Source organism: Ideonella sp., from assembly GCF_044358605.1.
Classification (GTDB): domain Bacteria; phylum Pseudomonadota; class Gammaproteobacteria; order Burkholderiales; family Burkholderiaceae_C; genus Ideonella.
The window spans coordinates 1-53,563 of the sequence record NZ_JBIKNQ010000034.1 but is presented as its reverse complement, the minus strand read 5'-3'; the positions used below and the strand labels follow the sequence as shown (position 1 = coordinate 53,563).

General features: G+C 63.6%; 56 protein-coding genes and 1 CRISPR repeat array (1 of these 57 cut by a window edge). Of the genes, 18 read left to right on the top strand and 38 right to left on the bottom strand.

The features are described 5' to 3' along the window. Positions 1–2,636: a CRISPR direct-repeat array (repeat unit 28 nt; unit sequence TTTCTGAGCTGCCTGTGCGGCAGTGAAC); it reaches 755 nt to the left of the window's first position. Positions 2,637–2,765: 129 nt separating this feature from the next. From cas6f to cas1f, 6 genes are all read right to left on the bottom strand, one after another. Continuing rightward, on the bottom strand, positions 2,766–3,332 hold the full coding sequence (cas6f, locus tag ACIQ3Q_RS13240; RefSeq protein WP_396269569.1) for a type I-F CRISPR-associated endoribonuclease Cas6/Csy4: 567 nt from the start codon (positions 3,330–3,332) through the stop codon (positions 2,766–2,768). Positions 3,333–3,336: 4 nt separating this feature from the next. Beyond that, on the bottom strand, positions 3,337–4,371 hold the full coding sequence (gene csy3, locus ACIQ3Q_RS13235) for a type I-F CRISPR-associated protein Csy3 (protein ID WP_396269568.1): 1,035 nt from the start codon (positions 4,369–4,371) through the stop codon (positions 3,337–3,339). Positions 4,372–4,400: 29 nt separating this feature from the next. Then, positions 4,401–5,399 carry a type I-F CRISPR-associated protein Csy2 gene (csy2, locus tag ACIQ3Q_RS13230; protein ID WP_396269567.1) on the bottom strand — a complete coding sequence of 333 codons (999 nt, stop codon included), beginning with the start codon at positions 5,397–5,399 and terminating at the stop codon, positions 4,401–4,403. Next, positions 5,396–6,682: a type I-F CRISPR-associated protein Csy1 gene (gene csy1, locus ACIQ3Q_RS13225; protein WP_396269566.1), complete on the bottom strand. Its 1,287-nt coding sequence runs from the start codon at positions 6,680–6,682 to the stop codon at positions 5,396–5,398. The genes csy2 and csy1 overlap by 4 nt, the downstream gene beginning before the upstream one ends. Before the next feature lie 387 nt (positions 6,683–7,069). Beyond that, entirely contained in the window at positions 7,070–10,450 is a 3,381-nt protein-coding gene (gene cas3f / locus ACIQ3Q_RS13220) for a type I-F CRISPR-associated helicase Cas3f (protein WP_396269565.1), read from the bottom strand. A gap of 3 nt (positions 10,451–10,453) precedes the next feature. Beyond that, positions 10,454–11,443: a type I-F CRISPR-associated endonuclease Cas1f gene (gene cas1f, locus ACIQ3Q_RS13215; protein ID WP_396269564.1), complete on the bottom strand. Its 990-nt coding sequence runs from the start codon at positions 11,441–11,443 to the stop codon at positions 10,454–10,456. 259 nt (positions 11,444–11,702) lie between these two features. On the opposite strand from cas1f, the gene ACIQ3Q_RS13210 reads away from it, so the two are divergent. Continuing rightward, positions 11,703–11,999, top strand: coding sequence for an addiction module antidote protein (locus ACIQ3Q_RS13210; protein WP_396269563.1), 297 nt, complete (start codon positions 11,703–11,705; stop codon positions 11,997–11,999). A gap of 7 nt (positions 12,000–12,006) precedes the next feature. Here ACIQ3Q_RS13210 and ACIQ3Q_RS13205 read toward each other — a convergent pair whose 3' ends face one another. The 4 genes from ACIQ3Q_RS13205 to modA form a co-directional block, all read right to left on the bottom strand. Further along, positions 12,007–12,783: a TOBE domain-containing protein gene (locus tag ACIQ3Q_RS13205; protein ID WP_396269562.1), complete on the bottom strand. Its 777-nt coding sequence runs from the start codon at positions 12,781–12,783 to the stop codon at positions 12,007–12,009. Between the two features lie 62 nt (positions 12,784–12,845). Continuing rightward, positions 12,846–13,520 (bottom strand): ABC transporter ATP-binding protein, encoded by a 675-nt coding sequence (locus ACIQ3Q_RS13200; protein ID WP_396269560.1) that lies wholly within the window; start codon positions 13,518–13,520, stop codon positions 12,846–12,848. Continuing rightward, complete coding sequence (gene modB / locus ACIQ3Q_RS13195; protein ID WP_396269559.1) at positions 13,517–14,212, bottom strand: molybdate ABC transporter permease subunit; 696 nt, start codon at positions 14,210–14,212, stop codon at positions 13,517–13,519. Before modB ends, ACIQ3Q_RS13200 begins: the two co-directional genes overlap by 4 nt. A gap of 11 nt (positions 14,213–14,223) precedes the next feature. Next, positions 14,224–14,988 carry a molybdate ABC transporter substrate-binding protein gene (modA, locus tag ACIQ3Q_RS13190; protein WP_396269558.1) on the bottom strand — a complete coding sequence of 255 codons (765 nt, stop codon included), beginning with the start codon at positions 14,986–14,988 and terminating at the stop codon, positions 14,224–14,226. 159 nt (positions 14,989–15,147) lie between these two features. On the opposite strand from modA, the gene ACIQ3Q_RS13185 reads away from it, so the two are divergent. Further along, positions 15,148–15,669 carry a DUF2478 domain-containing protein gene (locus tag ACIQ3Q_RS13185; protein WP_396269557.1) on the top strand — a complete coding sequence of 174 codons (522 nt, stop codon included), beginning with the start codon at positions 15,148–15,150 and terminating at the stop codon, positions 15,667–15,669. Here the strand turns inward: ACIQ3Q_RS13185 and ACIQ3Q_RS13180 are convergent. Genes ACIQ3Q_RS13180 through ACIQ3Q_RS13170 form a run of 3 tightly spaced genes read right to left on the bottom strand, consistent with a single transcriptional unit; the run spans position 15,652 to position 18,830 of the window. After that, the gene (locus ACIQ3Q_RS13180) at positions 15,652–16,353 is read right to left on the bottom strand and encodes a nucleotidyl transferase AbiEii/AbiGii toxin family protein (protein WP_396269556.1); all 702 of its coding nucleotides are present in this window, start codon (positions 16,351–16,353) and stop codon (positions 15,652–15,654) included. The two genes, ACIQ3Q_RS13185 and ACIQ3Q_RS13180, sit on opposite strands and share 18 nt — an antisense overlap. Continuing rightward, positions 16,346–16,825, bottom strand: a complete 480-nt coding sequence (locus ACIQ3Q_RS13175) for a helix-turn-helix domain-containing protein (RefSeq protein ID WP_396269555.1) — start codon at positions 16,823–16,825, stop codon at positions 16,346–16,348. The genes ACIQ3Q_RS13180 and ACIQ3Q_RS13175 overlap by 8 nt, the downstream gene beginning before the upstream one ends. 37 nt (positions 16,826–16,862) lie before the next feature. Continuing rightward, positions 16,863–18,830 carry a sigma-54-dependent Fis family transcriptional regulator gene (locus ACIQ3Q_RS13170; RefSeq protein ID WP_396269554.1) on the bottom strand — a complete coding sequence of 656 codons (1,968 nt, stop codon included), beginning with the start codon at positions 18,828–18,830 and terminating at the stop codon, positions 16,863–16,865. Positions 18,831–19,253: 423 nt separating this feature from the next. Here ACIQ3Q_RS13170 and ACIQ3Q_RS13165 point away from each other — a divergent pair, with 423 nt between their 5' ends. The 3 genes from ACIQ3Q_RS13165 to ACIQ3Q_RS13155 all read left to right on the top strand — a co-directional run bounded on the left by ACIQ3Q_RS13165 (position 19,254) and on the right by ACIQ3Q_RS13155 (position 22,819). Continuing rightward, entirely contained in the window at positions 19,254–20,777 is a 1,524-nt protein-coding gene (locus tag ACIQ3Q_RS13165; protein ID WP_396269553.1) for an aldehyde dehydrogenase family protein, read from the top strand. A 97-nt stretch (positions 20,778–20,874) separates the two neighbouring features. Then, entirely contained in the window at positions 20,875–21,249 is a 375-nt protein-coding gene (locus ACIQ3Q_RS13160) for a DUF779 domain-containing protein (RefSeq protein ID WP_396269552.1), read from the top strand. A gap of 103 nt (positions 21,250–21,352) precedes the next feature. After that, positions 21,353–22,819 (top strand): cytochrome P450, encoded by a 1,467-nt coding sequence (locus tag ACIQ3Q_RS13155; protein WP_396269551.1) that lies wholly within the window; start codon positions 21,353–21,355, stop codon positions 22,817–22,819. 90 nt (positions 22,820–22,909) lie between these two features. Here the strand turns inward: ACIQ3Q_RS13155 and ACIQ3Q_RS13150 are convergent, their stop codons facing one another. The 8 genes from ACIQ3Q_RS13150 to ACIQ3Q_RS13115 all read right to left on the bottom strand — a co-directional run bounded on the left by ACIQ3Q_RS13150 (position 22,910) and on the right by ACIQ3Q_RS13115 (position 29,100). Next, positions 22,910–23,296 (bottom strand): type II toxin-antitoxin system VapC family toxin, encoded by a 387-nt coding sequence (locus ACIQ3Q_RS13150; RefSeq protein ID WP_396269550.1) that lies wholly within the window; start codon positions 23,294–23,296, stop codon positions 22,910–22,912. A gap of 58 nt (positions 23,297–23,354) precedes the next feature. Further along, complete coding sequence (locus ACIQ3Q_RS13145; protein ID WP_396269549.1) at positions 23,355–23,561, bottom strand: type II toxin-antitoxin system VapB family antitoxin; 207 nt, start codon at positions 23,559–23,561, stop codon at positions 23,355–23,357. A 68-nt stretch (positions 23,562–23,629) separates the two neighbouring features. Beyond that, entirely contained in the window at positions 23,630–24,424 is a 795-nt protein-coding gene (locus tag ACIQ3Q_RS13140; RefSeq protein ID WP_396269548.1) for a LamB/YcsF family protein, read from the bottom strand. Between the two features lies 1 nt (position 24,425). After that, entirely contained in the window at positions 24,426–25,469 is a 1,044-nt protein-coding gene (locus ACIQ3Q_RS13135) for a biotin-dependent carboxyltransferase family protein (RefSeq protein WP_396269546.1), read from the bottom strand. Continuing rightward, the gene (locus ACIQ3Q_RS13130) at positions 25,466–26,242 is read right to left on the bottom strand and encodes an allophanate hydrolase subunit 1 (RefSeq protein WP_396269545.1); all 777 of its coding nucleotides are present in this window, start codon (positions 26,240–26,242) and stop codon (positions 25,466–25,468) included. Before ACIQ3Q_RS13130 ends, ACIQ3Q_RS13135 begins: the two co-directional genes overlap by 4 nt. A gap of 3 nt (positions 26,243–26,245) precedes the next feature. Continuing rightward, the gene (locus ACIQ3Q_RS13125) at positions 26,246–27,544 is read right to left on the bottom strand and encodes a TRAP transporter large permease (RefSeq protein WP_396269543.1); all 1,299 of its coding nucleotides are present in this window, start codon (positions 27,542–27,544) and stop codon (positions 26,246–26,248) included. Between the two features lie 3 nt (positions 27,545–27,547). After that, the gene (locus ACIQ3Q_RS13120) at positions 27,548–28,060 is read right to left on the bottom strand and encodes a TRAP transporter small permease (RefSeq protein WP_396269542.1); all 513 of its coding nucleotides are present in this window, start codon (positions 28,058–28,060) and stop codon (positions 27,548–27,550) included. Positions 28,061–28,122: 62 nt separating this feature from the next. Then, positions 28,123–29,100 carry a TRAP transporter substrate-binding protein gene (locus ACIQ3Q_RS13115; RefSeq protein WP_396269541.1) on the bottom strand — a complete coding sequence of 326 codons (978 nt, stop codon included), beginning with the start codon at positions 29,098–29,100 and terminating at the stop codon, positions 28,123–28,125. Between the two features lie 173 nt (positions 29,101–29,273). Between ACIQ3Q_RS13115 and ACIQ3Q_RS13110 the strand changes: the two genes are divergently transcribed. Further along, complete coding sequence (locus ACIQ3Q_RS13110) at positions 29,274–29,885, top strand: winged helix DNA-binding protein (RefSeq protein WP_396269540.1); 612 nt, start codon at positions 29,274–29,276, stop codon at positions 29,883–29,885. A 43-nt stretch (positions 29,886–29,928) separates the two neighbouring features. Here the strand turns inward: ACIQ3Q_RS13110 and ACIQ3Q_RS13105 are convergent, their stop codons facing one another. The 3 genes from ACIQ3Q_RS13105 to ACIQ3Q_RS13095 form a co-directional block, all read right to left on the bottom strand. Continuing rightward, a complete protein-coding gene (locus ACIQ3Q_RS13105) occupies positions 29,929–31,221 on the bottom strand; it encodes an O-acetylhomoserine aminocarboxypropyltransferase/cysteine synthase family protein (protein WP_396269539.1) in 1,293 nt (430 codons plus the stop codon). An 87-nt stretch (positions 31,222–31,308) separates the two neighbouring features. Further along, complete coding sequence (locus ACIQ3Q_RS13100) at positions 31,309–31,674, bottom strand: carboxymuconolactone decarboxylase family protein (protein WP_396269538.1); 366 nt, start codon at positions 31,672–31,674, stop codon at positions 31,309–31,311. Positions 31,675–31,749: 75 nt separating this feature from the next. Then, entirely contained in the window at positions 31,750–32,637 is an 888-nt protein-coding gene (locus tag ACIQ3Q_RS13095) for a DUF2167 domain-containing protein (RefSeq protein ID WP_396269537.1), read from the bottom strand. A gap of 198 nt (positions 32,638–32,835) precedes the next feature. Between ACIQ3Q_RS13095 and ACIQ3Q_RS13090 the strand changes: the two genes are divergently transcribed. Beyond that, entirely contained in the window at positions 32,836–34,236 is a 1,401-nt protein-coding gene (locus ACIQ3Q_RS13090; RefSeq protein ID WP_396269536.1) for a response regulator, read from the top strand. Here the strand turns inward: ACIQ3Q_RS13090 and ACIQ3Q_RS13085 are convergent. The 7 genes from ACIQ3Q_RS13085 to ACIQ3Q_RS13055 form a co-directional block, all read right to left on the bottom strand. Further along, a complete protein-coding gene (locus ACIQ3Q_RS13085; RefSeq protein WP_396269535.1) occupies positions 34,230–36,449 on the bottom strand; it encodes a heavy metal translocating P-type ATPase in 2,220 nt (739 codons plus the stop codon). The two genes, ACIQ3Q_RS13090 and ACIQ3Q_RS13085, sit on opposite strands and share 7 nt — an antisense overlap. A gap of 65 nt (positions 36,450–36,514) precedes the next feature. Continuing rightward, entirely contained in the window at positions 36,515–36,994 is a 480-nt protein-coding gene (locus tag ACIQ3Q_RS13080; RefSeq protein WP_396269534.1) for a pyridoxamine 5'-phosphate oxidase family protein, read from the bottom strand. Positions 36,995–37,007: 13 nt separating this feature from the next. Further along, a complete protein-coding gene (locus tag ACIQ3Q_RS13075; protein ID WP_396269532.1) occupies positions 37,008–38,117 on the bottom strand; it encodes an SMP-30/gluconolactonase/LRE family protein in 1,110 nt (369 codons plus the stop codon). 46 nt (positions 38,118–38,163) lie between these two features. Beyond that, the gene (locus ACIQ3Q_RS13070; protein WP_396269531.1) at positions 38,164–38,532 is read right to left on the bottom strand and encodes a bleomycin resistance protein; all 369 of its coding nucleotides are present in this window, start codon (positions 38,530–38,532) and stop codon (positions 38,164–38,166) included. 17 nt (positions 38,533–38,549) lie between these two features. Next, entirely contained in the window at positions 38,550–38,951 is a 402-nt protein-coding gene (locus tag ACIQ3Q_RS13065) for a DUF5329 family protein (RefSeq protein WP_396269530.1), read from the bottom strand. Positions 38,952–39,348: 397 nt separating this feature from the next. After that, positions 39,349–39,837, bottom strand: a complete 489-nt coding sequence (locus tag ACIQ3Q_RS13060; RefSeq protein ID WP_396269529.1) for a GNAT family N-acetyltransferase — start codon at positions 39,835–39,837, stop codon at positions 39,349–39,351. Next, complete coding sequence (locus ACIQ3Q_RS13055) at positions 39,834–40,169, bottom strand: DUF5329 family protein (protein ID WP_396269528.1); 336 nt, start codon at positions 40,167–40,169, stop codon at positions 39,834–39,836. Before ACIQ3Q_RS13055 ends, ACIQ3Q_RS13060 begins: the two co-directional genes overlap by 4 nt. A 148-nt stretch (positions 40,170–40,317) precedes the next feature. On the opposite strand from ACIQ3Q_RS13055, the gene ACIQ3Q_RS13050 reads away from it, so the two are divergent. Together ACIQ3Q_RS13050 and ACIQ3Q_RS13045 are read left to right on the top strand one after the other, a co-directional pair. After that, positions 40,318–40,572: a FitA-like ribbon-helix-helix domain-containing protein gene (locus ACIQ3Q_RS13050; protein WP_396269572.1), complete on the top strand. Its 255-nt coding sequence runs from the start codon at positions 40,318–40,320 to the stop codon at positions 40,570–40,572. Beyond that, positions 40,569–40,985, top strand: a complete 417-nt coding sequence (locus tag ACIQ3Q_RS13045; RefSeq protein WP_396269527.1) for a type II toxin-antitoxin system VapC family toxin — start codon at positions 40,569–40,571, stop codon at positions 40,983–40,985. Before ACIQ3Q_RS13050 ends, ACIQ3Q_RS13045 begins: the two co-directional genes overlap by 4 nt. A gap of 106 nt (positions 40,986–41,091) precedes the next feature. Here ACIQ3Q_RS13045 and ACIQ3Q_RS13040 read toward each other — a convergent pair whose 3' ends face one another. Next, positions 41,092–41,367 carry a hypothetical protein gene (locus ACIQ3Q_RS13040; protein ID WP_396269526.1) on the bottom strand — a complete coding sequence of 92 codons (276 nt, stop codon included), beginning with the start codon at positions 41,365–41,367 and terminating at the stop codon, positions 41,092–41,094. A gap of 330 nt (positions 41,368–41,697) precedes the next feature. On the opposite strand from ACIQ3Q_RS13040, the gene ACIQ3Q_RS13035 reads away from it, so the two are divergent. From ACIQ3Q_RS13035 to ACIQ3Q_RS13015, 5 genes are all read left to right on the top strand, one after another. Next, positions 41,698–42,132: a hypothetical protein gene (locus tag ACIQ3Q_RS13035; RefSeq protein WP_396269525.1), complete on the top strand. Its 435-nt coding sequence runs from the start codon at positions 41,698–41,700 to the stop codon at positions 42,130–42,132. Between the two features lie 108 nt (positions 42,133–42,240). Beyond that, positions 42,241–42,561: a hypothetical protein gene (locus ACIQ3Q_RS13030; protein WP_396269524.1), complete on the top strand. Its 321-nt coding sequence runs from the start codon at positions 42,241–42,243 to the stop codon at positions 42,559–42,561. 10 nt (positions 42,562–42,571) lie between these two features. Then, positions 42,572–44,014 carry a TolC family protein gene (locus ACIQ3Q_RS13025; protein WP_396269523.1) on the top strand — a complete coding sequence of 481 codons (1,443 nt, stop codon included), beginning with the start codon at positions 42,572–42,574 and terminating at the stop codon, positions 44,012–44,014. A 31-nt stretch (positions 44,015–44,045) separates the two neighbouring features. Beyond that, the gene (locus ACIQ3Q_RS13020) at positions 44,046–45,470 is read left to right on the top strand and encodes a multicopper oxidase family protein (protein WP_396269571.1); all 1,425 of its coding nucleotides are present in this window, start codon (positions 44,046–44,048) and stop codon (positions 45,468–45,470) included. 133 nt (positions 45,471–45,603) lie between these two features. Continuing rightward, on the top strand, positions 45,604–46,104 hold the full coding sequence (locus tag ACIQ3Q_RS13015; protein ID WP_396269522.1) for a DUF411 domain-containing protein: 501 nt from the start codon (positions 45,604–45,606) through the stop codon (positions 46,102–46,104). Positions 46,105–46,125: 21 nt separating this feature from the next. On the opposite strand, the gene ACIQ3Q_RS13010 is transcribed toward ACIQ3Q_RS13015, so the two are convergent. Then, positions 46,126–47,841, bottom strand: coding sequence for a SulP family inorganic anion transporter (locus tag ACIQ3Q_RS13010; protein ID WP_396269521.1), 1,716 nt, complete (start codon positions 47,839–47,841; stop codon positions 46,126–46,128). Continuing rightward, the gene (locus ACIQ3Q_RS13005; protein ID WP_396269520.1) at positions 47,838–48,701 is read right to left on the bottom strand and encodes an MBL fold metallo-hydrolase; all 864 of its coding nucleotides are present in this window, start codon (positions 48,699–48,701) and stop codon (positions 47,838–47,840) included. Before ACIQ3Q_RS13005 ends, ACIQ3Q_RS13010 begins: the two co-directional genes overlap by 4 nt. A gap of 67 nt (positions 48,702–48,768) precedes the next feature. Between ACIQ3Q_RS13005 and ACIQ3Q_RS13000 the strand changes: the two genes are divergently transcribed. The 4 genes from ACIQ3Q_RS13000 (at position 48,769) to ACIQ3Q_RS12985 (ending at position 51,328) form a co-directional block, all read left to right on the top strand. Next, positions 48,769–49,113 carry an ArsR/SmtB family transcription factor gene (locus ACIQ3Q_RS13000; RefSeq protein WP_396269519.1) on the top strand — a complete coding sequence of 115 codons (345 nt, stop codon included), beginning with the start codon at positions 48,769–48,771 and terminating at the stop codon, positions 49,111–49,113. Next, on the top strand, positions 49,103–49,546 hold the full coding sequence (locus ACIQ3Q_RS12995) for a YeeE/YedE family protein (RefSeq protein WP_396269517.1): 444 nt from the start codon (positions 49,103–49,105) through the stop codon (positions 49,544–49,546). The genes ACIQ3Q_RS13000 and ACIQ3Q_RS12995 overlap by 11 nt, the downstream gene beginning before the upstream one ends. A gap of 13 nt (positions 49,547–49,559) precedes the next feature. Then, positions 49,560–49,979, top strand: coding sequence for a DUF6691 family protein (locus ACIQ3Q_RS12990; RefSeq protein WP_396269516.1), 420 nt, complete (start codon positions 49,560–49,562; stop codon positions 49,977–49,979). 62 nt (positions 49,980–50,041) lie between these two features. Beyond that, complete coding sequence (locus ACIQ3Q_RS12985) at positions 50,042–51,328, top strand: NAD(P)/FAD-dependent oxidoreductase (protein ID WP_396269515.1); 1,287 nt, start codon at positions 50,042–50,044, stop codon at positions 51,326–51,328. Between the two features lie 18 nt (positions 51,329–51,346). On the opposite strand, the gene ACIQ3Q_RS12980 is transcribed toward ACIQ3Q_RS12985, so the two are convergent. From ACIQ3Q_RS12980 to ACIQ3Q_RS12965, 4 genes are all read right to left on the bottom strand, one after another. After that, positions 51,347–51,583, bottom strand: coding sequence for a DUF1653 domain-containing protein (locus ACIQ3Q_RS12980; RefSeq protein WP_396269514.1), 237 nt, complete (start codon positions 51,581–51,583; stop codon positions 51,347–51,349). Between the two features lie 413 nt (positions 51,584–51,996). After that, positions 51,997–52,278, bottom strand: coding sequence for a helix-turn-helix domain-containing protein (locus ACIQ3Q_RS12975; RefSeq protein ID WP_396269513.1), 282 nt, complete (start codon positions 52,276–52,278; stop codon positions 51,997–51,999). Continuing rightward, positions 52,268–52,582 (bottom strand): transcriptional regulator, encoded by a 315-nt coding sequence (locus tag ACIQ3Q_RS12970; RefSeq protein WP_396269512.1) that lies wholly within the window; start codon positions 52,580–52,582, stop codon positions 52,268–52,270. Before ACIQ3Q_RS12970 ends, ACIQ3Q_RS12975 begins: the two co-directional genes overlap by 11 nt. Positions 52,583–52,750: 168 nt before the next feature. Next, positions 52,751–53,419, bottom strand: a complete 669-nt coding sequence (locus tag ACIQ3Q_RS12965; RefSeq protein ID WP_396269511.1) for a hypothetical protein — start codon at positions 53,417–53,419, stop codon at positions 52,751–52,753. Positions 53,420–53,563: the final 144 nt, after the last annotated feature.

Genomic DNA, 53,563 nt, shown 5'->3' with positions numbered 1-53,563 from the left:
AGCGCTCAGATGCTGATGTTGAGCATTTCTGAGCTGCCTGTGCGGCAGTGAACGGCACCTGGCTCAACGTGAGCCAACTGCTTTTTTTCTGAGCTGCCTGTGCGGCAGTGAACGACAAGGTGCTTGAGGCGCTGGAGAGGTTCAATTTCTGAGCTGCCTGTGCGGCAGTGAACAAGTTGACCCCGCGTAGGCTGGAACCTACCGGTTTCTGAGCTGCCTGTGCGGCAGTGAACGAGATTCGCAAGCAGATGGGCGGGCTCCTAAATTTCTGAGCTGCCTGTGCGGCAGTGAACTCGGTAAACAAGGTCATCATTCTTGGCAATGTTTTCTGAGCTGCCTGTGCGGCAGTGAACTTTGGTGGTGATGGTGTGCAGGGGCTCGCGCATTTCTGAGCTGCCTGTGCGGCAGTGAACGGTCTCCGATCATGCGGCCCTCCGGGTCTGTTTTTCTGAGCTGCCTGTGCGGCAGTGAACCTGCCACTGATGCCTGTGCCGCCTCTTTGGTGCTTTCTGAGCTGCCTGTGCGGCAGTGAACGATGCACACGCCGCTCAGGCGGCCTGTGGTTTTTTCTGAGCTGCCTGTGCGGCAGTGAACACCGCTGCATCATTGCCGACAACGTCACGGGTTTTCTGAGCTGCCTGTGCGGCAGTGAACCCTCTCTGGCCCAATAGCCTCGCTTTGGTGATTTTCTGAGCTGCCTGTGCGGCAGTGAACTGGGACCGGGCCTGCCAGCGCGCCGGGATTGATTTCTGAGCTGCCTGTGCGGCAGTGAACGGGTGCACCAACCACGCCGCCGCAATCAGCGCGTTTCTGAGCTGCCTGTGCGGCAGTGAACACCGGGGCTCGTCCCGCTTGGGGCCGGGGCTTTTTCTGAGCTGCCTGTGCGGCAGTGAACACCCCGGGCCTAGCGCCGCAGAGCTGGACTGATTTCTGAGCTGCCTGTGCGGCAGTGAACCTGTAGGCATAGCCCGCCAGGGTGCTGGTGTATTTCTGAGCTGCCTGTGCGGCAGTGAACGTGCTGCCCCTGGCCGCCAACAGCCCCACCCTTTTCTGAGCTGCCTGTGCGGCAGTGAACGCAGAGGCTTTGAAGCTGCCCGCCACCAGTTTTTTCTGAGCTGCCTGTGCGGCAGTGAACCTATCGTAGCGTTGGGTCGGCTCCATCTCTCATTTCTGAGCTGCCTGTGCGGCAGTGAACCCGATCTACAAGCGGGCTGCGAAGATCATCAATTTCTGAGCTGCCTGTGCGGCAGTGAACTTGTAATGGCTGTCGGCTCGCGCAAACAGGACTTTCTGAGCTGCCTGTGCGGCAGTGAACTCTGCGGATGTGCTGAACGAGTTCCCCAACGTTTTCTGAGCTGCCTGTGCGGCAGTGAACGTGTTGATTCTCCCGGTGGGGCTTATGACTGCTTTCTGAGCTGCCTGTGCGGCAGTGAACACTAAATAGTGTTGACAGCGCGTACACCATTTTTTCTGAGCTGCCTGTGCGGCAGTGAACTGAGCAGGCCATGAGCCAGCTATCAGCGCTAATTTCTGAGCTGCCTGTGCGGCAGTGAACTATTCAATCACTGTTTTTCTGGTGTGTCAATATTTCTGAGCTGCCTGTGCGGCAGTGAACAGTGGCAAACGTCCAAGTGTTCAGCCCATCAGTTTCTGAGCTGCCTGTGCGGCAGTGAACGATCGCGCTCCGCAAATAACGATCCGGCCAGCTTTCTGAGCTGCCTGTGCGGCAGTGAACTCATCCACGGCCAAGAGAAAGGGCTTCACTATTTTCTGAGCTGCCTGTGCGGCAGTGAACCCCGTCCTTGAACTGCTTTGCGATGCGCGGATTTTCTGAGCTGCCTGTGCGGCAGTGAACTTGTCGATCAACCACCGCGCCTCTGCCGGGCTTTTCTGAGCTGCCTGTGCGGCAGTGAACGCGCCGACCTTCACCACGATTTCACTGATGGTTTTCTGAGCTGCCTGTGCGGCAGTGAACGAAGCGGGTTGCGCTGCCCCTGATGGGCTACATTTCTGAGCTGCCTGTGCGGCAGTGAACGCAATGTCGGCGGCTGTTGGCTGAGTGGTTGGTTTCTGAGCTGCCTGTGCGGCAGTGAACACACCACCCCGACTATGTGCAAGTGCGCACAGTTTTCTGAGCTGCCTGTGCGGCAGTGAACGAAGTAGTCGTCGGCCTCGTCTTCAGCTGCTTTTTCTGAGCTGCCTGTGCGGCAGTGAACCTTGGAGGCGCCGACGATGCCGCTTTCGATCTTTTCTGAGCTGCCTGTGCGGCAGTGAACGATGTAGAGCGCGAACCATCCCGCCGCAACGATTTCTGAGCTGCCTGTGCGGCAGTGAACCGCAGCAATCTCAGGCACTGCGCGCAGGTTATTTTCTGAGCTGCCTGTGCGGCAGTGAACTCTGGCATGGTCTTCCACTTGCTGCCGCTCTTTTTCTGAGCTGCCTGTGCGGCAGTGAACGAGCAAGTCTCCACGCTGCGCCAGCGCTGGAATTTCTGAGCTGCCTGTGCGGCAGTGAACGGGGAGGTCTGAGCGGGTCATGCGGTGCGGAGTTTCTGAGCTGCCTGTGCGGCAGTGAACCATGTTGTTCTGAGTGGCGTGGTGCTGGAGGTTTTCTGAGCTGCCTGTGCGGCAGTGAACTGTCCTCTGGGCCAGCTAACCCATTGTGCCCAATGATGAAATCAGCCCGAGCCCGCATTCAACCCAACAAAACACAAGGCGCGCAAGTCCTTGATTTACAAGAGCTTGCGCGCCGCCTTCAAAAAAGGGTCAGAACCAGGGGGTCGTGGCGGTGGTGCTCAAACCATATGCATTGAAGCCACCCGCCGCAGCGGCAGAGCAGGGTGGACCCAGGCGCAAGAAGAGCATGAACGACTGCCCCGTGCTGGCACTGCGCACGGGCAAGAAGGGTAGCTTCAAGCTCTCTGCAGCGCTGTCGGGGATGCGCTCGCGAGCCTGCTCGGCCGTCAAGCCATGGCGCTTCATTTGGCGTCGCCGCAGCCGCTCCGGGCTGCTCTTGGCTTGCACGCGGCTTAGCTGGCGGTGCACCACATCTGCCGGGACCGTAGCCGTTGCACTCACTTGAACATGGTCCGTCATGCCACTCAGCCAAGGCAATGCCATCAATTGCCGCAGGCGCTCCGCAGTGCCTAAGACGCGCAGGGTTTGACCCAATCCCAAAGGCTTGTCTGAGTAGCCAGGGAAGGACACGGCCAAGTCCTCTGAATGCAATTGCACCAAAGCCCGATGCAACTTTGCATAGAGCGCGGCCAGAAGCTGGCTCGCCGGGAACTCCGGGTCAGGCCGTAAGTGGATGTCGAGGTAATGCGTCAGCATGGCCTCAGTCCTTGCCTGCGTCGCCAAACACACCGCCACGGATCAAGGTGGCCATCACAAAGTGTTGTTGCTCCAGTGCAGGCACCTTGTCTTTGAGCAGCCAGTTGTCCAGCAGATTGTAGAAGTCGATCTTGTCGCCCGGTTTGCGGCAAGCCTTGCCCAAGGTGGTGATGGAGCCATAGGGCTCGACCGCGATGGGGCCGACCTCGGCCACCTCGGGGTGCCAGGTGTCGATGGTGCGGATGGCATTGCCTAGCTTTTGAGAGTGAATGCCCGCCACATCGCTCACCACATAGAGTGTCTTGCTCTTGCCTGAGCTGGCTTTGTCCAAGATCAGCTCCTGCGAAGGGTAGACCTCCTGCCCTGCGCCAAGACGAGCAAAGGCGGTGACTTGAAGCAGGACATGCGTTGTGCCACTCAAGCCTGCCGCGATCACGTCCCCCAGCTCTTTCAGGGATGCTGCAGCAGAGCCTGCTTCGAAGTGACGCAAAGACAGCGCCAAACCGTCAAAGATCCAGGTCTTTTGGGCTGCCCCGTTGACGATGTGCTGGACTTGCACCTCCACCTGTTCTGCCCCCACACGGTTGCGCCACAGGAAGCGGCCGTTGGCCAAGTTGTAGGCATAGCGAGACGCCAGCTCACCAAAGCCAACGCCTTCCACATAGCCGCGCACGGTGGCCAACAGCTTGGTTTGGTATTCGGCGTTGTTGCAGGCGTTGGGCGTGCCCGCGCCGCTGAGCACCCGCAGCGAGAAACTTGCCTTCAGCGTGTCGGCGTCAGCGGGCAAGGTGGCCACATCAACGGTTTGTAGGTTCGGGTTCTCGATAGCGGCATCAAGTTTGGCCGGGTCTTGGTCTTTGGTCTTGAGGCGGTTGGAAATCGTGCCGCGCACAGACTTCTCGCGCACCGCCACAGGTGCCCAGCCCGACGGACTTTGACGGTCTTTCCATGAGCCCGAAAACAGCAGCGCATCAGAGGGGTCCAGCTTGCGTTCAAAGGCGAGAACAGAGGCGGTCTTGAGGGTGTTGGCAGTAGCCATGTTTGAATCTCCTTAAATTTGAATGAATGTCAGGCGGTGGCCGTGTCGGCCGTGGTGCCGGGGGTGTAGTCGTTACAGCAGCGGTAGGTGGCTTGCGCCTCACCTTCAGTGCGGGCATACCAAAGAAGGTCGTCCAAACTCTTCAGTCGGTGTGGGCTGATCCACTGGCCCATGGACCAGATCGTCTCGACAAACCGGAAGGGCGTCTTGGCGTCTCGGGCACCTGCCACGGTGCCCGGCGCATGCAGCTCAGACAGCGCCGTATAGCCCACGGGGATGGGCACAGTCCAACCTGGGCGCTTGTCCGTCTGCCAAGTCACCTCGCCGCCTTCCGTTTGAACCGCTCGATGGTTCCAGCGAGACAGGTCCAACCAGGCCTCTAGCACGTCGGTTTGGGGGTTAGCGGCCTTCATGTCGGCAAGGCGCTGCGCCATCAGATCGTGCCGCGATACCAATGCAAAGCCAGGAAGGCAGGCCCGCGCCAGTTTGCGCATCTGCTGTTGTGCTGCTTCTTCGCCTTGCGCCTCCAGTTCCAGGAATGGTTTTGGGCGGCGCTGGCGCCCACTGGGCAAGGGCGGCATCACGCTGCCACCCGCCAAGCGCATGCCCGCCAACTCATGGGCCACACGGCCTGCCAGGGCTTGGCGTTCCGCTTCACCCAAATGCGCCGAGGCAAGCTGAACGCTGAACACCAGAGTCAACTCCAAGTGCACACGCCCCTCTTCCACAATGCCAGCCGTGCTGCCATCGGCGCCGACCGGGTTGCGTGTCAAATGGAATGCCCGAGTGAAGCCCTCTGTGGTGACCTGCGCTTCAAAGTCGTGGCAAACCACGCCCACCGCTTTGAAGGCAATGCCGCTGTTTGGCCCCAAGCGCCGCTCCAGGCTCGTCATCAGGCCCAGAAATGCTGTCATGGCCGGGAAGCCCCAAGTCATAGGGCTGGAGATGGCATTGGCGTTTTGAACGCGCACCCGTGGCAACACCAGCAGAGCCCAGTGTTCAGGCTTGTCTGCAATCACGGTGGTCATGCGGCCTCCCGTGCAACGGTTTGAAGTTGCTCCTGCGCCTGCTTGCGCCACGCTGCAAACTCACTGTCGCCGACGGGCAGGGGGTTGCGCAACTGCGCATTCACCCAGCGCGCAAAGTCGCCCGCAATGTCGTCTTCGGTGTCTCCCATTGGGATGCCTGGGGGCTGCCCTTCTGGGTCCAACCATGTGCGTTGAGCCGCAGGCAGGGCACAGTCTTCCGACTGACTCCAACCCGGTTCCAGCGTCAGAAGTTCAGCTTGAAACTGAATCAGCTCGTCCAGCAAGGCGTCTACCCATGCGCGAACGCGCTGGCGTGTCTCCACGTTGGCTGGTGGCTTGTTCTCTAAGAACCGGCGCAAGGCACGGGCCTGCTGGGACACGCTGGGCCGCCGACCCCACACCTTGAACATACTGCTTACACCCAAGAGTGGTCGCACCGCCGCAGACTTCCAGACAGGTGGCACCGAGGCCAGCAGGCAGTTGTCTCCCCGGCGCTCGCTGTTCAACTGGCTGATGTTCTGAGGCTTGGTGCCCCCCAGCTTCTGAATGGCCATGTCGGGGTACTCGCGCACTGGGCGCGCATGGTGCTTGCCCTCCTTGCGGGCTGCACGGGCAGCCTTGGCCTCTTCACTGAAGCGGTCGTCCTGCAACTGCTGGTAGACCCGGTGCACCAATGACGTGGGGTACAGCGGTGCCAGCAGGTGATAGGCCTTGTCGTCATGGGCGGACTGATCGTCGCCGTCGAGCAACCAATACAACTGTTTGGCGTTAGTGTGGCTGCTGACTTTGGCGCGGCCTGCGGCCAAGCCTGCAAAAGCAGCAGCCCACTGTCGACCCACGACCTGGTCATCGCTGAGCGCGGCCACAAAGTCGGCATCGCCATTCACCGCGAGGTCCAGAAACCCTTGGTCTTCAGACTTGAGTTTCAAGAACTTGTAGACATCCAGCGCCGCAGCATTGCCCACGACATCGGACTCAAACTGATCGCCTAGGCAGTGCGTGCCAAAGTAGGCGCTCGGTTCAAGGGATGACGGAGGCCGGTACAGGCTGCTGCCCTTGGCTTCGGGGTGAATGGGCTTGAGCGAGTGGGTGACGGCCTGGATCTGGACCACACGGCGCGCCGCGTCTTCCAGCCAAGCTGAAGGTTCGAACTGCGCCTGCAGCTCGGATCGTTTGGGGTCGTCGGGCGAGAGCTTTTCTAGCTTTCCATCAAGGCGCTCCTGGAGAAAGCCTTTGATGAGTAGACGCAGCTCCGCTCGTCGTCCCGTCTGGGGCGTAGACATATCGAGGGTTCCCTAGTTTCTTGCCGCAAGGCGCGGCGCTTAGAATCCCCCAGGAACACTGTCCCAGGGGCGGTTGAATGCGGCAGCAATGCCGCTCAAACCCTCCTGAACGGGTGACGACTAGTCACAGAAGAACCTCCTTGGTCGTCTAACCTCGACCAGTAGGTGCCACGGCGGGATGAACGCAGGGCGGTGTTGTGGATGGCTCAACGGTGTTGCAGCACCGTTGAGTCTTCCTTTTGTGCGAAGAGATCATAATTCGTCAACCAGTACAGTGATAGTTTTTCTCACTGCTGTAAAGCAGCTAAGAAAAGTACGGCGATGGTTTTGCTCGCCTACTTCCACTGCCGCACAGGCAGCGCTCGGTGATGGCGGCTGCAGCCGCCATCACCGCCTTTTCCAGAACCCGAGCGCTGGGTGCGAGTACCACCCGCTTTCGTTGGTCGGGACGTTCACCGCTCCGAATCGCGTCGCACACCATTCCAGCGATTGATCCATGGATTCGGCCAAGGCAATCAGCTCAGTCATGTAGTCCTGCACCCCCCAGACCGATACCGAGCTGCTCATCAATGCCGACTCTGCCAGGCGCGTATGGAGTTCGCCTTCCACGGGCATGTAGAGCTTTTCTCCTCGCTTGCCGCCCTTCATGTCTTCGACCTGGTGCAACACGGCGTGCTCGCCGTCACCATCCGGCAACAAAACCAATGAGACTTCACGCTGATTGGCGTCATCTCGAAACGGTTGTGCCTGTTGCAGCAAGCCGGTGAGCAATGCCTGCTGGGGCTGCGTGCGCCACCAAGTGCTGGCGTTGACCTCAACCGGGGCGGATGGCCCTTTTCTTCCCGACTTTGCAGGGGCTCTGGGTAGCATCTGATCGCGCATGCGTGCGTGCTCTAGATCAGCCAGTTGGCTTTGCGGGCTCAGTGCCTGATCAGGTGCGCAAACAATGCGAGGTCGAGCGTCTAGGCTGGTCAGGACGTGGCTGTCGAGCAGATCGGTCAGGTCATGGCTAGTGAGCCGGAAGGCACCCGTGTTGGCTTCAAAACCGGGTTTGCAAAACGCCGCTTCTGTGGGGTGCGTGAAGCTGCGCAGGTTGCGGCTGAAGACGTGTACGTTGGTGCCTTGGCACTCACCAGGGCGATGGCGCCGAACACGACCCAAGAGCTGGATCAGCGAGCGCAATGATGAAGGCTCCACCACCGCCCAGTCATAGTCGTGGTCCCGCCCGACTTCGGTGACGGGCGAGCCTAACACGATGAACAAATGATCGTCCTCGTCGCTGCCTTGCAGGTGCTCCCGGATGTTGGCCAGCTCGAGCACCGCGTTGGGGACATGACGTTTGAGCGTGGCGTCCAACTGCCGCTCTAGAGATGAGCGAATCAGCAAGGGGTGGCGCGAGTGATAGACGCAGAGGTGAACCCTAAGGCCACTGGGTACGCCTTGCGCAAACATCGCCAGCGCCACTTGAATCAGAGGCTCCACATTCGCCATGCGAACCAGCCCGAAGCTGACCCGCTTGCCAGTGTGTGGGTCCACGCTGTGATTCTTGGCGTGCAGTTCGCTGGCTGACTGAAGCGCCGCCTCTGCAAAGGCCTTGCAAGCCTTGTCGCGGTCCTTGCTTAGGCCTTCCAGCGGGCGCAGCATCACCCTGCGCCTGGGTGCCGAGGCCTGCTGGGCCAAGGCTTCAGCGCGTGCCTGTACAAACCCTTGATGCTGTTGGGCAAAGTCGCTCGCTTCGGCACAACTGGCGTCATGCTGCTTGAACTCGTCTGTCCATAGGCAGCAAATGAGCGGGCGAGACAGCCCGGCGACCGGCCGAGCACCACGATTGGCTTGGAACTGTTGTCGCCCCGCCGCATAGGCCTCGAAAAGCCCGTGAACCAAGGCCGGAGGCAGCGTGGCCGAAGAGAGCAATACCCGCGACCCTAGCAGGCCAGCCCAGTGCACTAACCGCGTCAGGGCTGGAAGGTCGGCTAGGTCAAAGTCATCGGGTTCATCCAGCACCAAGTCGCCGCTCATCAAACGCAGCATGGGTGCAATCTGTCGGCCACCGCGTTGGCTCTCAGTGGCAGGGGTGAGGTGGTCAACCGTGCACACCAGCAGCGGTGCCAGCAACAGCTTGCGCACTTCGGGGTCCGCCACAGCACGCTGAAGTAAGGGGTGCTTGTCGTGCTGGCCTTCGTAGAGCACATGACCGCCTTCTTCCTCGAACAAGGCCTGGCGTGAGGTCGACCCTGTGGCTTCGGCCAACTGTTCGAAATGCTCGAACAACATGCGGTTAGGTGCTCCACCTACACGAATGGCCAGCTCGTCGTCTTCCAAGTTCAGCAAGTGCCTAAAGGATTGCCCGGTTTGCAAGGTTAGCGTGCGCAGGCCCATGGCGAAGGCGCAGCGCATGCCAAGCAGCGGGTTCGCCAGGGCGTACATGATGCGGGCATTGGCCAGCGTCTTACCGCATCCCGTGGAGGCCATGTTGACGATGAACGCGCCGTTCTCTTGACTCTTGGTGCGCAGACTGCACGCGAGGTCAAAGGCCTTGTCTTGCCATCGATACCGCTCGCTCTCTGAGCGCTGTTTGAGCTTCCGGTGTTTGGCGAGGCGGGGGAGATGGCGCTCAAATAAAGGCAGGAATCTGGCGACCTCCGCGCTGTGTTGCGCAACGCCGACCAAGTGTTCGTCCAGGCTTTGATTGGTATGCGACCTACCTTGCTTGTCTCGGCGCGTGTTGGCGGCCAAGGGGCTTGGCTCAGCAATGGTCACGCGACCGCGAACGGACTTGTTCTCAGAGTCGACTTCTAGGCTGGAATAGTGGTGGTCCGCCAGCATCAGAGCAAGGCGCGCCAAGTGCAGCACGTAGGGGTTGTTCATCAAGCACAGCGCCGCCTCGGTGCCTGCATAGGCCCCTAGGCGCTTTGCGATGCGCTTCGCCCTGTGCTGCCATTCCGGGGTGCTGACTGGGAGTCCGTGTGGGAAGGTCCAGTACGGCTCTATCGTGTCCGTCGTCGCGTTCTTGAACTCCTCTTCGTTCCAGTCGGCGATGAGCAGCCCAAGGCCAGCGTCTACGAGACTGCTTTGGAAATTGGACCCAAAAGGCAGCACTGGCAAACGGTGATGCGTGACCACCAGCCAGCCCAAAGCCGTGGCCAGTGGAGCGTGTGCAAGGCTCTTGAAAGGGGACAGATTCGGTTGATTGGGCTTGTCTTGGTAGAGCGGCTTCAACCATTGGTCTACCTCTCCCGCAATCGGGCTGGCCAGACGCGCGAGCCATCCAGCGTCGGTATCCTGGCCAACAAAGGCCTCCAACAGCCGCAGAGAAACCCATTCGTGGCGAATGAGGTTGCGTCCCTTGAGCTTGTTGTTGAGCCGGTCTTGAAAAGCTTGGATCGCCTTGCCCAGGTCATGCATCAGGCCAGCCATATCGGCCAGCAGGCGAATCAACTCACCGTGGTGCCAGTCGTTTTGGTCGTGTTCACGCAGAACGTTGCGCATCGTCGTGTTGGTGGGCACCGCACCTTGATCATTGAACCGAGACGCATCCCCCACCGTCCACAGCAGCTCGCTATGGTCTAGACCCCGTATCCAATGGCAGGCCACGGTGGTGTTCTTGCGAGCGGTTTTGCGCAGCAGCTTGCGCAAGGTGTCCAGCCCGTCTTGGGTGATGGGGGTTTGCCAGGTGCGGTCGCCGCGTCGCTCGGCAAATTGGTCAAGGATGCGGCGGGTTTCGGTCAAGGCGCGTTTGTCGCACTGAGAGATGAGCAGGACATTCATGGCTCACTCCTGTGCTGCGGGCGTCATCTTGCTGACGGTAGCCGCCGTGAGCTTGATGGTGTCGATCATGAAGTCCAGCGCCTCGGTGCGGGTCAAGGTCTCGATGCACGCTTGGCGAAACTCCTGTTCGCTGTGGCCTTTGGCCGCCGAGAGAAACGCTTGGGGCAGGATGACGGCGTCTTTGATCAAGTCTGCAATGTCAAACACCAAACCACCACGCCGTGTCTTGCCATGGAGAACGGCCAGCGAGTGGGGAATGCCCAAGACCCAGGCAGCTGTGGCCCCCAGGCCATAAGCCAAGTAGTTGCCGTGGTCTAAGAATTGATTGGCGGAATCATGACTCTCGCCACGCTTGGCGCGCGTGAAGTCGCCGTACTTGGCGGCTTGGCTGGCAAGGCGGTAGAGCTGCTTGGTGAGCCGACCTTCTTCCGTGAGTAAGGCGGTGACATCTCGGGCGCTGCCAATCGCCGAATTGCTGGTCGAAATGAGGGCGTTCAGCTCGTCAAGCGGGGCTTCAAAGCCTTGCTCCTTGAGAGATTTGCTGCGTGCCCAATGCGTGCTGAGGCGGTCGAGCCGGGCCACCTGAAAGCTGCGTGCTGCCGCCAACCTCAAGTCGTCATGAAACCAAAAGCGCACCCATTGCTGCAGATACTCTGTAGGGCGGTACTCACTCTGGCCGGGCAACCAGGCCACTTCTAGGCTCTGCTCGGTACCTGCAAACAGCGGGGTTCCGCCACCGCCACAAAACCCCAGCATCACACCCGCTTTGGCCAGCTCTCTGACGGCGGCTTGGGTCACGGAGGTTCCGGTGCCCAACAGCACTGTGGTGGTGTTGGCGATGGGGATGTTCCAGTACAGCGACTCCTTGCCGCGCTCGGTCACATATTCGACACGCCCGCCGTTGACCAGGATACGGCAGTGCTCAAGGTAATAAATGTTGGCGCGCTTGGAATGAAGAATGGACTTCAAGTCGCCTGCTGAGATGTCTTGCACCACGGCTCTCCTCTGTGTTTATGGAGCCAGTCTGTTCGTCCACTGGCTCATAGGATGCGCCACTGTACAAACGATCAGCTCTTTCCAGAGGTCGGGTGTTTCCTCAATCGCCTGCTGGTTTAGCTACCATGCTAACCCCTGGAGTGACGGCGCTGATCGGCGACGGCGTGTTCCGCTGGCACCAAAGCGGCACTGCACTGCTTTGACAAAAGTATCGAACTCGATACATTTGGGTGGCATAGCCAAGGAGATTTGAATCATGTCACTCAGGACTGTGCCCTTCGATGTCGTGAGCGAGCTGGACAACGACGCCGCGATGCATGAGTACCTGTCGCAGGTTTTCGCCGACGGAGATTCCGACGAGATTTTGCGGGCGCTGGGCCATGTGGCTCGTGCCCGAGGAATGGCGCAGTTGGCAGCCGACAGCGGCTTGGGGCGCGAAAACCTCTACAACGCCTTGAAGCCGGGGGCCAAGCCTCGCTTTGACACCATCTTGCGGGTGTGCCACGCCCTGGGCGTGCATTTAGAGCCGCGACCCATTCAGCCCGTGGCTTAAGGCTCTATCAATCCACCACCCCCAACACCACCTCAGACGCCTGAACCAGCGCCACCACCGCGCTGCCTACTTGCAGGCCCATGTCGGCCACGGCGGCCTGGGTGATGATGGCGACGATGTGGGCGCCTTGCGGGGTGTGTACCAGCACTTCGGCGTTGACGGCGCCGGGGGTGATTTGGGCCACGGTGCCGGGCCATTGGTTGCGGGCAGAGAGCTTGGCGCCTGTCCCTAAGTCGGCAGCCAGCATCACGGCGCTGGCTTTGACCAGGGCGATGACGGTTTGCTTGGGGCGCAGGCCCAGGGCCTGGGTGCTCTCGTGGGTGATGGTGGCCCACAGGCGCTGGCCGCTGGGCAGGGCCAGCTCGACTTCGTCGTTCACGGCCCCGGCGCGCAGCGTGGCCACGCTGCCCACCCATTGGTTGCGGGCGCTGGTTTTCATGGTCATCACGTTCAGCAGGCTGAAGGGCTGGCTCAGGTCCAGCCCGTGTTGGTCGAGGTGGCTCACAAAGCGTTGGTGTACGGCGTCCACCTCTTCGTAACGCTCAATCAAAGCCATTCCATAGGCCGTGATCTTGGCGCCGCCGCCGCCTTTGCCGCCGGTGCTGCGCTCTACAAGGGGCTGGCTGGCGCGCTCGTTCATGGCGTGGATGGCGTCCCAGGCGGCTTTGTAGCTCATGCCAAAGGCTTTGGCCGCCGCCGTGATGCTGCCGTGCTGGGCCACGGCCTTGAGCAGGGCGATGCGGCCGTGGCCGCCCAGCGGCTGGTCACCGGCGGCGAGCCACATGGAGCCTTGCAGGCTGAGCCGGGGCCGTTTGGGGGGGGCGGGGCATGGTGGGTCTTGAGGTGTCAGGGGCGGGGGGAGGGCAGGCGCAGCACCTCGCCGCCCAAAGCGGCCACGTCGTGCTCGTCATGGGTGATCAGCAGCACCGGCAGGGCCAGCTCGGCCAGCAGGGCGGCCAGGTCATCTCGCAGGCGTTGGCGCAGGGCGGGGTCCAGGGCGGCAAAGGGCTCGTCCAGCAGCAGGGCGCTGGGCTGGCTCATCAATGCACGGGCCAAGGCGGTGCGCTGTTTTTGCCCGCCGCTGATCTGGTGCGGCAGGTGCTGCGCCACGGCGTTCAGGCCCATGCGGGCCAGCATGTGTTGGACGGCCTCTGGCGTGTGGCGAGTGCTGGGGTTGCGCCAGCCGCTGCTCAGCGCAAAGCCGATGTTTTGCGCCACGCTGAGGTGGGGGAAGAGGGCATAGTCTTGCGCCACCCAGCCCAGGCGGCGCTGATGGGCGGGGGTGTGGATGCGGGCGGCATGGTCAAACAAGGTGTCGCCTTGCAGCCGGATGTGGCCATCATCCGGCCGCAGCACGCCGGCCACCATCTTCATGGTTTGGGTTTTGCCGCTGCCGCTCACACCCAGCAAGATGAGGCGCGGGGCGTGGGACTGCACGGCCACGTTCAGCGTGAAGGTGTGTTGGGCATGCGGCCAGTGCTTGCGCAGGGCCAGGTCCCAGATGGGTACGGCGCCGTTCATCGCAAACGCTCCTGCTGTCGGCCTTGCCAGGGTGAGAGCCGCCCCGCTAGCAGCAGCACGCTGATGCACACGGCAGAGATGATCAGCACTAGGTGTAGCGCCGCCTCGTCCTGCCCGGCTTGTACGGCCTCATACACCGCGATGGACAAGGTTTGGGTTTTACCGGCAATGGACCCGGCCACCATCAACGTGGCGCCAAACTCGCCCAGGGCGCGCGCAAAGGCCAGCAGCAGCCCGGCCAAGATGCCGCGCCAGGCCAGCGGCACAGAGACCCGAAAGAACACGGCCCATTCGCTCAGGCCCAAGCTGCGGGCCGCGTCTTCCAGCGTGGCGTCCACGCCTTCAAAGGCTGCGCGGGCGGCCTTGAACACCAGCGGAAAGGCCACGATGGTGGCGGCAATCACCGCGCCTTGCCAGGTGAAGATCAGCCGCACGCCAAAGGTCTGCAATAACCACGCACCCAGCGGGCCTTGGCTGCCGATCAGCACCAGCAGGTAATAGCCCAGCACGGTGGGTGGCAGCACCATGGGCAGGGTCAAGGTGGCGTCGATCAGGTCGCGCGCCAGGCGCCAGCGCGGTGGCCCCAGCCGGGCCAAGGCCCAACCGGCGCCTACACCCAAGATGAGGTTCAGCGCGGTGGCCCAGCCGGCCACCTTCAAGGTCAGCAGCAGGGGTGTCCAGACGCTGTCCATCGCTGCTTTATTCAGGGTTTGCCAAAGCCATACTTGGCCAACACGGCTTGGGCTGCAGGCTGCAGCAAAAAGGCCACAAAACGCTGGGCCTCTACCGGGTTGGGGGCGGCCTTCAAGGCGGCGGCCGGGTAGCGCACCGGGCGCGTGGTGGGCACGGTAAAGGCCACGCGCACTTTGTCGGGCATCAGGGCGGCGTCGGTGGCATAGACGAAACCGGCGTCCACCTCGGCGCGCGCCACATAGTCCAAGGCTTGGCGCACGGTGTTGGCGCCAATCATCTTGGGCTCAATGCCAGCCCAGCGTCCTTCGGCTTCCAGCACGCTCTTGGTGTAGCGGCCCACGGGCACGCTGGCGGGCAAGCCAATGGCAATGCGGGCATAGCGGGCGGTGCTCAGGTCGGCGGTGCTCTTGGGCGTGTGGGCGGCGCTGCGGGGCACCACCACCACCAGGGTGTTGGTGGCGATGTCTCGGCGCTGCTCTGCCGCCACCAAGCCCTGGCTTTGGGCTTGGTTCATGGTCTCTTGATCCGCGCTCACCAGCACATCCACCGGCGCTCCCTTGCTGGCCTGGGCCAGCAGTGCGCCCGAGGCGCCAAAGTTGAACTGCACGGTGCTGCCGGGGTGAGCGGCTTCATACAGCGGCTTCAGGTCTTTGAAGGCGTTGCTCAGGCTGCTGGCGGCGCTCACCGTCACTTCGCCCGCTTGCGCGCCCAGCACGCAGAGGCATAAGCCCCCAAGTACGGTGAGGCGGGTCAGGTGTTGGCGCAGCGGCGGCATCTTCAGGTTGGCAAGGCAAGCGATGTATATAAGTATATATAGCGCTCGCATTGGCCTGCCGTGCGCCAGCGCAAAGTCAAAATCAACATAGCCCTGCACGCTGCCTCGCGAGCGATATGGCCGCCCAGACACGACGCGGCGCTGGCTATGATGCCCACCATGCAGCACCCCGAGATCAGCCTGGCCGCGATTCACGACGACGGCAGCGGCAACGTCCACGCCCTGTTGCGGGCCTTGGTGGCGGAGTGGCGCGCCCAAGGGCACGATGTGCAAGGCTTGCTGACCCGCCCCGGCCCGCCAGGTGCGGCTTGCAGCGCTGACATGGTCTTGATCGACGTGGTCACCGGTGAGGACTACCTGATCAGCCAAAACCTGGGCAAAGAGGCCCAAGGCTGCCGCGCCGACCCGGCCGGTTTTGCGCGGGCCAGCCAAGTGCTGCGCCGCGCGGCAGACACGCCCGCAGCGCTGGCGGTGTCCAACCGCTTTGGCAAGTTGGAGAGCCTGGGCGAAGGCTTTGCCGACGAACTGATGGCCTTGCTCAGCGCCGGCGTGCCGGTGCTGACGGTGGTGTCAGCCCAGCACCGCGAGGCCTGGGATGCCTTCACGGGTGGGGCACCGGTGTTGGCTGCTGATGCGCAGGTGGTGCAGGCGTGGTGGCTGTCCTTACAGCACGCGTCTTAGAGCCCGCACCTTCTTCCAGAGCAAGGCTTTGGGCATGTGAATGGCCATGGCGCTCATGCAGCGCTCCAGCCAGCCCTCACGGGTTTGGAGCCGGTCGATGGCCCAGGCTAAATCTCGCCGAATGGCTGCACCATAGGCCGCTTCGGCCTTGGTGATGGCCGCGCGCAGGGCGGGCAGGCGCAGCGACATCAGGCCTAAGTCGATGATGTCCCGGCTGAAGGCGCCGTCATCGGCATGACGGTCGGCGTTGGCCAGCAACTTGGAGCAGGCCAGGTCCAGCGACGTGAGTGTGTGAATGCCACACAGCATGTCGTCAGAGCCAGGGGCAACCAGGGTGATGCGGGCTTCGCGCACGATCTCCAGTTTGATCAACTGCCCATCCATCTGCACCCAGGTTCGGATGCCGTATTGGTCGGCACGCAAGTCGCGCGGGGTGATCAGGGGCTGGGCCTGGGCGCGCACCAGCGCATTCAAGCCTTGAGGGCCGGTCAAAAGAAGGCGCAGGGCTCGGTAGCCGTCGGCATCAGAAACCAGAAAGTCCATGTCCACCGACTCGCGGTATTCACCAAACCGCAGCGCAATGCAGGTCCCGCCGCCAAACCAGCAGGCATGGGCACGCAGCAGTTCACCATCCAAAGCGGCCAACACATGGGCAATGCGTTGATGATGTGGCCGCTCAAACAAAGTGCCTCCCGAAGGCTGTACGGAGTGCGTTGAGCAAGGCCCGCTCTGAGGGGCTCATGGCTGAGGCGTCTAGGTGCCGCGCATTGCGCTCGTAGATGTCCAGGGCTTCGGCGGCAGTCAGGCGCTCGCTGGTTTTGACCTGCCAGGCCAGTGCTTTGAGTTGTGGGTAGTCGGCCAGCCGGATGTGGACGGGAATATGGTCTTCCAAAGGCGGGGTGGTGGTGGCGGCAAGCTCTGGGCCAGTGGCCGTCAAGCCCAGGCCTAAAGCGGCCAGCACATTGGTCCAGGCGCCCGCCGTGACGGACGGCTCGCCCCGTTCAATGCGATGTAGGGTCATGCGCGACACGCCAGCGGCCTCGGCGGTGACGGTGGCACTGATGCCCAGCGACTTGCGTTGGGCGTGAATCTGCTCGCCTATCTGCTTGAGCAGGGCGACAGACGGTGCTGTGGTGAGTGGAGCGGTCGATGGCATTTGTATCTCATTATGATCATTGAAGCTAAAATGTCAATTATGAGATACAAAAGCATCGCCCCATTTGTTTGTACAGCGTAGTGCGGCTGATGCCCAGTTGGCGCGCCGCCTCAGACAGGTTGCCACCGCAGTCTTGCACCACTTGTTGCACTGTGTTGCGAGCTTGCTCACGCAGGCCGCCTTGCGGCAGGGCCGTGCTGGCAGGGCCTGTGGCGCCGGGGCGCAATTCATCCAACAGGTCTTCGGGCAGGTGGCTCCAGCTCAGCTCGGCCTCGTCGTCGCCCAGCAGGGCGCAGGCGGTTTGCAGGGCGTTGTGCAACTGGCGCAGGTTGCCCGGCCAGCGGTAGGCGGCCAGGGCGGCGTTGACATTCGGGGCTAAGCCCAGCGGCCGCTGTGGGCACAGGCGGCTCAGCATCAGGGCCACCAGGGCGTCAAAGTCTTGCCGCTCGCGCAAGGCGGGCAGGTTGAGGGTGAGGCCGTTGAGGCGGTAGTACAGGTCTTCTCTGAAGCGCCCAGCCTGCATCTCGGCGCGTAGTTGGCGGTGCGTGGCACACACCAGGCGGAAGCTCACCGCCACCGGCTGACCGCCGCCCAGCGGGGTGACCTGGCGCTCTTGCAGCACGCGCAGCAGCCGGGCTTGCATGGCCAAGGGCATGTCGCCGATCTCATCTAAAAACAAAGTGCCGCCATGCGCTTCGCGGATGCGGCCGGGCGCGCCCTCTCGGCTGGCGCCGGTGAAGGCGCCGCTTTTGTAGCCAAACAACTCGGCCTCGATCAAGCTCTCTGGGATGGCCGCGCAGTTGACGGCCACCAGCGGCCCGCTGTGGGTGCGCGCGCTGGCATGCAGGGCGCGCACAAACACCTCTTTGCCCACGCCCGATTCACCCTGCAACAAGATGGCAATGGGCTTGTCGATGACGCGGCGTGCGCGCTCAATGGCCGCCTGAAGCGTGGCGTCGCCGGTGCCCAGCGCGACCAGCGCATCTTGTGGCGTGGGTGGCTGATGGGTGGCAGGCAGGGGCGCGGGGTCCGCCACCGCACGCTGGGCGTTGACGCACACGCTGCGCAGAGCCTCGGCGCGCACCCACAAGACTTTGCCCTCGGCGCTCAGCACGCGGCGCGGCGCCATGCCGTCTTGCCGCGCCCAGGCCCACAGCGTGGCCAGCGGTGTTTGCAAGGCGCGCTCGATGGCGCTGCTGTGCAGGGCTGTCCAGGGCAGGCCCAGCAGCAGCAGGGCTTGGCGGTTGGCGCCCACCAGGCGGCCGCTGTCGTCCAGGGCCACCAGGCCCTCGGCCACGGTGGCAATGCCTTCGGCCTGGGCATGCAGGCGCAGCTTGAGATGGCCCGCGTGTTGGTGCTCAAACAGGCGGTGTTCGATCATGTTGGCGGCCGTGCGCACCAGCCCCAGGGTGTGGCGGTGGTAGCTGCGGTGGTCGCCCGAGATGTCCAAGGCCCCAACAGTGCGGCCCGCCGGGTCAAAGATGGGGGCGGCTGTGCAGGTCAAAAAGCCATTGCGGGCCAAGAAGTGTTCGCCGCCATGGACCACGGTGGGCGCGCCATCGGCCAGGGCGGTGCCAATCGCGTTGGTGCCGCGCCATTGCTCGTGCCAGTTCGCACCGGGGCGCAGGGCCACACGCTGGGCGCGGTCTAAAAAGGGCGCGTCGCCCAAGGCCTGCAGCAGCATGCCTTGGGCGTCGGCCAGGATCACCATGCTGTCGGTGTCTCGGGTTTGCTCGGCCAAAAACTCCATCACGGGGCGCGCATGAGCCACCAGGGCTTGGTGTTGCTCCAGGGCGCGGGCCAGTTGCGGGGCCGAGGCATGCGGCGCGCCGGGCGGGCGGCCCGCAGGCACCAGGCCGTGGCTCAGGCTGCGCTGCCAGCTTTGGTTCACGCGCTCGTTGATCAGGCCGGTCTGCACCAAGCCTTGGTCTTGCAGTTGTTGGCGCGCCAGCTTCAGGGCCGGCCCTGGGGTGGGGCTGCCGCTGTGCGGGGTGGTGAGTGTCATGGTGGTCTCGCCCTGAGGTGATGTTGATATGCGGACTTGCGCAAAACAGGCATGGCGTCGTTGCTTCGGCTTGCCGTACTGGGTGTACTGTCTGCGCCTTCGCGCCTAGCCCTGCCTGCTTTGCGTAAGTCCTAGATATGTATATGGGTGCATAGGGGTCTACCTGGGGAGTGCCAACAGTGGCACGGCCAGGCTGGTGCGTTTGAGCGCGCTGTACAGGGGTTGCTGTTCAGCTTCTGAACAGCTGCACGACGCGCCGCACCCTGGGCTGAACAGATTGCAAGTCCTGGGCCACGGTTTGCGCGCCAGCAGCCCGCTGCCTGCACAAAACGGGTTGGCACGAGGGGTGCAATTGGTTTGGCGTGCTCAAGCAGAAGGACTGCTCAGAGCCCTGGCCTTTAGCCTTTAGAACTGGAGAGAGACATGACCGTTTACGCACAGCCCAACACCCCCGGCGCCAAAGTCGCCTACAAGCCCCGCTATGACAACTTCATCGGCGGCAAGTTCGTGGCCCCCCTGGGTGGCGAGTACTTTGACGTGATCACGCCCATCAGCGGCAAGGTCTACACCCAGGCCGCTCGCTCGCACGAGGCCGACATCGAGCTGGCGCTGGACGCCGCTCATGCCGCTGCACCGGCTTGGGGCCGCACGCCCATCACCGAGCGCGCCAACCTGCTGTTGAAGATCGCTGACCGCCTGGAGCAGAACCTCGAAGTGCTGGCCTATGCCGAGACCGTGGACAACGGCAAGCCCATGCGCGAGACGCTGAATGCGGACATCCCGCTGACCATCGACCACTTCCGCTACTTTGCCGGCTGCCTGCGTGCACAAGAAGGCGCTTTGAGCGAGATCGACGGCAACACCATTGCCTATCACTTCCAAGAGCCTCTGGGCGTGGTCGGCCAGATCATCCCCTGGAACTTCCCCATCTTGATGGCCGCCTGGAAGCTGGCCCCCGCCATCGGCGCGGGCAACTGCGTGGTCTTGAAGCCGGCCGAGTCCACCCCCATCAGCATTTTGGTGATGGCCGAGCTGATTGCCGACCTGCTGCCCCCAGGCGTGCTGAACATCGTCAACGGTTATGGCCGTGAAGCCGGCATGCCGCTGGCCACCTCCAAGCGCATTGCCAAGATCGCCTTCACCGGCTCCACAGCCACCGGCAAGGTCATTGCGCAAGCCGCTGCGGGCAACTTGATCCCGGCCACGCTGGAGCTGGGCGGCAAGAGCCCCAACATCTTCTTTGACGACATCGCCGCCCAAGACGATGCCTTCCTTGACAAGGCCATCGAAGGCCTGGTGCTGTTCGCCTTCAACCAAGGCGAGGTCTGCACCTGCCCCAGCCGCGCGCTGATCCAAGAGTCGGTATACGACAAGTTCATGGCCCGCGCGCTGGACCGCGTCAAGGCCATCAAGCAAGGCAACCCGCTGGACACCGACACCATGATGGGTGCACAAGCCTCGGCCATGCAGATGGACAAAATCATGTCCTACCTGGCGCTGGGCAAGCAAGAAGGCGCGCAAGTGCTGATCGGCGGCGACCAAGCCAAGCTGAGTGGCGACCTGGCCGGTGGCTATTACATCCAGCCCACGCTGTTCAAGGGCAACAACAGCATGCGCATCTTCCGCGAAGAAATCTTCGGCCCGGTGCTGGCCGTGACCACCTTCAAGACGGAAGAAGAAGCGCTGCAAATCGCCAACGACACGCCTTACGGCCTGGGTGCTGGTGTGTGGAGCCGTGATGGCAGCCGTGCCTACCGCATGGGCCGCGCCATTCAGGCCGGCCGTGTGTGGACCAACTGCTACCACGCCTACCCGGCGCACGCGGCCTTCGGTGGCTACAAAGAGTCGGGCATCGGCCGCGAAACCCACAAGCAGATGTTGGACCACTACCAGCAGACCAAGAACCTGCTGGTCAGCTACTCGCCCAACGCGCTGGGCTTCTTCTAAGCGTTCGTGATCGGGTCGGCTCAGGGAGGGAAGTCCTTGGGCGGTCTCTTGCGGGGGCAGCTTTCGGGCTGCTCCCTTTTTGCTTTGGAGAATCCTTGTGAGCAACGTTCCCCGCGTGGTGGCCACCGAAGCCGCTCGTGCCCTGCTGGCCCGCTTGCGCGCCAAGCACGGCGAGATCCTGATCTACCAGTCCCATGGCTGTTGTGACGGCTCCACCCCCATGGCCTTCAAGCCCACCGAGCTGAATCTGGGCAAAGACGACCTGCGCTACGGTGAGATCGACGGCACGCCCCTGTGGATGGGCCGCACCCAGGTGGACTACACCCTGGGCACTCAACTGATTCTGGACGTGGGCCAAGGCAGCCTGGGGACATTCTCTTTGGAGGACGGCGAGGGCCAGCACTTCAAGACCACGAGCCGAGCCTGGACGGACGAGGAATATGCGTGGTTGGAGCAGCATCCTCTCGCTTGAGTGCTTGAAAAGGGCGGGGTAAGCGGGGCTGTTTTCAGATGACTGGGTGCAGCCCGGCCTGGGCACACTGGGCCGAGACCTACTTCTCAGCAAAGGCCCGTCCATGCCTGCCCCGCTTCTTGCCCGCACCGTGCCGCTGTCGGCCGAGATCCCCGGTCCTCGCATGGGCTTGTGGCGCGCGCTCAAACACTCGCGCCAAATGCGCCGGGACTATTTGGGCACGCGGGATGAACTGCACCTGCGCTTTGGCGACATCTCCAAAATGGGTTTGATCGTCGAAACCGTGGTCGATGTGTTCAACCCTGAGCTGGCTCGCGAGCTGCTGGTGGACCATGCCGCTCAGATCACGCGTTGGGAGCGCGGGCCTGCCGTCTTTGCCCAATTGATGGGCCAGAGCGTGCTGGTGACCGAAGGTCAGACCTGGCAACGCCAGCGCCGCATGTTGCAACCGGCCTTCACCCCCAAGCGCGTGGCCGGGTACGCCCGCTTGATGACGGACGCCGCTCGCAGTGCACTGGACGAGGTGCTGCCGAAGGGCCAAGCGCGTGCCAGCGTCAACATTGACGAGCTGTGGACCACGGTGGCCATGGACGTGATCATGCGCACCTTGTTCTCCAGCCGTGCGCCCGATGACGCCCGCGCCGCAGGCCATGCCGTGCAAATACTGGGGGCGGCAGCGATGCAAGAGATGATGCGGCCGTTTGCGCTGCCAAGCTGGCTGCCTCTGCCGGGCAAGCGCAGCAAAGTACAGGCGCTGGAAATGATGCGCGAACTGGTGGGCCGCCACATTGATGAGCGGCGTCGCGCCCCTGCCGATGACCCGCGCCAAGACCTGCTGGCCATGCTGCTGGCACTGCGCGACGAGCACAGCGGCGAGCCGCTGAGCCCGGTGGAGGTCTTCGACCAATGCATGGTGACCTTTCAGGCCGGGCATGAAACCACCGCAAGCGCCTTGCTGTGGTGGAGCCGTTTGATGGCCGAGCACCCGGGCTTGGCACAACGCGCACAAGACGAGGTGGACAGCGTGCTGCAAGGCCGCGAGCCCGAAGCCGAAGACATGGCGCGCCTGCCTTGGCTCACTGCCACGCTCAAAGAAGCCATGCGCCTCTACCCACCCGTGGGCGCCTTGATGCTGCGCCGCGCCACCGAGGACTTCAGCCTGGGCGGCCACCACATTGAAAAGGGCTGGGTGCTGCGCGTCACGCCCTGGGTGCTGCAGCGTGATGCGCGCAACTTTCCCGACCCGCTGCGCTTCATGCCTCAGCGCTTTTTGCCTGAGGCCCCACCCGTGCCGCGCGGCGCCTGGATGCCGTTTGGCGCGGGGCCTCGCGTGTGCATCGGCCAGCACTTTGCGATGTTGGAGATGACACTGCTGGCTGCCATGCTGCTGCAGCGCTTCAACCTCTCTTTACCGGCCGACGCCCGCGCCTGCGTGCCCAAGCTCAACGTCACCTTGCGGCCTGAAGGCGCGGTGCCGGTGATGCTGACGCGCCGGGTGAACCAAGCTCGGAACCAGGCTCAGGCCCTGAGGCTCAGAGAGGCCTTGGCAGCGCTAGAGACGGCGAGTTAGGCCTTAGGGAAGCTCTGCACATATCAGGCCGGTCCGGGCTAGCGCGGGCTCGCCCCGATTTATGCAGAGCTTCCTTAGATCACGCTCGGATCAGTGCCACTGCGAGAAATAGGCGACACCAAATCTGTCGCAGAGCGCAAATAGCCGCTTGTCCAGCGTCCACAGCGACGCCCTAGGCGTGAGCAAGGTGGAGGCCAGTAGGGCCATGTCGACCAAGCCGCAACCCAGGCCATAGATCTCTTCTCTTTCCACGAAGGCCATCACCTCCAGCAGGCTGGCTTGCTGCACGTGGGGAAGGTTTGACAGATCGCGCAGCGTTTGCCCCCGAGGTGAAGGCGGCGTGCCGCAAGCCAACTCGGCCAACACCATAGGGTGGCAACAAGCCAAGTCATTGAGCAGAAGCTGCGTCAGCTCTTCATTCCTGCTCCGAAAGTGATCCACCCAAACGGAAGTGTCGATCAGCACGATGCCACTCATGGCAGGAACCTTGGGGCGGAGGGCCCTGGCACGGGTGCTTGGAGATGATGCAAGATCCTCATACCGCTGAAGAGACATCCCGCCGTCTAGGAACATCGGGCATCTCGTGCATCGTGCCACCGAGGGCGGCTAGCCTCTTGGCAGCCTGCACACGCACAAAAGTCTTGATCGCCTCTCTGAACAAATCGGCCTTGTCCATACCGGGCTCGGCGACCTCCAATGCGCGCTCATACAGATCATCATCAATGGTGACAGTGGTTCGCATGGGTGCTCCGGCATCAAAGTTGATGACAATTTACATCAAATTGGATTCAATGTGTATGGTCGGAGCATCTAGGTGCTGGCCACGCCTGGCGATGCAAGAACCACTGGAAGGCCCTGCAAGGCCCAGCCCGCCTGCGCCAAGCGCTCGGCCAAATGCCGCGCCGTTGCCACCGCCTCAGGCCCATCACCATGCACGCAAATGCTATGGATGGGGGTGGGCAAGCGCTGGTCGTTCAGGCTGACCAAGGCTTGTTCAGTGAGCATGCGCTCGACATGGGCCCAGCTGGCTTGGGCGCCGTGCACCATGGCCTGGGGGTGGCTGCGCGGCACCAGTTGGCCGTCGTCTTGGTAGGCGCGGTCGGCAAAGACCTCCAACGCCACGGGCAGGCCGGCGCGCTCGCCCGCACGGGCCAGGGCCGAGTGTGCGGGGGCCAGCAAGATAAGCTCGCGGTCCAGTGCACGGACGGCGCGGGCCACGGTGTCGGCCAGGGTGTCGTCGGCCGAAGCCATATTGCTCAGCGCACCATGCGGCTTGACGTGGGTGACGCGTCCACCTTCGGCGGCGGCCAAAGCCTGCAGCGCGCCGATCTGGTAAATCAGCAGGGCTTCCAGCTCGCGGGCCGGGATGTCCATGCGGCGGCGGCCAAAGCCTTGCAGGTCGGGGAAGGCGGGGTGGGCGCCCAGGCTCACACCTTGAGCCAGTGCGCGCTGCACGGTTTGACGCATCACCCACGGGTCGCCCGCATGAAAGCCGCAGGCGATGTTGGCGCTCTTGACGATGGCGAGCAGGGACTCATCGGCGCCCATGGTCCAGGCGCCAAAGCTTTCGCCCAGGTCGGCATTGAGGTTGATAGAGGTGCTCATGTCAGTCTTTAAAAATGACGCCGCTGATCAAGTTCTGGGTATAGAGCGCCTGCTCGTCCAGCCCCCCCAGCGGCGGGCAGGGCAGCAGGCTGGCCGCCCAGGCGGCTTCCTGGGCCTGTAGCGTGCTTAGGGCTTGCAACGCGGCTTCGCGGCTCACGGCCTCAAAGCGCAGCCCCCGGCCCGGCCAAGCTTGGGCCAAACGGTGCAGGTCGGCCCGGATCACGGTGGCGATTTTGGGGTAGCCGCCCACGGTTTGCCCATCAGGCCCCAACACAATGGGCAGGCCGTTGGCGGGCACCTGGATGGCGCCTGGGGCCACGCCGTCTGAGGCGATGTCGGCATGGGCGGGGGTGAGGTGCTTCAGCGCCGGGCCGCTGAGGCGCCAGCCCATGCGGTCTTGCTCGGCCGTGGCCTGCCAAGTGGTGCTCAGAAACTGGGCTAGTGCAGGCTCGCTGAAGTGGTCGTCCTGCGGGCCCCACAGCACGCGCAAGGGCGCGTCGGGCAAGGCCCATGGGGCGGGGGCCAGCCAGTCTTGCGCATGCGGGTCGGCGGCTTGCGCGGGCAGGGCATCGCCAGCGCGCAGCATGCGGCCTTGCAGCCCACCCAGGGCGGCGCGGGCATAGGTGGCGCGGCTGCACAAGACGGCAGGCACTTGCAGGCCACCGGCCACAGCCAGCACTGCACAGCCGCCCATCTGCGGCTGCTGCAGGGCGCTGATCTTGAGCACATCGCCCTCGGCCAGCGTGGCGCTGCGCCAAGGGGGCAGGGGCCAGCGGCGGCCATCGGCGTGGTGCACGCTGGCGCTGATAGCCCCGGCCAAGGCCACGCGCACGGGGCCTTGCTCGATGCGAAGGTGCAAGCCGGGGCCACGCAACTCCAGCGCTGCCGCATCGGGCGTGTTGCCCACCAAGGCGTTGGCGGCATGGGCCAGCGGTGCATCCAACCAGCCTGCGCTGGGAATGCCCTGGTGGCGCTGGCCTTGGCGGCCCGCGTCTTGCACGGTGCAGCCGGCGCCACCGCTGAGTACACGCAAGATCGCCGTCATGCGGAGGCGGCTTCCACGGTGGAGATCAGAAAGTCTTGGCGCTGCCACGCCCCGGTCTGGACGCGCTGCTCCAAGGCGGCAAAGGCGTCCAGGCTGATCAGCTGCCACTGCACTTCATCACCGGCTTGCAGCCAGGCGGCTTGCTGGGGGTGGCTTAACTCAAACATCGGTAGCGGGCAGCGGCCCAAGAGGTGCCAGCCGCCGGGGCTCTCCCAGGGGTAGATGCAGGCCATCTCACCGGCCACGGCCACCGAGCGCGCGGGCACGGCTTTGCGCGGGGTGGCGCGGCGCGGCAGGGCCAGCGCGGCGGGCAAACCCGTCATGTAGGGAAAGCCGGGCATGAAGCCGATCATGGCAACGCGCAGGCGTGCTTGGCTGAACTGCGCCACCACGGCCTCTGGGCTCATGCCCTTGGCTGCCGCCAGCTCCGCCGAGTCAGGGCTGACGCTTTCGTCGCAGCACAGGGGCAGGCGCCAGCGGCGGCCGCTCTGGGGCCGTGGCTGTGTGTGCTGAGCCCAGGCCAGCAATTGCTGGCCGAGCTGATCACCGGGGCTGCGAAGGGGGTCAAAGTGCACCGTCAAGGAGCGGAAGCTGACCACGATGTCGGTGACGCCGTGCTGCTGCGCCAAGTGGGCGTGATGGCTCTCAAGCTCATGGGCCAAGGCCATGACTTGGTGGTGGGCCAAGGCGCTGGCCTGAGGGCTGATCTCTAGGGTCCAAGCCGCTTCACCCAGCGCCAACAAACGCGGGCCGTCTGGCACTGCGGGGTTCATGGCTCAGCCCTGCATCTGCTGCGGCAGCCAGGTGATGAGACCCGGCATGAAGTAGATCAGCAGCACCGCCAGGATCATCAGCAAGAACATGGGAAAGGCTTGCCGCGCCAACCATGCAATGTTGCGGCCCGTCATGCCTTGCAGCACAAAGAGGTTGAAGCCCACGGGTGGTGTGATCTGCGCCATCTCGACCACCAGCACCACGAAGATGCCGAACCAGATCAAGTCCAGACCGGCCGCCTCGACGGTGGGCAGCAACACGCCCATGGTCAGCACCACGATGGAGATGCCGTCCAAGAAGCAGCCCAGCACGATGAAGAACACCATCAAAGCCATCACGAGGGCCAGGGGCGACAGGCCCAGCGTGCCTATCCATTCGGCCAGGTGGCGCGGCAGGCCGATATAGCCCATGGCCAGGGTCAGAAAGGCGGCCCCTGCCAAGATCAGCGCGATCATGCAATAGAGCCGCGCTGCGCCATGCAGGCTGTCTTGAAAGGTTTTCCAGCTCAGCGCGCCCTGGGTGGCTGCCACCACCAGCGCCCCGACCACGCCCAGCGCAGCGGCCTCGGTGGCGGTGGCAATGCCGGTGTAGATGGAGCCCAGCACGGCGATGATGAGGGACACCACCGGGATCAGATGCTTGGAGGCGCGGAGCTTGTCCAGCAGGCTGGTTGCCGGGCCGGCTGGAGGGATTTGCTCAGGGTGCAGCAAGGCCCACACTACGGTGTAGCCCATGAACAGCCCGGCCAGCAGCAGGCCAGGGATGACCCCCGCAATGAACAGCTTGGCAATCGACACATTGGCCGAGACGCCATAGACGATCATGATGATGGAGGGCGGGATCAATAGGCCCAGCGTGCCAGCCCCGGCCAAGGTGCCGATGGCGATGCCGTCGGGGTAGCCCCGGCGCTTGAGTTCGGGCAGGGTCATCTTGCCGATGGTGGCGCAGGTGGCCGCCGACGAGCCCGACACCGCCGCAAAGATGGTGCAGCCAATGATGTTGGTGTGCAGCAGGCGGCCCGGCAGCTTCTCCAGCCAGGGGGCCAAGCCTTTGAACATGTCTTCCGACAGGCGCGTTCTGAACAGGATCTCACCCATCCAGATGAACAGCGGCAGGGCGGTCAGCGTCCAAGACGAGGCTGAGCCCCACATGGTGATGGCCATGCTGTCACCCACGGGCCGGTTGGTGAACAACTCCATCGCGATCCAGGCCACGCCAGTCAGGGAGAGGCCGATCCAGACGCCTGCGCCGAGGATCAAGAACAGCGCTGCAATCAGCAGCAGGGTGATGCCCAAGTCCATGGCTTACTCCGTGCGGGCGAGCTCGCCCGATGCGTTGTGCAATGTCTCGCCTTGCAGCAGGCGGATCAGGTCGGTCAAGAAGGCCAGGGCGAACAAGATGCAGCCCAACGCCATGCCCATTTGCGGTATCCACAAGGGCGTGGCGTCCAGGCCGGTGGAGATGTCCATGAAGCTGTGGGACTGCAGCACCAGGCGCACCGAGAACACCGCCAGCGCACAGGCCATCAGCAGGGCCAACAGATGGCAGAGCACGTCCATGGCGTGCTGTGCTTTGGGCTGCAGGTGGCTGAACAGCAGCGTGACGCGAATGTGCTCGCCGCGCTTCAAGGTGGGGGCCAGCGCCAAAAAGGCCGTGCCGGCGGTGAAGTAACCGGCATAGGCGTCTGCGCCCGTGATGCTGATGCTGGGCCAGAGGCGCCCGGTGATGCTGAACAACACCATGATCAGCGTGCACAGCAGGCTGAGCCCCGCCAATTGAGCGGCGACTTGGAAGAGATGATGAGCCCAACGCTGCATGAGGAGTCCTTGGTGAAAGAGAACAGGGAGGCGGGCGGTGCCGGCCTCCCGCACACGCGCTCTTATTTGCGGTAAGCGTCCAGGATGGCCTGGCCGTCAGCGCCGGCCTGCTTGGCCCATTCGGCAATGATGGTCTCGCCCAGCTTGCGCAGCTCGGCCTTGAGCTGGGGTGAGCCTGCGTCCACCGTCATGCCGTTCTTCTTCAACTGGTCGATGTACCACGCCGTCTTTTCTTGGCTGACCTTCCAGCCACGGGCCTCGGCCTCAGCGGCCGCCTTGAGCACGGCCTCTTGGCTGGGCTTGTCCAGCGCATCAAAAGACTTTTGCGAAACGATGACCAGGTTCTTGGGCAGCCAAGCGGCCACGTCGTAGAAGTACTTCACCTGCTCCCAGACCTTGCTGTCGTAGCCTGTGGCGCCAGAGGTCATGAAGGTGTTGACCGTGCCGGTGGCCAGCGCCTGGGTCAGCTCGGCGGCTTGCACGGTCACGGGCTGCGCGCCCACCAATTGCGCAATGCGGCTGGTGTTGGGGTTATAGGCCCGCCACTTGGCGCCCTTCAGGTCCGCCACCGAGTTCAAGGGCTTGGTGCTGAAGATGCCCTGAGCGGGCCAAGGCACGGCGTACAACACCTTCAGGCCTTGCTTGGCCAGATTGGCCTCGGTCACCGGGCGCGAGGCTTGCCACAGCTTTTGTGCGTCGGTGTAGCTGGTGGCCAAGAAGGGGATGGAGTCGACACCGTAGACGGGGTTCTCATTCGAGTAGCCGGAGATGATGATCTCCCCGATCTGAGCCTGGCCGCCTTGCAGCGCACGCTTGATCTCATTGGCCTTGAACAGCGAGCCGCTGTCGTGCACGGTGATCTTCAGCTTGCCCGCCGTGCTCTTCTCCACGTCTTTGCTGAACTGAACAATGTTCTCGGTGTGGAAGTTGGCCGCTGGGTAACCCGTGGGCATGTCCCACTTCTGTTGCGCCGCAGCGGGCAGGGCCATGGCCAGCGTCAGCACCACGGTGCTGGTCAACGCGAGACGACGATGAAGCATGAAGGTCTCCTGTTTCGGGTTGGGGGAGCGCAGCGAGGCGGTGCTGATCGACACATCAAAGGCACATCGTCCTCAAAACGTTTATAAATTATCAACGTTTTGTCATCATGGGCGTCGCGTGTTTACCCGTAGCGCTACCATCGCGGCTTACACCTTGCCCGGAGTTGTTCTTCATGCCCGCTGCCAAACCCCGCTCGTCGCCTCCTGCTGCTCCGCCCAAGAAGGGGCAGGCCACCGCGGTGGCCACTGCGGCGGCAGACGAGGAGGCCGGTGGCGGCGGGGGCGGCTTGCGCATCGTCACCTCTGCACATTTGGTGTCCGCCAAGTCGCCCGAGTTGTCGGAGTTTGAGTTCGGCTTGATCATTGCCGCGCATGCCTTCAACCGCTGGCTGACCCGCTGCATGAGTGCGGCCGGGGTGAAGGACATGGCGCCGGTGGATGTGCTGGTCTTGCACCACACCAACCACCGCGGCTCTGAGAAGCGCCTGGCGGACATCTGCTTTGTACTGAACATTGAAGACACCCACGTGGTGTCTTACGCGCTCAAAAAGCTGATGGCCGCAGGGCTGGTGAGCAGTACCAAGCGTGGCAAGGAAGTTTTTTTCTCGACCACGCCCAAGGGCTTGGCCCTGTGCGCCGACTACCGCACCGTGCGGGAGTCCTGCTTGATGCCTGGGTTCTCAGGCACCGCCGAAGAGAACGAGCGCATTGGCGACGCGGCTCGCCTGCTGCGCACGCTTTCTGGCCGATACGACCAGGCCGCGCGCGCTGCGACCTCTTTTTGAGTCTGTGGGTGCGGGCTCAGAGAGGGCCGCGCACCGCCTCACATCATGCCGCAGCCAGCGCCTGCGTCAGGTCGGCCTTCAGGTCGTCAATGTGCTCGATGCCCACGCACAGGCGCACCGTGTCCACCGTCACACCCGCTTTGGCCAACTCTTCGGGCGAGAGCTGGCGGTGGGTGGTGGAAGCGGGGTGGGTGGCCAGGGACTTGTTGTCGCCAATGTTGACCAGGCGGGTGAAGAGCTGCAGTGCGTCCAAGAAACGCTCGCCGCCTTCGCGGCCGCCTTGTACGCCAAAGGTCAGCAGGCCCGAGGCGCGGCCGCCCATTTGCTTTTGCACCAGGCCGTGGTCGGCATGGTCGGGCAGGCCCGAGTAGTTGACCCATTTCACCTTGGGGTGGGCCTTCAGGAACTGGGCCACAGCCAAGGTGTTGTCGCAGATGCGGTCCATGCGCAGGGCCAGGGTCTCCAGGCCTTGCAGGATCAAGAAGGCATTAAAGGGAGAGATGGCTGCGCCCATATTCCGCAGCGGCACCACGCGGGCGCGGCCGATGTAGGCGGCCGGGCCTAAGGCCTCGGTGTAGACCACGCCGTGGTAGCTGACGTCGGGCTCATTCAAGCGCTTGAAGCGGGCCTTGTGCTGGGCCCAGGGGAACTTGCCGCTGTCGACAATGATGCCGCCGATGCTGGTGCCGTGGCCGCCGATGTACTTGGTCAGCGAATGCACCACGATGTCGGCGCCGTGCTCGATGGGGCGGCACAGATAGGGGCTGGGCACGGTGTTGTCCACGATCAGCGGCACGCCGTGTCGATGGGCAATGGCGGCCAGCGCGGCGATGTCGGTGATGTTGCCCAGGGGGTTGCCCAAGGATTCGCAGTAAATGGCCTTGGTCTTGTCGTCGATCAGGGCTTCGAAGCTGGCCGGGTTGGCGGCGTCGGCAAAGCGGGTCTGGATGCCGTATTGCGGCAGCGTGTGGGCAAACAGGTTGTAAGTGCCGCCATAGAGCGCGCTGCTGGAGACAATGTTGTCACCAGCTTCGGCAATGGTCTGAATGGCGTAGGTGATGGCGGCTTGGCCCGAGGCCAGGGCCAGCGCGGCCAAGCCGCCTTCGAGTGCGGCGACCCGCTCTTCCAACACCGACTGCGTCGGGTTCATGATGCGGGTGTAGATATTGCCCGCCACCTTCAGGTCGAACAGGTCGGCGCCGTGCTGCGCGCTGTCGAAGGAGTAGGCCACCGTCTGGTAGAGCGGCACGGCCACGGCCTTGGTGGTCGGGTCACCGGCCCAGCCGGCATGCACAGATTTGGTCTCAAAGCGCCAGGCGCTGCTGTCTCGGGTCATCTTGAACTCCTCGTCATGGGGAGTTCAGAGTCTAGACGCAGAGGCTTGTCCAAGTCCGGGCAAGGCTTGGACGGTTTGCTCAGAAGCTTATGCGCTGGCTTGCCCGGCCGTGAACTGGTCCCAGGCGGCCAGGGCATTGGCGGCATACATCAGCGCGGGGCCGCCGCCCATATAGGTGGCCACACCCAGGGTCTCTTCCAACTCGGCCTTGGTGGCGCCCTGGCGCACCAGGGCTTTGACGTGAAAGCCAATGCAGCCGTCGCAGCGCTGGGTGACGCCAATCGCCAGGGCGATCAGCTCTTTGGTCTTCTCGTCCAAGGCCCCAGGGGTCAGCGCCGCCTTGCCCAAGTCACCAAAGGCCTTCATCACGGCCGGGGTGTCGGTGCGCAGGGGCTTGAGGTGGGCCGAGATGTCGGCCGTCAGCTGGGCGTAGTCAGGGGTTTGTGCGCTCATGGGGTGTTCCATAGAAAGTGAGTGTCTCTGACGGTTCACTTTATAAGTGAATACGAATGCATGGCCTGCGCTGCATCAAACCTCAGCCTTCTTGCGCTTGAAGAGCTTCAGCAGTGGGCCGCCCAAGAAGGCCAGGCCAATCAGGGCGACCTTCCAGAACTTGGCCAAGAACAAGCCCAGCGTGGCCAACAGGCCCAGCTTCTTGGCTGCACCACCCACCACCAAGGCCGCTAGGCCGTATTCAGCCACCTTGTCGGTGCTGGGGTTGAAGTCGGCATAGCGCTTGCCATCATCAAAGTTCAGCGCGGCCAGCATGGTTTGGGCGGCGGGCTTGTGGGCCTCCAGCGACTTCAAATCCGTCACCAAGTTCATGGTGAAGTAGCCCTCGCGGCCCAGCACATAGGTGTTGTAGTTCACGCCTTGCTCGGCGGTGGCCGGTGCGCCCTTTTCACGGGAGGACATGGCCCAGGCCAGGCGGTGGGTGGCCACGTCGTACTGCGGGGTTTGGGCCCAGCCCAAAATCTCCATGGCGGGCACGCCCATCTTGGCGCGCTCTTCATTGGCTGCTTCCGTGCCTTCTTTGTAGCTCTTGAGCAGGTCGTCGGCGTTCCATTCTTTAGCGTCGTCGTCCTTGATGTAGCCCGAGTCCTCAAAGCGCACGGTCATGAACCATTGATCGTCGCCCTTGGGAAAAATCAGGCCTTGCAGACGCGGGTCTGAGCCCGGGTTGCCCATGGCATTGAGCACTTTTTGCGCATGAGGCTGGGGCACAAAGGTGTGGCCCTCAGGCAGTTTCAACTGGGCTTGGTTGGCCAGGGCGATGGCGGCAGGGCCGCTTTGCGAGGCTTTATCGGCGTCAGCAAAGACGCGTTTTTGCTCGTCTGGGCTCATGCCTTGGGCTTGTGCGCCAGCAGCGCAGACCCACCAGATTGTGGCCATCAGCCACTGCAGTGTTTTGTTCACGTGGAATCCTCCCTTTGTGGCCGGGGATTCTCGCAGAGCAGGGCGATATGGAGACAAAGCGCACACCTGCCAGCCGCTCACACCCCTTTAGCCTGTACTTTGGGGGACGATAGCCCCCGTTGGCCCGTCTCGTTTGGCCGGTACCCCCTATCCCTTTGACCTTGCCCTGTTCCATGACCGCCGCTGTGCCCCCGCACCATGCTTGACCGGACCTTTGATCACTTGAAGCGTTGGTCTGGGCTGCGCATTTTTCTGGCGATCCTGCTGTTCTCGACACTGGGATCGCTGGTGCTGGTGTCGGGGATGAGTTGGTTCTTCTTTGGCGAATGGCGGCTGGATTACGCCATCACGGGTTTGGTCACAGCCTCAGTCGTGTCGGTGATCGTGGCCCTGGTGGTGTCGCGCTTGGTGCTCATGCTGCAGCGGGCAGAGGCCCAGGCCCGCCACGCCAATGCCTCTAAGAGCAGCTTTCTGGCGCACATGTCCCACGAGATACGCACACCGCTGAATGCCATTACCGGCATGGCCCACTTGATTCGGCGCAGCAGTGTCAACCCCGAGCAGAATCAACGCTTGGACAAGCTGGAAGCGGCAGGCCGACACCTGCTTGGTATTGTCGAAGCCGTGCTGGACCACTCCAAGATTGAGGCCGGTGAGTTCCAACTCGATGAAGCCGAGGTGCGCATCGAGAGCTTGGTGGGCAATGTGCTGTCCATGGTGCATGAGCGGGCTCAGGCCAAGCGCTTGACCCTGCGCACCGAGTTACCTGCTTTGCCCGAGCGCTTGCGCGGCGACCCCATGCGCTTGCAACAGGCCTTGCTCAACTACGTGGCCAACGCCGTCAAGTTCACCGAGGCGGGTGAGGTGGTGTTGCGGGTTGTCGTGCTGTCTGAAAGCCAGGACAGCATCCATTTGCGATTCGAGGTGCAAGACCAAGGCATGGGCATCGATGCGGCCACATTGGCCGAGCTGTTCCAGCCCTTCAAGCAGGCCGATACGGCCATTACCCGGCAGTTTGGGGGTACGGGGCTTGGCCTGACCATCACCCGCCGCATTGCCCAGATGATGGGCGGTGATGCAGGGGCCAGCAGTGTGCCGGGCCAGGGCAGCACGTTTTGGTTCACCGCGTGTTTGCTCAAAGGCCCGGTGCAGAGTGCACCCCCGGTGGCGCCGCGCCCTGAACCCGCTGAAGTGACCTTGCAGCGCAATCATGCAGGCCAGCGCGTGCTGGTGGTGGAGGACGAGCCCGTCAACCGCGAGATCACCGCCTTCATCCTAGAAGGCGCAGGCTTGGTGGTGGAGATGGCCGAAGACGGCTTCGCGGGCCTGCGCATGCTGGAGGCGGCCTCGTTTGACATCGTGCTGATGGACGTTCAGATGCCCCATCTTGATGGCCTGGAAGCGACCCGCCGCTTGCGCCAACGCCCAGGGCTGGCCGCTCTGCCCGTTGTCGCCCTGACCGCCAATGCCTTTGCCGAAGACCGCGCCGCCTGCTTGGTCGCCGGCATGAACGACTTCATCTCCAAGCCGGTGAACCCTGAGGCCTTGCTCTGTACGGTGCTACGTTGGCTACCAGTGCCACAGCGCCCCCCTCACTGAGGCCGCCAGCGCCCCAGCCGCAGCGCATTGCCAATCACAAACACACTGGACAGCGCCATCGCCGCTCCGGCGAACATGGGGTGCAGCACGCCCAGGGCGGCGAGCGGAATGCCCACCACGTTGTAGGCAAAGGCCCAGAACAGGTTCTGGCGGATCTTGGCGCTGGTGCGCTGGGCAATGTCCAGGGCGTCGGCCACGCGGGCGGGGTGGCTTTGCATCAGGGTGATGCCCGCCGCTTGCATGGCCACGTCGGTGCCGCTGCCCATGGCAATGCCAATGTCGGCGGCGGCCAGGGCCGGGGCGTCGTTGATGCCGTCGCCCACCATGGCCACCGCACCGCCCAAGCGTTGGCGCAGTTCCGCAACGGCCTGGGCTTTGTCTTGGGGCAGCACCTGGGCGCGCACGTCGCTCATGCCCAGGGTCTGGGCCACGGCATTCGCCGCGCCTGCGTTGTCGCCCGACAGCAGTAGGGTGTGCAGGCCCATGGCGTGCAGGCGGGTGATGGCCTGGGCGGCATCGGCCTTGAGCGTGTCGCCAAAGCTGATCAGGCCCAGCAGTTCGGGCGCCCCGCCCGCGCGTTCACGAGCCAGCCACGAGACCGTGCGGCCTTGGGTCTGCTCGGCTTGCGCGGTGTCTTGGCCCGCCTGCAGGTCGACGCCCAGTGTGTGCATCCAGCGCTCGCTGCCCAGCAGCACACGGGCACCGGCGATGAGGCCGCTGACACCCAATCCTGCATGGGCTTGGGCTTGCTGCGCAGCGGCGGGCGGGAGGGGGCAGGCGCCATCGGCGGGTGGCGTTTGTGCGCTGGCGCAAGCCTGGGTGACCGCCTTGGCCAGCGGGTGCAGGCTGTGGGCTTGCAGCGCGGCGGCCAGGGCCAGCACTTGCTCACGCGCCAGGCCAAAACCTTCAGCATGCATGACCTGAGGGCGGCCTTCGGTGAGGGTGCCGGTTTTGTCAAAGGCCACGGCTTTCACCTGATGGGCGCGCTCCAGGGTCTCAGCATCGCGGATCAAGATGCCATGCTTGGCCGCAGCCCCCATGCCCACCATCAAGGCCGCCGGCGTGGCCAGGCCCAGCGCGCAAGGGCAGGCGATCACCAACACAGCCACGGCATGCATCAGGCCGGTGGCCCAGGGGGTGTCGCTGTGGCCCATCAGGCCCCAGGCTAACAAGGTGATGAGGGACAGGCCCACCACCACCGGCACGAACACGGCGGCGACTTGGTCTACCAAATGCTGAATGGGCGCTTTGCGCGACTGCGCGCTTTCCACCAGCCGCACGATGCGAGCCAGCGTGCTTTCTGCCCCAATCGCGGTGGTGCGCAGCAGCAGCGCGCCTTCGCCGTTGATGGCCCCGCCCACCACCGTGTCCCCCGGGTGGCGGGCTTGGGGCAGGCTCTCGCCGGTGATCAGGGCTTCATCCACCTGGCTGGCCCCTTCCACCACCACACCGTCCACGGCTACGCGCTCGCCGGGCCGCACCACCACCAGGTCGTCTACGCGCACCTGCTCTAGCGGCACTTCACGTTCGTCGCCTTCGGGTGTGCGGACGCGGGCGGTGACGGGGCGCAGGTCTTGCAGCGCCCGCAGCGCATCGGTGGTGCGGCGCTTGGCCACGCCCTCCAGCCACTTGCCCAGCCACACCAGGGTGATGACCATGGCGCTGGCCTCAAAGGCCAGGGCATGCGGGCCTTCGCCGCGCGCCCACTGCACCAAGCTCAGGCCATAGGCGGCCGAGGTGCCCAAGGCCACCAGCACGTCCATATTGGCGCTGCCATGTTTGAGCGCACTCCAAGCGCCCTTGTAGAAGCGCGCCCCCAGCAGCACCTGCACAGGGGTGGCCAGCGCAAACTGCACCCAGGCCGGCAGCATCCAATGCGCGCCCCACAACATGCCCACCATGGGCAGGGTCAGCGGCAGAGACAGCGCCAGGCCTAGCCACAGCAGGGCCGGAGCCACTGGGGCCTCAGAGGGCAGGGCTGCATCATCGGCCAACAGGCTGGCGGGGTAGCCCGCATCGGCCAGTGCGGCCAGCAAGCTGGGCATCACGGCCGCGGGCTTGTGGCCTTTGGCCAGTTCCACCGTCATCTGCTCGGTGGTCAAGTTCACCTGGGCCACCGCCACACCAGCCACCTTGAGCGCAGCCTTCTCCACCCGGCCCACACAGGCGGCGCAACTCATCTCGGTGATGTGGAGCTTCAAAGGGGCGGGCATGGGGGCTTTCGGTGCGGCAAGAGGTGAAATTGTCCTCCTCGACGCGCCGCGTTGGGTGACGCGGGTCAAGTTGACCCTGTTGTCCCACTCTGCATCACGCCATAGGTCTTCATCGCCGCCTCCACCTGCGAGGCCTCAGTCGTCTCTTGCGGATATAGCCGATAGCTCGGCGCCACGATGGGCTCCACCGCCGTGGCCCGCACCACGACAACAGCTTGCAGGGGGAAGCGCTCGCCCGCCATGGGCAGCAGCGGAGCCGCCCATGTTGAAAACTCGGCGTGGCCCTTGGGCACCAGGCGGGCCTCGCCCAGCACCTTGAAGCCCTTTTGCACAAACACGTCGATGAAGCTCACGCAGACTTTTGCGCGCTTGGCGATGTTGCGCACGCTGGTGGGCGAGGCGATGTGGGCTATGACCAAGTGTTGATCGTCCCACACGGCCCAAATTTCTTTGGGCGAGACATTGGGTTGGCCGTGTTCATCCACCGTGGCCAGCCAGCACAGCACGCAGTGGCGGGCGCTGTGGAGCAGGTCGTTGTTCAGCATGTGGGTCGGCGCCTCACTTCAAGTCATTGGGCCGCCAGCCCAGGGCGGGCGCATGCAGGCTGTGCACGTACAGGCGCTCCGGCGTCTCGGTGATGGCGGTGGCCTCGGGGTAGGTGCCGCTGGGGTCTTGCAGGTCGGCCAGGATCTGGCCTTGCTCGGAGAACGCCACCACATGGCCATAGGCCTTGGGCACCGGCCAGGTGGAGCGGGGCAAGCGCAGCGTCAACTCGCGCAGCCAGGGCTTGCCGGCCATGCCGTCGATCTTGGGGTTGCGCGGCTTGACCAGGCCCATCCAAAGGCGGCCGTTCTGGCCCCGCATCAGGTTGTCGGGGTAGCCGGGTAAGTTGTCCAGCAGCACTTGGGCTTGGGGCGAGGCTTGGCGCACATCCAGCCCTGTGGCCGCTGCGCTGATGCGCCAGACCCGGTACTGGCCCGTCTCAGCCACAAAGAGCTGGGTCTCATCGGCACTCAGCGCGATGCCATTGGCAAAGGACAAGCCCTGCGCCACGATGCGCGTTTGGCGGGTGGCTGGGCTGTAGGCCAGCACACGCCCTGTGGCGGACTGCTCCAGAATGTCCAACACGCTGGCTTCAAAAGTGCTGCCCAGTGCCTTGGCACCGAAGCGGGTAGAGGCATCGGTGAAATAGATCTCGCCGCTCTTGGCCACCACCACCGCGTCGGCATACAAGATGGGCGAGTCGCCCACCCGGTCGGTCAGCACGCTGACCTCGCCTGCTGTGGAGATGGCCAGCAGTCCGCGCATCGCGTCTGCTGCAATCATGCGGCCCTGAGCATCGAAGTCAAAGCCCAGCACCCGGCCACCTGTTTGCGCCCAAACGGCCAGCTCACTGCCATCGGGCTTCATGCGCAGCAGCTTGCCGCTGCCCACTGCGGTGTAGAGCCAGCCGTCCGGCCCCAAGGCCACATGCTCAGGCCCTTCCTCACTGCCTAAGCTGATCATCTGCAACCCCGCCAAACGGGTGTTGGGCGCATGCGGCGCCACATAGCCCGGCGCCGGGGGCGCCACCCAGACCTGGGCCTGTATGGGCACGGGCCATAGCAGCAGATAGGCGGCGGCGCACAGCAGCAGGGCCAGCAAAGAGAGGAGGAGCTTCTTGATCATCAGCGGATTGTGAGCCTATTCACGCAGCGGCCCACCACTTGCCGGCTCACAACTCTTGGCCAATCCGCAGCAAGCTGCCGTCCTCATCCACCACCGCAAACTCCCGCATGCCCCAAGGCTTGTCCTCCAGCGGCGTCATGCGAGGGATGCCCTGCGTGGGCAACTTGGCCTCGGCAAAGGCCAGATAGATCGCATCCACGTCTTGCACCCGCAGGTAGCAGCCGAACGACGACTCCTCAGGCTTCAGGTCAGGGTAGGCGAAGAGGTGAATCTCCAAGTCGCCCCGGTCCATGATGGCATAGTGGCCGTTCGGGTCCGCGATCTCCCGGTCAAAACCCAAGCGCGCATAGAAGGCCAGCGTGCGCGCCATGGAGCGGGCCGGTAACTGCGGAATGGCTTTGTCTCGTTCAGTCATGGTCTGCACCTTTGCGTTCAAGACGACTTGCCTTTGGAGCCTTGAGGGAGCTTAGGGTCGGTGGTGCGAATGACTTGGAGCTGCTGGGTCAGCCAGCGCTGGCTCTCCACCGCTGCGTCGCTGCCGCACTTCACGAAGTAAGGCTTGCCCGAACGGCTGCTCTTGCTGGCCGCCAGCTCGATGAACTGCTCGGTACTCTGCAGCGTGCTCTTGCCCTCCAGATAATCCAACTTGCGCAAGATGTGGCTCTTAGCCTCGGCCCCACTGTGCAGCGAACCATTGCGGTCAAACTGGCAGCCCGAGGCCACGAGCTTGCCCATCAGCGCATCGATCTCGGCGCGGATGGGGGCGGGCGTAGGGGCGGCGCTGGCATGGAGTGCGCTGAGCAGCAGTGCCAAGCCTGAGAGAGCGTTCTTCATGGGGATGAAGCGGAGTGGGTTGGGTGGGAGTATTGCAGGCTCTGCCGTGCTGGCTCGCCATTTGCATCGTAAAGCGTCGAGTGGGTCTGGGTCTTTGATCGTGCTTGCCCAGGGCTTGTGCCCTGCTGGCCCTGGCGCGGGGCAGGCCCCAGTGCTCATGCGAGAGGCGGTCGGCCAAGGCCGACTCCCTTGCGGTGCTCGGGCTGGCCTGGGCGCTGCAGAACTCGCTTCACTCACTGCGTTCGTTGCGCTCAATCATCTGCTGCGAGTCAGACATTGATGCGCGCTGCGCGCGCCCCAGGCCCCCCCTGCGCTCCTCAGCGCCTCTCAAATCACCCTGGGGCCAACCCCGCGCCAGGGCGGTTGGTGTGTTGCTGCGGTTGCTGGCGCTGTGCTGCTATGGCTCAAGGGACTTGCCCATGCTGAGAGAGCGCGGTGCATAACCCAGCTCTTCGTAGAGTCCTTGCGCGGCGGCATTGCAGGTCAACACCGTGAGCCGAATGTCGGTGGCCCCTTGGCCGTGTGCCCACTGCTCCGCGTGGCGCATGAGGCCTCTGCCAATACCCTGGCCGCGCGCCGCCTCGACCACGCACACTGAGTTGATGCGCGCATAGCGCACGGGTTGAAGCAGCGTGTGCTGTTCGTCCACGACATTGATCGTGATGAACCCCAGCACTTCGTCGTCGCGCTCCGCCACAAAGGCAGCGGCGGACGCCGTCTCAAGGCTTTGACGCCAATGTGCCTCGTCGCGCTGTGGGCTGGATGCAGGGGCAAAGATCTCAGGCCATGCCGAATGATGCAGCTCATTGAGAAGTTGGCCAATCTCACCGATGCGGTTGAGATCGGCCAGCGTGGCGCGGCGGTAGGTGGGCTGCTGGTCGGTCATGGTGTGGTGGCACTTTTGGAGTGCCCGAATTCGCTGCCGCACTTCACGAGGTAAGGCTTGCCCGAACTGCTGCTCTTGCTGGCCGCCAGCTCGATGAACTGCTCGGTGCTCTGCAGCGTGCTCTTGCCCTCAAGGTAACCCAGCTTGCGCAAGATATGGCTCTTGGCCTCGGCCCCACTGTGCAGCGTGCCGTTGCGTTCAAACTGGCAGCCCGAGGCCACCAGCTTGCCCATCAGCGCATCGATCTCGGCGCGGATAGGGGCGGGCGTGGGAGCGGTGCTGGCGTGGAGCGCACTGAGCAACAGGGTCAGGGTTGCGAGAGCCTTCTTCATGGGATGAAGCGGAGTGGGGTGGGTGGGAGTATTGCAGGCTCTACCGTGCTGGCGTTGCTCCGCAGGTCTCACGCGCTGACGGGTCTTGTAAGAATGACTTCAGAATCATAAAATGCCTTCATTGAATGCATTTTTGCGGGGTGACGCTATGGCCATGTTGACGGTACGGAACTTGCCCGACGATGTTCATCGCGCGCTACGGGTGCGGGCTGCCCAAAACGGGCACAGCACTGAGGCAGAGGTTCGCAGCATTCTGGCAATGGCAGTCAAACCAGAGACACGTGTTCGCGTTGGTGATGCCCTGGCAGATTTAGGTCGCAAGATTGGCCTCACGAACAAGGACTTCGAGGTCTTCGATCAGGTGTGCGACAAGACGCCGGCCGAGCCGCTGAGGTTTGAATGATCGTCCTGGATACCAACGTCGTTTCTGAAGCGATGAAGCCTGAGCCGCATCATGCGGTGCGGGCATGGCTCAACGATCAGGCTGCGGAAACGCTGTACATCTCCAGCGTGACGTTGGCTGAGTTACTGTTCGGCATTGCCGCACTCCCAGCTGGTAAGCGCAAGGACATGCTGGCACAAGCCTTGGAAGGCTTGATGGCTCTGTTCCGCAGCCGTGTACTGCCTTTCGACGCCGATGCGGCACGGCACTACGCAGAGCTGGCCGTGACAGCAAAAGCCAGCGGACGAGGATTCCCCACGCCAGATGGCTACATCGCAGCGATCGCGGCCTCGCGCGGCTTCATTGTGGCGACACGCGATACGTCACCCTTTGAGGCGACGGGTCTCACTGTGATCAATCCGTGGAAAGTGTGACCCAGGCAAGGAGCACGTTGCTCATCAACGTTGGTATTGAGTAGACGCCTCTGGCGGCTCGCTCGAATGACCGGTTGGGCATGCACAGAAAGCAAGCAGTGCGGGCTCAGTCATCTGCGAGGTCCAGATCGTTGGGGCGGTGCGCCTCACGGAGCCAAGAGCCGTGCACGACCGCATTGACACGCTCGCAGTCGCGTAATCGTTTACCAGCGTAGAGACATACGCAGACGGCAATGGCCCCAAGTGTGTACGCGAGGAAGCCGCCTGTCCCAGTCGGTTGTATTGCAACGAGATAGACAAGAGCCATGACGAGAACTGCGGCGGCAATTGCAAACACACGCTTCCAGTGGCGCTCGTAGGCGTCAAGTTCTGCAGCGTTCAACATCCCTCTCTCTGTCATTCGCTTACCGTCCAACGTTCTTGGTGTGTCGACAGATGCCAGTCGTCCGAAAAAGCCCTATCGCCAGCAACTGGCTGGACGCCCGGCCACTCACTGCTTGTCGGTGCAGGTGTACTGCGCTCTGTACTGAGTGAACATAAGGGCTTAACGGATTGGCCTTTTGGCGCAGGGCTGGCCAGCACTATAGACCCTGGCAGTCACTGGCTGTCAAGCCAAGTGGGCGGGATGGGCTGTAACCACCCGGAACGTATGGGCCACGCCCCGTGGGCTGCTGGCACCCAATGCAGCCTTAGCATACGGTAGACTTTGCTCATGTGTGCGCTTGTGCGAGTGCTGTTCATTTGCTTGTTGGTGCTGGCGGTTCCTGTGCAAGGGGCTGCTGCTGCGACCATGGCCTTTTGCGGATCGAATCACCATGGGGGTGGGCTTGCAGGTGCTGAGGTGGCTGCCCGCATGGACGCGCACGCGCATCACGACATGGCTCAGGCCGGTCATGTGCCTGAGGCACATGACATGGGCGACGCTGCCAGCGGCGATGAGCCATCCTCTCTCGTCACGGCGGGTCAAGCCGCGCAACAGAAGTGCAGCGCGTGCGCGTCTTGCTGCGCCGTAGGTGCCATCCTGCCCGCCGTGCCGGGCCTGCCGTTCACCGAGTCGGCAGTCACGGTGTTCACCACCGTCACGCCTTCCGTCGAGGCGTTTACTGCAGACGGCCCTGATCGACCGCCTCGAAGCGCTCTCGTGTAAGACGCTGGGCTCACGCGCGCTTACTCACGCGCGGCCGAGCTTCAGCTTTTGTGTCGTTTTGGCTGCAGACGCAGCCGGGACGATTCACAAGCTTCACGAGAGGTCGATATGGTTTCAATCCAAACGCGCTGGTGCTTGCCGCGCGCTCTGCTGGCTTTGTGGCTGAGCACGCTGCTGGCCGCTCACGCGCAATCGCAATCGCAATCGCAATCCGCCGACACGCCCCGCGCTGATCCCTTGGATGCCAAGGCCCCGGTGCCTTCGCTGCGCTACGAATCTGCTCTCGCCTCCTTCCGGCGCCTGGATAGCAGCACTCCGGTGCCGTGGCGCGACGCCAATGACTTGGTCACCCGCATCGGCGGCTGGCGGGTCTACACGCGCGAGGCGCATCAGCCCGCTCCAGAGGCTCAACCCAGCCACAAACACTGAGGGTGCTGTGATGAAGCATGACATTTTCCGGCTGCGCGCCGCGCGTCGCGGCGCGTGTGGATGGCGTTTGCTGGTGCTGCTGTCCAGCGCGGCTGTGTTGGGCGGCTGCGCCAGCCTCGAAACCAGCGGTGGGTTCGAGGCTGTGGCGCAAACCACCAAAGCGCACATTGGCAAGGATTTGCAGCGAGCGCGTAGCGAGGCCGATCTGGACACCATGGCCAAGCGCGTGGCAGAACTGCTGGCGAAGCCCCTGACGGTGGATGATGCGGTGCAGGTGGCCCTGCTCAACAACCGCGGCTTGCAGGCCGGTTTTGCGGAGCTGGGCATCACCGAGGCGGAGGTCATGCAGGCTGGGCGTCTGCCGAATCCGGGCTTCAGCTTCGGGCGTTCCAGCAAGGGTGACGAGCGAGAGATTGAGCGTGGCTTGCACTTCAGTGTGGCGCGCCTGGTGACCCTGCCCTTGATAGAACGCATGGAGGCGCGCCGCCTGCAGCAAGTGCAGGCCCGCGTGGCCATGAGTGTGCTGGCGCTGGCCGCCGACGCGCGCAAAGCCTACTTCACCGCGCTGGCCGCTGAAGAGACAGTGCGCTATATGCGGCAAGTCAAGCAAGCGGCAGAGGCCAGTGCTGAGCTTGCGCGGCGCATGGAGCAGGTGGGCAATTTCAACAAGTTGCAGCGTGCGCGCGAGCAGTCGTTCTATGCCAATGCGGCCTTGCAGTTGGCGCGGGCCGAGCAGGCGCAACGTTCGTCCCGCGAGCGCTTGGTGCGGCTGCTGGGCTTGTGGGGCGCACAGACTCAATTCAGCCTGCCCACGCGCCTGCCGGACCTGCCACCGGCGCCCCTCGAATTGCCCGACATCGAGCAAGTGGCGCTGGCCCAGCGGCTGGACGTGCTAGAGGCCAAGCAAGCAGCGGCGCAGACGGCCAGCAACCTTGGCCTCACACGGGCTACGCGCTTCATCAATGTGCTGGAGCTTGGGCTGGTTCGCAACAGCTCGAACGAGGCGTCGACGCAGCGTGGCTGGGAGGTCAGCCTCGAGCTGCCAGTTTTCGACTGGGGGGGCGCCCGTGTCGCGCGTGCCGAAGCTGTGTATATGCAGGCACTCCACCGTGCCGCCGAGACGGCGATCAACGCGCGCTCCGAGGTGCGCGAAGCCTACACCGGCTATCGCACAGCCTACGACATCGCGCGGCACCACCGTGACGAGATCGTGCCGCTGAGCCAGCGTATCGCCGAAGAGAACGTGCTTCGCTACAACGGCATGTTGATCGGCGTATTTGAGCTGCTGGCCGACGCGCGCAGCCAGATCGCCAGCGTGAACGCGTCGATTGAGGCACTGCGTGACTTTTGGATCGCGCAGGCGGACCTTGACATGGCACTGATCGGAAAGCCCAGTTTGGCTGCTGCTGCCGGCCCCGCGTTGGCGGCTGAAGCAGCTGGCGCTGGGCATTGATAGGAAAGACATCTCCATGACTGAAAGACATATGCTCTCTCGCCGCAAGATGCTCAGCGGAGTGGGGGCCATCACGGCGGCAGTGACCGCCGCCTCGGTCAGCAAAGTGGCGATGGCCGCACTGCCTGAGCCGGTCATTCAAACCCGGCCCGACACCATGCCGCCGCTGGTGCCCAACACCGGCCGCCCCTACAACCCAGTTGTGACGCTCAATGGCTGGACCTGCCCTTGGCGCATGAACCAGGGTGTCAAGGAGTTTCATCTGGTGGCTGAACCGGTGGTGCGCGAAATGGCCCCCGGCTTCAAGGCCCACCTCTGGGGCTACAACGGCCAGAGCCCGGGGCCGACGATTGAGGTGGTCGAAGGCGACCGCGTGCGCATCTTCGTCACCAACAAGCTGGGGGAGTTGACCAGCATCCACTGGCACGGCCAGCGCCTGCCCAATGGCATGGACGGCGTCACCGGCTTGAACCAGCCTGGCATCCCTCCGGGCAAAACCTATGTCTACGAGTTTGTGGCCCGACGTCCTGGAACCTTCATGTACCACCCGCATGCCGACGAGATGGTGCAGATGGCGATGGGGATGATGGGCTTCTGGATCACTCACCCCAAAGGCAAACATCCCTTGATCGACGAGGTTGACCGCGACTTCTGCTTCTTGCTCAATGCCTACGACATTGATCCAGGTGCCGCCACGCCCAAGATCATGACCATGCTGGACTTCAATCTCTGGAGTTGGAACAGCCGCATCTTTCCGGGCATCGACCCTCTGGTGGTGCGGCACATGGACAAGGTGCGCATCCGCGTCGGCAATCTGACGATGACCAACCACCCCATCCACCTGCATGGGCACGAGTTTTTGATCACCGGCACTGACGGCGGGCCAACGCCCAAAAGCGCTCGTCAGTATGAGATCACCGCCGATATTGCAGTGGGCCAAATGCGGCAGATGGACTTTCTCGCTGACGAGGAAGGCGACTGGGCCTTTCACTGCCATAAGAGCCACCACACGATGAATGCGATGGGCCATGGCGTGCCGACCATGATCGGTGTGGATCATCGCGGAGTGGCGCGCCAGATCACCCAGCTCATTCCCGACTACATGGTGATGGGCGAGCGCGGCATGAAGGATATGACCGAGATGGAGATGCCGCTGCCGGACAACACTGCGCCCATGATGGCCGGTCAAGGCCCCTTTGGCGCCATCGGCATGGGGGGCATGTTCAGCGTCGTGAAGGTGCGCAAAGAGCAGAAGCGTGGTGACTACAGCGACCCTGGTTGGTACAAACACCCGCCCGGCACCGTGGCCTATGAGTTCACGGGTGCCTTGCCTGAGCCCGCTCGATTCAAGGCCGACACCAGCCCCGGGCCGGGTGCCATGCCGCCGGTGATCAAGCCCGCCCGAGAAGTCGAGGTCAAAGTGCGCAAGCCCACGGGTGGCCATGCCGGCCACTGAGGGCAGGATCGCGCCGCCAGCTTTGACTGCTGTTGCTTAACTACCAGACTCCTATGAACGATTGCACCATCACGCCGACGACGCTCAGGTCGCGATGGGGGGGCTCCCTGATGCTCACGCCGGAGGGCCAAGCATGAGCCGCTTGAACAGACGCCGTGCGCTCACCTCGCTGTGGGGGGCTGTCTTTGTGTTGGCCGCCCCCACGATGCTGCGCGCACAAGCTCGGGCGCAGAGCCCAGAGACGTGGGTGGAAGTTTGGAAGAGCCCGAGCTGTGGCTGTTGCCAAGACTGGATCACCCACCTTGAAGCGCACGGCTTCTCCGTCAAGGTCCACGATGTCGGTAATGCAGCCGCGCGTGCACGATTGAAGGTGCCCGAGCAGCTCGGCTCATGTCACACGGCCTTGGTCGGTGGCTATGCCATCGAGGGGCACGTGCCCGCAACGGACATTCGCCGCCTGCTTAAAGAGCGCCCTAAGGCCATCGGCTTGACTGTCCCAGGCATGCCCATTGGCTCGCCCGGCATGGATGGGCCGGAGTACGGCAAGCGCCAAGATCCCTACGATGTGCTGCTCATTGGCCAGGACGGCCGCACTCGAGTGTTCAACAGCTACTTCAAACCCAAGGGGCGGTGATCAATCACCAGTCAGGCCGATTCACTTCAATGCATGCCAGGCTTCCGCCTCGGTCAAGAACACACGGCCGGTCAGCCATTGCTCCAGCCCACCGGCTTTGAGCCGGTCGGCCACCGGCCCTTTCAGCTCTGACAGGTGCAAGGTGACGCCGCGCAGGCGCAACTCGTCGTTGAGCTTTTGCAAGCCCTCCAGGCCGGACAGGTCAATGAAATTGACCGCAGGCATCATCAAGACCAGATGACGCACCGCTGTGCGCTGCAGCACCAGTTGCCCCAGCGTGTCCGCCAGCCAGCGGGTGTTGGTGAAGACCAGGCTTTCATCCACGCGCACTTGCAGCAAGTGGGGCAAGGTCTCGACCTGGTGCCGCCGCACATTGCGAAAGACCTCAGTGCCCGGCAGACGGCCCACCTCGGCCCAGTGCGGGCGGGCGGTGCGCTGCAGCAGCAGCACGATGGAGAGCAAGACGCCCAAGGCCAGTGCAGGCTCAACCCCCAGGAACAAGGTGGCCAGCGCCACGCTGATCATCAGCCCGCCCTCCAGGCGGTGGTAGCGCCAAGCCGTGCTGAAGTGGTGCAGGTCCACCAAGGACAACACCGCCAAGAAGATGGTGGCGGCCAGCACGGCCTTGGGCAAGGCCGCCAAGTAGCCGCCCAAAGTGGCCATGGCCACGCCCAGAAACAGGGCCGTCCATAGGCCCGCATAGCGGGTGCGCGCACCCGCGTCAAAGTTGACGATGCTGCGCGAGAAGCCCCCTGTGACGGGCATGGCACCGCTCAGGCCTGCCGCCACGTTGGCGGCGCCCAGGCCCAGCAGCTCGCGGCGCGGCGAGATGGCTTCGCCCCGGCGCGCGGCCAGGCTCTCGGCCACGGCCAGGCTTTCCACATAGGCCACCAAACCCAGCAGCAGCGCCGGGGTGAGCAGGTCTTGCCACACCGCCAGCGGGGCCTGCCAGGGCGGCGCAAACTGCAGGCCATCGCCCAGAGAAATGGCACCGGCCAGGGCCACGCCCGTCCAGGCTTGAGGCGCCAGCATGATGGCGGCAATGGACGCCGTGACCACCAGCATGGGCGCCATGCGGCCCCACAGTTGCGCGGCCCGCGGGGCCAGGCCCAAAGCCTTGAGCCCCGGCGTGGCCCAGCGGCGCAAGCCCCACAGCAGCAGCAAGGCCGAGCCGCCCATCAGCAGCGTGGCCGCATGCGGCTGCAGGCTGGGCTGAGCTTGGGCACTGGCCCATAACTCGGGCAGGGTGTTGGCCTTGATGGGCAGGCCCAGCAAGGCCGGCACCTGGGCCAAGGCAATCGCCAGCGAAGCGCCATTCACAAAGCCATGCAGCACCGGCGCGCTCAGCAAGGCGGCCAGCACATCCAGGCGCAATGCGGCGGCGATGAGAAACACCACCCCGATCTCTATGGACAACACCAAGGCCACCAGCGAGGCGGACACCCCATGCGCTTGAGCCACAGGGCCAATGGCTTGCGCCGTCAGCATGGCCAGCACGGCCACCGGGCCCACCGCCAGGGTGCTACTAGAGCCCAGCAGCGAATAGGCCACGATGGGCAGCAAGCTGGCCATCACCCCCGCAATGGGCGGCAGGCCAGCCAGCAGCGCATAGGCCAAGCTCTGCGGCACCAGCAGCACGGTGACGATGAGCGCGGCCAGCACGTCCTCCGGCAGGGCTTGCTTGTAGGCGGCCCAGCCCTTGAGAGGCGGTGTGGCGGTGACGGTGGCGGTGTTCACAAGGCGTTCAGCGGAATCTTCAGATAGCTCACGCCATTGTCTTCAGCGGGCGGGAAATGACCACCCCTCACGTTGACCTGCACCGAGGGCAGGATCAGCACCGGCATGTCCAGGGTCTTGTCCCGCGCGCTGCGCATGGCCACAAACTCGGCCTCGCTGATGCCCTCATGCACATGCACATTGGCGGCCTTCTGCTCGGCCACCGTGCTGACCAGCTTGACTTCTCGGCCGCCGGGTTGGTAGTCGTGGCACATGTGCAGCCGGGTGTGGCCGGGCAGGGCCAGCAAGCGGTGGATGGATTGATACAGCGTGTTGGCATTGCCGCCAGGGAAGTCGCAACGCGCGGTGCCGTAGTCGGGCATGAACAGGGTGTCGCCCACAAAGGCGTCGTCGCCGATCAGGTAGGTCACGCAGGCGGGGGTGTGGCCGGGGGTGTGCAGCACGTCCACCGTCAGTTCGCCAATCTTGAATTGGTCGTCGCCTTTGAACAGAAGGTCAAACTCGCGGCCATCACCGCTGATGTCCGGCGCATTGAACACGCCCTTGAAGACCTTTTGCACTTGCTGGATGTGGTCACCAATGGCGATCTGGCCACCCAGGCGTTCCTTCAGCCAGGGCGCGGCGGAGAGGTGGTCGGCATGGGCATGGGTTTCCAGGTGCCAGTCCACACGCAGGGCCTCTTGCTGCACATAGGCCAGCACTTGCTCGGCCGAACGGGTGCTGGTGCGGCCGGATTTGGGGTCGTAGTCCAGCACGCTGTCGATCACCGCAGCTCGGCGGGTCGTGGGGCACCACACGATGTGGGTGGCCGTGTAGGTGGCCGGGTCAAAAAAGGTCTTGATCTGTGCGTTGGCGTTCATGACGGCTCCTGTCACTTTACAAATTCTGCAATCATCATATAATCACTTTACGATGAATGCAACTGATATGCGTCAAGACCCCTTTGCCACTTTGCAAGCCAAAGCGGTGGAGGTGGCTGCCTTGCTCAAGGCGCTGGCCCACCCGGACCGGCTGATGCTGCTGTGCCAGCTCTCGCAAGGCGAGCGCTGCGTGGCTCAGTTGGGCGAGGCCACGGGTGTGGCCCAGCCTAGCTTGTCGCAGCAGTTGGGCATCTTGCGTGCTGAGGGACTGGTGGCCACTCGGCGCGCGGGCAAGTTCATCCACTACCGCGTGGCCTCAGAAGGGGTGCAGGTGGTGCTGGATGCGCTGTATGGGCACTATTGCGGCCCGCATCAAACAATGACTAAGAAGGACGAGCAAGGTGACGATTGATTGGAATGCATTTACACCCTGGGCGGCGCTGGCCGGTGGGGTGTTGATTGGCTTGGCTGCTGCGCTCTACCTGCTGGCCAATGGCCGCATCGCCGGTATTGCCGGCGTGGTGGGCATGGCCTGGCATGCACTGCGCAAGGGCCAGGGTGTCAAGGGCCAAGGCGAGCGCTGGTGGTTCATTGGCGGCCTGATGTTGGCACCCTGGTTGTGGCAGTTGGTCAAGCCCCTGCCCGCTGCGCAGATGGTGGCCAGCCCGGCGCTGATTGCCATCGCAGGCGTCTTGGTGGGCGTGGGCGTGCGCATGGGAAATGGCTGCACCAGCGGCCATGGGGTGTGTGGGCTCAGCCGCTTGTCGGTGCGCTCGCTGGCCAATGTGCTGTCCTTCATGGGCGCTGGTTTTGTGACGGTGGCGCTGCTGCGCCACGTGCTGTGAAGGTGACACGCAGATGAAAAGTCTTATCACTGCATTGTTGAGTGGCCTGGTGTTTGGCCTGGGCCTGATTGCCAGCGGCATGACCAACCCCGCCAAGGTGGCAGGCTTTCTGGACCTCTTCGGCGCCTGGGACCCTTCCCTGGCACTGGTGATGGGCGGCGCCATTGGCGTGGGCTTCTTTGCCTTCAAGTTGGCCGGCCGCTCCGAGTTAGCCTGGAACGGCAGCGCCATCCGTCTGCCCGACACCAGCTTGATCGACAAGCGCCTGATCCTGGGCGGCGTGCTGTTTGGCACCGGCTGGGGCCTGGGTGGCTTTTGCCCCGGCCCGGGCATCGTGGCTGCGGCGTCCGGTGTTTTTGAGGCGGCCATTTTTGTGGCGACCATGCTGTTGGGCATGGCCGTGTACGATCTGATCGCAGAGCGAAAGCACTGAGTTCTCGGCGCCAGCGCGCGCCGCACAATAAGGCCCTCATCCCTTTGACGGATCAGGGCCTTATGTTTTTGTCCGACAGCCAGTTTCCGCCGTCCACCTACGCGGCCACGGCCACGCTGCCCGCACTGCGGCCCGCGTTGCAAGGCACGGCCCAGGCCGATGTGTGCATCGTGGGCGCGGGCTTCACCGGGCTCTACACGGCGCTGCGTCTGGTGCAAGCGGGTAAGAAGGTGCTGCTGCTGGAGGCCTCACGCGTGGGCTGGGGCGCGTCTGGCCGCAATGGCGGGCAGATCATCCTGGGTTTCTCGTGCGACATGCCGCCCTTCGAGCGCGCGCTAGGCCTTGAGGGCGCTCGCCGCGTGTGGGCCCTGGTGCGCGACGCCGCCGCCGAGATCCGCCAGCAGGTGGCGACCCACCACATCGAGTGCGAGCTGCGCGACGGCCACTTATGGACCTCGGTGCTGCCGCGCCGCGTGGGCCTGCTGACCCACTGGCAGCAAGAGGCCGCTGAGCGCTGGGGCTATGAGCGCCTGCGCTTTGTCCCCAAGGCCGAGCTGCCGCAGCATGTGGCCAGCGAACGCTATCAAGCCGGGCTGTTGGACCCCGAGGGCGGCCACCTCCACCCCCTTAAGTATGTGTTGGGCCTGGCCCGCGCCGCCGAAGCGGCAGGTGTGGTGCTGCATGACGGCAGCGCCGTGCAAAGCTACAGCCTGGAAGGCGAGGGCGTGCGCGTGCGCACGGCCCACGGCGAGGTGCGGGCCGACCGCCTGGTGCTGGCCTGCAATGCCTACATCCACACCCTGAACCCTACGCTGCGCGCCCGTGTGTTGCCGGTGGGCACCTACATGATTGGCACCGAGCCGCTGGGCGAGGCGCGCGCCCGGGCCTTGCTGCCCACGGGCTTGGCCGTCACGGACAACCAGTTCATCCTCGACTACTTCCGCCTCACGCAAGACCACCGTCTGCTATTTGGAGGCAAATGCACCTACACCGGCCGAACGCCCCACAACCTGGCCGAGGCCATGCGGGCAGACATGCTGCGCGTCTTCCCCCAATTGGCCGATGTGAAGATTGCCCACGCCTGGGGCGGCCACATCGACATTACCGTGCCGCGCACGCCCGACTTTGGCCATCAAGGCCCCGTCTATTGGGCCCAAGGCTTCTCGGGCCACGGCCTGGTGCCTACGGCGGTGGCGGGCCGGGTGCTGGCCGAGGCCTTGCTCGGCCGGGGGGATGATTTGGCCCTGTTCGAACGCATGCCCAAGCTGCGCTTCCCTGGGGGCGAAACGCTGGGCGGCCTGAGCCAGGCCGTGGGCATGGCTTGCTACCGGCTCAGGGACTATCTGTGAGTTGCAGCCGCCATCGGCTCAGTCGCCGATGCGTATAAAGCGCGGCTGAACGCGCCCCTCAAACTCCGCCGTCTCAAAAAACATGGCGTGCGGCCGCACCCATAAACCGCTGGCGTTGTAGAGCGGCCGATAGACCACCAAAGGCTCCAGCGTCTCGCTGTGGCGGGCGGCGCCAAGCACTTCATATTCACCACCTTTGTAATGGCGATAGCGGCCGGTGGGGGTGTCGGGGAGGGGAGGGAGGTCGTCGGTCATGGGGGGGTGCTACTGGCGTGTTGGCTCTTGGGCTTTGGCATTTAGGATTGCGGGTTCGTGGGCTTTGGGGTGGAGGACTGTCGTGCTCTGGCGCGGGGCAGGCCCCAGGGCTCATGGAGAGGCGGTCGGCCAAGGCCGACTCCCTTGCGGTGCTCCGGCAAGGCCGTGCGCCGTCAAACTCCCTCCGCTCGCCTTTGGCTCGCTGTGGTCAAACAGTGACGGCGAATATGTTCTTGAAGCGCACGAATACGTGCGCCACGCCCTTCCCCTGCGCTCCTCAGCGCCTCTCAAATCGCCCTGTGGCCCACCCCGCGCCAGGGCGGGTGCTCGGGTGGCTCGGTTGGCCCTTTGGCGATGGAACTCTTTCTCGTTCAGGGGGTTACGCAAGGTAGGCTTGCGTGACGATTTATGCGTCACCCACGCAGTTCACGCAGCACCTCGGGGTGAGACACGGCGACCTGCAACAAAGTCTTGGCCGCACCCGTGGGCTGGCGCCGACCCTGCTCCCAATCTTGCAGCGTGCGCGCCGACACACCGAGCAGGCTGGCAAATTCAACTTGCGAGAGGCCGACCTGCGCGCGAGCTTCTGCCGCAGCGGGCAAGCTCACCTTGGTGACGCGGGCGGCCTTGCCCGCACGCATCTGCTTGACCGACTCAAGAAGGTCTTGCTGGAACTCTTTGAACTCAGAGGGCATCTTCAACTCCTTGCTTCAGTTCCGCGATGAACGAAGTCGGCAAGTTATCGAACTTGCCTTTTGTGTAGACGATGAGCAGCCAGATGGTTTGCTCGGTGGCATTGAAGTAGATGATGCGTGCACCACCCCTCTTGCCTCGGCCTGAGGCCACCCAACGAACCTTTCGACAACCGCCGCTGCCTTTGATGAGATCCCCGGCTTCAGGGTTGAGTGCAATCCAGTTGATGAACTCAACACGCTCTGCGTCAGTCCAAATGTCTGCCGCATAGCGCTGAAAGATGGGTGTTTCGGCCACGGTTCTCACAGACGCATGATACGGCATTGCCGTATTTGTTGCAATCAGCGGTGTGAGTCGCTCGCCGTGCCTTGTCGCGGGTCGGCCAGAGTGGTGGCTACGTTCGACGCATGACAGCGCAAGACTGGACAAGGATGGTGAAGTTCTGAGTAGACCCACATCTGTTCGAGTTGAGCCTCAAGGCACTTTCACCCTACTGAGAATGTCGAGATAGCCAGTTTGGACAAAGCTCTGTGCTTCTGCGGGAGACACGAACTCCTCCGAGGCGAGTGCGGAGAACACGAGGTACAGAGAAGAAAATCCGATCGCGCCATGGATTTCTTGAACGGTTTGGCCATCCCGCACGACAGTGCGCCTGCTCATGACGAAGATCAACGAGGAATTGCGCGGCTCCTCGACCAGTTGGCCAGGGTTGTTTGCAGCGAGATACCGAATGAACTCAAGGCCATTCGTCGGGCGATCAGGGCTCCCGTTTGGCCTTGCGCTGAATGTGACCGCCAAGCCAGGTGCGGGAGCAACGAATGTGGTCTTATGCCGCTCCTCGACACGATGCTCCGCGCCTTCGGGTAGGTCCAACAAGGCGCCGCCCGGTAAAGAGATTGACTTTGCGGCAGCAGTGGCGCAAAGCAAGCTCGAGAGAAGCGCTAGACAGAGGCGTCGGTGCATTCTGAGTCCAATGAGACGCAACCGGGCCTGGCATCCTGCCGTTTGCGCTGTTTGCTTGAACGACCGAGCAGCGGCCCACCCCTGCGTTTGGGTAAATTGAGTTTTAGCCATCATTTTGACTTCGCCTTGGTTTTGCTGGTCTGTCGAGCGCGCGCCGTACTGCCTTGAGTAGGTCGGCATGTTCGGCTGGTTGGGAATGACCCTGTCCCAAGAATCCGAACCGTTCAGTAACAGAATGGACCGGCATGAAGATGGCCCCTGAGGGCCTAGGAGTTCATGCCATGAGGAAGAGCAAATTCACCGACGAACAGATGGCCTTCGCGC

What these genes read in the sequence shown, in the direction of transcription:
- ACIQ3Q_RS13165 (WP_396269553.1), top strand. Translation starts at nt 19,254, where the DNA reads ATGACCGTTTACGCACAGCCCAACACCCCCGGCGCCAAAGTCGCCTAC.
- ACIQ3Q_RS13075 (WP_396269532.1), bottom strand. Translation starts at nt 38,117, where the DNA reads ATGATCAAGAAGCTCCTCCTCTCTTTGCTGGCCCTGCTGCTGTGCGCC.
- cas3f (WP_396269565.1), bottom strand. Translation starts at nt 10,450, where the DNA reads ATGAATGTCCTGCTCATCTCTCAGTGCGACAAACGCGCCTTGACCGAA.
- ACIQ3Q_RS13135 (WP_396269546.1), bottom strand. Translation starts at nt 25,469, where the DNA reads ATGACGGCGATCTTGCGTGTACTCAGCGGTGGCGCCGGCTGCACCGTG.
- ACIQ3Q_RS13045 (WP_396269527.1), top strand. Translation starts at nt 40,569, where the DNA reads ATGATCGTCCTGGATACCAACGTCGTTTCTGAAGCGATGAAGCCTGAG.
- ACIQ3Q_RS12985 (WP_396269515.1), top strand. Translation starts at nt 50,042, where the DNA reads ATGTTTTTGTCCGACAGCCAGTTTCCGCCGTCCACCTACGCGGCCACG.
- ACIQ3Q_RS13110 (WP_396269540.1), top strand. Translation starts at nt 29,274, where the DNA reads ATGCCCGCTGCCAAACCCCGCTCGTCGCCTCCTGCTGCTCCGCCCAAG.
- ACIQ3Q_RS13080 (WP_396269534.1), bottom strand. Translation starts at nt 36,994, where the DNA reads ATGCTGAACAACGACCTGCTCCACAGCGCCCGCCACTGCGTGCTGTGC.
- modB (WP_396269559.1), bottom strand. Translation starts at nt 14,212, where the DNA reads ATGGACAGCGTCTGGACACCCCTGCTGCTGACCTTGAAGGTGGCCGGC.
- ACIQ3Q_RS13120 (WP_396269542.1), bottom strand. Translation starts at nt 28,060, where the DNA reads ATGCAGCGTTGGGCTCATCATCTCTTCCAAGTCGCCGCTCAATTGGCG.
- csy2 (WP_396269567.1), bottom strand. Translation starts at nt 5,399, where the DNA reads ATGACCACCGTGATTGCAGACAAGCCTGAACACTGGGCTCTGCTGGTG.
- ACIQ3Q_RS13060 (WP_396269529.1), bottom strand. Translation starts at nt 39,837, where the DNA reads ATGACCGACCAGCAGCCCACCTACCGCCGCGCCACGCTGGCCGATCTC.
- ACIQ3Q_RS13055 (WP_396269528.1), bottom strand. Translation starts at nt 40,169, where the DNA reads ATGAAGAAGGCTCTCGCAACCCTGACCCTGTTGCTCAGTGCGCTCCAC.
- ACIQ3Q_RS12975 (WP_396269513.1), bottom strand. Translation starts at nt 52,278, where the DNA reads ATGCCCTCTGAGTTCAAAGAGTTCCAGCAAGACCTTCTTGAGTCGGTC.
- ACIQ3Q_RS13050 (WP_396269572.1), top strand. Translation starts at nt 40,318, where the DNA reads ATGGCCATGTTGACGGTACGGAACTTGCCCGACGATGTTCATCGCGCG.
- ACIQ3Q_RS13065 (WP_396269530.1), bottom strand. Translation starts at nt 38,951, where the DNA reads ATGAAGAACGCTCTCTCAGGCTTGGCACTGCTGCTCAGCGCACTCCAT.
- ACIQ3Q_RS13105 (WP_396269539.1), bottom strand. Translation starts at nt 31,221, where the DNA reads ATGACCCGAGACAGCAGCGCCTGGCGCTTTGAGACCAAATCTGTGCAT.
- ACIQ3Q_RS13170 (WP_396269554.1), bottom strand. Translation starts at nt 18,830, where the DNA reads ATGACACTCACCACCCCGCACAGCGGCAGCCCCACCCCAGGGCCGGCC.
- ACIQ3Q_RS13005 (WP_396269520.1), bottom strand. Translation starts at nt 48,701, where the DNA reads ATGAACGCCAACGCACAGATCAAGACCTTTTTTGACCCGGCCACCTAC.
- ACIQ3Q_RS13025 (WP_396269523.1), top strand. Translation starts at nt 42,572, where the DNA reads ATGAAGCATGACATTTTCCGGCTGCGCGCCGCGCGTCGCGGCGCGTGT.
- ACIQ3Q_RS13035 (WP_396269525.1), top strand. Translation starts at nt 41,698, where the DNA reads ATGTGTGCGCTTGTGCGAGTGCTGTTCATTTGCTTGTTGGTGCTGGCG.
- ACIQ3Q_RS13175 (WP_396269555.1), bottom strand. Translation starts at nt 16,825, where the DNA reads ATGCCATCGACCGCTCCACTCACCACAGCACCGTCTGTCGCCCTGCTC.
- ACIQ3Q_RS13090 (WP_396269536.1), top strand. Translation starts at nt 32,836, where the DNA reads ATGCTTGACCGGACCTTTGATCACTTGAAGCGTTGGTCTGGGCTGCGC.
- ACIQ3Q_RS12980 (WP_396269514.1), bottom strand. Translation starts at nt 51,583, where the DNA reads ATGACCGACGACCTCCCTCCCCTCCCCGACACCCCCACCGGCCGCTAT.
- cas6f (WP_396269569.1), bottom strand. Translation starts at nt 3,332, where the DNA reads ATGCTGACGCATTACCTCGACATCCACTTACGGCCTGACCCGGAGTTC.
- ACIQ3Q_RS13070 (WP_396269531.1), bottom strand. Translation starts at nt 38,532, where the DNA reads ATGACTGAACGAGACAAAGCCATTCCGCAGTTACCGGCCCGCTCCATG.
- ACIQ3Q_RS13145 (WP_396269549.1), bottom strand. Translation starts at nt 23,561, where the DNA reads ATGCGAACCACTGTCACCATTGATGATGATCTGTATGAGCGCGCATTG.
- ACIQ3Q_RS13140 (WP_396269548.1), bottom strand. Translation starts at nt 24,424, where the DNA reads ATGAGCACCTCTATCAACCTCAATGCCGACCTGGGCGAAAGCTTTGGC.
- ACIQ3Q_RS13130 (WP_396269545.1), bottom strand. Translation starts at nt 26,242, where the DNA reads ATGAACCCCGCAGTGCCAGACGGCCCGCGTTTGTTGGCGCTGGGTGAA.
- ACIQ3Q_RS13085 (WP_396269535.1), bottom strand. Translation starts at nt 36,449, where the DNA reads ATGCCCGCCCCTTTGAAGCTCCACATCACCGAGATGAGTTGCGCCGCC.
- csy1 (WP_396269566.1), bottom strand. Translation starts at nt 6,682, where the DNA reads ATGTCTACGCCCCAGACGGGACGACGAGCGGAGCTGCGTCTACTCATC.
- ACIQ3Q_RS13150 (WP_396269550.1), bottom strand. Translation starts at nt 23,296, where the DNA reads ATGAGTGGCATCGTGCTGATCGACACTTCCGTTTGGGTGGATCACTTT.
- ACIQ3Q_RS13030 (WP_396269524.1), top strand. Translation starts at nt 42,241, where the DNA reads ATGGTTTCAATCCAAACGCGCTGGTGCTTGCCGCGCGCTCTGCTGGCT.
- ACIQ3Q_RS13200 (WP_396269560.1), bottom strand. Translation starts at nt 13,520, where the DNA reads ATGAACGGCGCCGTACCCATCTGGGACCTGGCCCTGCGCAAGCACTGG.
- ACIQ3Q_RS12965 (WP_396269511.1), bottom strand. Translation starts at nt 53,419, where the DNA reads ATGCCGACCTACTCAAGGCAGTACGGCGCGCGCTCGACAGACCAGCAA.
- ACIQ3Q_RS13000 (WP_396269519.1), top strand. Translation starts at nt 48,769, where the DNA reads ATGCGTCAAGACCCCTTTGCCACTTTGCAAGCCAAAGCGGTGGAGGTG.
- ACIQ3Q_RS13115 (WP_396269541.1), bottom strand. Translation starts at nt 29,100, where the DNA reads ATGCTTCATCGTCGTCTCGCGTTGACCAGCACCGTGGTGCTGACGCTG.
- ACIQ3Q_RS13155 (WP_396269551.1), top strand. Translation starts at nt 21,353, where the DNA reads ATGCCTGCCCCGCTTCTTGCCCGCACCGTGCCGCTGTCGGCCGAGATC.
- ACIQ3Q_RS13020 (WP_396269571.1), top strand. Translation starts at nt 44,046, where the DNA reads ATGCTCTCTCGCCGCAAGATGCTCAGCGGAGTGGGGGCCATCACGGCG.
- ACIQ3Q_RS12990 (WP_396269516.1), top strand. Translation starts at nt 49,560, where the DNA reads ATGAAAAGTCTTATCACTGCATTGTTGAGTGGCCTGGTGTTTGGCCTG.
- csy3 (WP_396269568.1), bottom strand. Translation starts at nt 4,371, where the DNA reads ATGGCTACTGCCAACACCCTCAAGACCGCCTCTGTTCTCGCCTTTGAA.
- ACIQ3Q_RS13210 (WP_396269563.1), top strand. Translation starts at nt 11,703, where the DNA reads ATGTCACTCAGGACTGTGCCCTTCGATGTCGTGAGCGAGCTGGACAAC.
- modA (WP_396269558.1), bottom strand. Translation starts at nt 14,988, where the DNA reads ATGCCGCCGCTGCGCCAACACCTGACCCGCCTCACCGTACTTGGGGGC.
- ACIQ3Q_RS13125 (WP_396269543.1), bottom strand. Translation starts at nt 27,544, where the DNA reads ATGGACTTGGGCATCACCCTGCTGCTGATTGCAGCGCTGTTCTTGATC.
- ACIQ3Q_RS13100 (WP_396269538.1), bottom strand. Translation starts at nt 31,674, where the DNA reads ATGAGCGCACAAACCCCTGACTACGCCCAGCTGACGGCCGACATCTCG.
- ACIQ3Q_RS13185 (WP_396269557.1), top strand. Translation starts at nt 15,148, where the DNA reads ATGCAGCACCCCGAGATCAGCCTGGCCGCGATTCACGACGACGGCAGC.
- ACIQ3Q_RS13015 (WP_396269522.1), top strand. Translation starts at nt 45,604, where the DNA reads ATGAGCCGCTTGAACAGACGCCGTGCGCTCACCTCGCTGTGGGGGGCT.
- ACIQ3Q_RS13205 (WP_396269562.1), bottom strand. Translation starts at nt 12,783, where the DNA reads ATGTGGCTCGCCGCCGGTGACCAGCCGCTGGGCGGCCACGGCCGCATC.